The sequence below is a fragment of the Vibrio sp. GLN_1 genome (genome assembly GCF_043106015.1).
In the GTDB taxonomy this organism is placed as follows: Bacteria; Pseudomonadota; Gammaproteobacteria; order Enterobacterales; family Vibrionaceae; genus Vibrio; species Vibrio parahaemolyticus.
In genome coordinates, this window is record NZ_JBICMD010000035.1 from 343,580 (window position 1) to 401,250 (window position 57,671).

The window sequence follows — 57,671 nt, forward strand, 5'->3', positions numbered from 1 at the left end:
TTCAAGCGCAGATCATGGACTTGTTGAACGAGCTGAAATCCGAGTTCAACACGGCAATCATTATGATCACCCACGACCTAGGTGTTGTTGCTGGTTCATGTGACAAAGTGCTTGTGATGTACGCAGGTCGTACGATGGAGTACGGCAACGTAAACGAAATTTTCTACAACCCAAGCCACCCTTATGCGGAAGGTCTGTTAAAGGCGATCCCTCGTTTGGATACAGAAGGCGAAATTCTGCCAACCATTCCTGGCAATCCACCAAACTTGCTGCGTCTACCACCGGGCTGCCCTTACCAAGAGCGTTGTCATCGTGTGATGGACCGCTGTAAGCGTGAAGCACCAATCTTGACTCCATTTGGTGATGGTCGTCAGCGTGCATGTTTTTCTGAATGGGAGGCTTGGAACAAATGAGCGCAGATAAAAAGTTAATTCTGGATGTATCTGATCTGAAAGTTCACTTCAGCATCGCATCAAAATCAGCGTGGCCTTGGTCAAAACCTTCCAGCCTAAAAGCGGTAGATGGCGTAAATGTGCGCCTCTACGAAGGGGAGACGCTTGGCGTAGTAGGTGAGTCAGGTTGTGGTAAATCGACCTTCGCACGTGCCATCATTGGACTTGTTGAAGCGACCGATGGCGAAGTGGTTTGGTTAGGCCAAGACCTCACAAAAATGAAAGATGTACAGCGCCGTGAAACGCGTAAAGAAATCCAGATGATTTTTCAAGATCCTTTGGCTTCTCTTAACCCACGTATGACGGTTGGCGACATCATCGCTGAGCCGCTAGAAACGTTCTATCCAGAACTGTCTAAGCAAGAAGTGAAAGACCGTGTTAAAGAGATGATGGCGAAAGTTGGTCTATTGCCAAACGTAATCAACCGTTACCCGCACGAATTCTCAGGAGGTCAGTGTCAGCGTATCGGTATCGCACGCGCACTTATCCTTAAGCCAAAAATGATCATCTGTGACGAACCAGTTTCGGCGCTAGACGTATCGATTCAGGCTCAAGTCGTTAACCTTCTAAAAGAGCTGCAAAAAGAGCTAGGACTTTCTTTGGTGTTTATCGCGCATGATTTGTCAGTGGTGAAACATATTTCTGATCGTGTTCTCGTGATGTATTTGGGTAACGCGGTAGAGTTAGGCGAAGCGGATGCGCTATTTGCAGACCCTAAGCACCCTTATACGCGTGCGCTGATGTCGGCGGTTCCAATCCCAGACCCAGAGTTAGAACGCAATAAAACCATCCAAATGTTGGAAGGGGATCTGCCATCACCAATCAATCCTCCTTCAGGTTGTGTGTTCCGTACTCGTTGCCCTCAAGCGACAGAAGAGTGTGCAAAAACCAAACCTACGATTGAAGGTACAGACATTCACGCGGTTTCTTGTATTCACGTGAGCGTGTAACCACCAAATGTTAGGTTAAGTAAATTCAGCCTGTGACGGGCTTAAGCGCGATTCCTTTTACTAGGGTCGCGCTTTTTTTATGCTCACTTTCTTTGAACACGAATTTCAATGCTCATTCGAATTTCTTGAACAAGATGTCCTAAGCGTGATGATTTTCTGTTTCTTATGAATCTCTAATATAAAGGGAGACATAAGAAATAGGAGAGCAATCATGGGTAAGTTGGTCGAAGGCGTATGGCACGATGTGTGGTATGACACAAAAGCGAATGGCGGGAAGTTCGTTCGTGAAGACGCTGGATTTCGTGACTGGATTAAAAATGATTCAGAGGCGGTATTCCAACCAGAATCTGGCCGTTACCATTTGTACGTTTCTCTCGCGTGTCCTTGGGCACATCGAACGCTTATCTTCCGTAAGTTGAAAGGTCTAGAGCCACACATTGATGTGACGGTTGTTTGCCCTGATATGCTCAGTCAAGGTTGGCAAATGGGTTTACCCGAGCCGCTGTTTGGTCATACACGTATGCACCAAATCTACACTCAAGCGAAACCCGACTACACAGGGCGTGTTACGGTGCCAGTTTTATGGGACAAAAAGACCAACACCATCGTGTCGAATGAATCGTCAGAGATCATTCGTATGTTTAACTCCGCATTTAACGATCTCACGGGCAATCATGACGATTATTATCCCGAGCCACTACGCGGTGTGATTGATGAATGGAATGATTACATCTATCCAAACGTGAATAATGGGGTGTACCGTTGCGGTTTTGCTACTTCACAAGAAGCGTATGAAGAGGCTTTTGAATCATTGTTTTCGGCCTTAGATAAAATTGATGCCCATCTGGCGACCCATCGCTATCTAGCAGGCAATAAAATTACGGAAGCCGATTGGCGTTTGTTCACCACGTTAGTGCGTTTTGATGCCGTGTACGTTGGGCACTTCAAGTGTAATAAACAACGCATTGCCGATTACGTCAATATTCAGGGTTATCTGAAAGAGCTGTATCAGATTGACGGTATCGCCGATACCACCGATTTCTATCATATTAAGCGCCATTATTACTTCAGTCACACAGGGATTAATCCAACGCAAGTGGTGCCTAAAGGGCCTGATTTAGACTTTAGTTCTCCTCACCAAAGAGAAATGATCGGTTAGTTTGTAACGGTTCATCCAATACAAAAGCCCTTAACGACGAACTGCGTTGTTAAGGGCTTTTATTTACGCTAAGTACTGGGAGATAGAGGGGCAATTTTTAAATATATGCTCGCTTTATTTAGCGCGAACGATGTCCATCACCAACTTACCGTCAACCTTTACTGGACCATCTTCTTTGGCTCCGAGTGAATACTCAAATACGCCCGTCTTCATTCCACCTTTTTCTCCGTGGACCATTAGCATCAGCATGTCACCAGACTCAACCGGTTCCATCAAAATTGCATTCACGTTCTCATTTTGTCCCATTTTAAGCGGAGCATAGCCGATAACGGGGCCTGGCTTCATCGATTCATCTGTTCGATGTACAACCATCCAGCCGTTTTCGTCAGCATGAGCCATTTTTGCCGTTACCGTGCCCGCGGACATATCTTGATCTGCGCCTTCAATACTTGGAGAGGAAAAACTAAATGCAGAAAAACTGAACAGACATGCAGCTAAACCAAACTTTAGAAATGAGTTGTTGATGGAGTTGTTCATATGTATTCCTTACTTATGTGTGAGATTGCGTAATTGCATTCCATCTTCGTTACGTAGTTTCTCGTAAGAAAGTTCAGATGATATGAAAATAATGCCGATAAATTGAACGGGAGAGGGAAAATCGCTCCGTATTATTGAGCTCTGGTGATAGTTAAAAGCCAGGACAAGACTCGCTGGTAAGGCAGGAACGGTGGCCAGTTTCAGATTATCTTCTTGTCGTCACAGCTTCTTACCAATATTCAAATAAACTAATGATATGACAACTGCTTTTTAACGGGGTGATGCATGGATATCAACGAGTTTGCGACTGGCGAGCATCTTATCTGGAATCTGCTTATTGCCTTGCTATTGGGTGCGATTATCGGGACACAGCGCGGCTGGGTGATGCGAAATAATGTTGAAGGTAGTCGTGTTGCTGGTATTCGTACGTTCTCTCTTGTTGGGTTACTTGGTGGTCTTGTCGCGATTCTTGCGGATCTCTATTCTCCTTTATTGCTTGGTTTTGCCTTGATTGCGTTGGTGATATTGGCGTGTATCGCGTTTATCATGCAGCAGAAGAAGAGTCGCGATATCAGTATTACTGGCGTGGTTAGCTTGTTGGTGACGTTTGTGTTGGGCAGTTTAGCGGTGTCGGGAGAAGCGGTGCTTGCGGCATCTGCAGCTGTGATTACCGCAGTGGTGCTCGACAACAAACGAGAACTTCACCAAGCGCTGCAAAAATTACAGGAATACGAGCTGGATGCAGCGCTCCGGTTGCTGATTATCTCCATCGTGTTATTGCCGCTTCTTCCAAATCAATCCTATGGCCCTTGGAACGCTCTTAACCCTTACGAAATTTGGTGGATGGTCGTATTGATTGCCAGTATTTCGTTTGTGGGCTATTTCGCAATCAAAATCGGTGGGGCGAAACGTGGCATATTGTTCACCTCCATTTTTGCAGGTTTAAGTTCTTCGACGGCGTTAACGCTGCAGTTTTCCCATCTTTCTCGGGAGCAAGCCAATATCAGCCCATTGCTCGCCAGTGGCATACTCTTGAGTTGCGGCACCATGTTTCCTCGGCTGTTGATTATTCTGTTTGTGATTAATCCTCAACTTGTCTCGTTACTATGGCCGATTGTGATGGCCATGATGGCGGCGCTGTATTTGCCTGCTTGGTGGATATGGCGGAGGAGTGAAGTGGAACAGATCGAACAATCGAACAAACAGAGCAACCCACTCGCACTGCAATCGGCGCTGTTTTTTGGGATGATGCTGGCGGTGATTATGCTGCTGTCACATGCGCTAGCTGAGTGGTTCGGTAATGCAGGTGTCTTAATTTTATCGGCCCTTTCAGGGATTACGGATGTAGACGCGATTTCCTTGGCGCTCGGTCGTCAGAGCATCCAAATATTGAGCGTAACCACAGCCGCGCTGGGTATCTTAATTGCCGCATCGGTCAATACCATTGTTAAGATGAGTATGGTTGTCGCGATAGGAGACAAAAAATTATGGCTTAGGGTCGCGCCTGTGATGGTGGGATGTGTTGCCGTTGGGGCACTGATGTTCTTTGTCTTGTATTGAGTATCTGTTTTCTAAACCGTGTGTCTTGAACAACAAAAAAGCCCTCGACGAATCGAGGGCTTTGACTATTCATTCAAGCAAAGAAAAGAATTACTTCTGTTCTTGAGTTGCTTGGATTGCTGTTAGAGCGATGGTGTACACGATATCGTCTACTAGCGCGCCACGAGACAAGTCGTTTACTGGCTTGCGCATACCTTGCAGCATTGGACCGATAGATACTAGGTCTGCTGAACGTTGTACCGCTTTGTAAGTCGTGTTACCAGTGTTTAGGTCTGGGAATACGAATACTGTCGCTTTACCTGCAACTGGAGAGTTTGGTGCTTTAGAAGCAGCAACGTTTTCCATGATCGCAGCGTCGTACTGTAGAGGACCGTCGATGATAAGATCAGGACGTTTCTCTTGAGCCAGTTTTGTTGCTTCACGTACTTTATCAACGTCTGCACCCTTACCAGATTCACCAGTAGAGTAAGAGATCATTGCAACGCGTGGTTCGATACCGAATGCTGCTGCAGAGTCAGCAGATTGGATAGCGATTTCAGCAAGCTGTTCAGCTGTTGGATCTGGGTTGATTGCACAGTCACCGTATACCAGTACTTGATCAGGCAGAAGCATGAAGAATACTGAAGATACGATAGACGCGTTTGGTGCAGTCTTGATGATTTGGAACGGAGGAACGATAGTGTTCGCCGTAGTGTGAACAGCACCAGAAACTAGACCGTCAACTTCGTTGTTCTCAAGCATCATTGTGCCAAGGAATACTGAATCTTGTAGTTTCTCACGAGCTACAACTTCAGTCATACCTTTCGCGCCACGTAGCTCAACTAGACGAGCAACGTAGTTTTCGCGAATAGCATCAGCGTCGATGATTTGAACGCCAGCACCTAGCTCAACACCTTGCTGCGCTGCAACGCGTTTGATTTCTGCTGGGTTACCTAGAAGCACACATTCTGCAATGCCGCGCTCTGCACAGATAGCCGCTGCTTTCACTGTACGTGGCTCATCACCTTCAGGAAGAACGATGCGCTTACCTGCTTTACGAGCAAGTTCAGTTAGCTGGTAACGGAACGCTGGTGGGCTTAGACGACGAGATTTTTGAGTACCTTCCGTCATTGACTCGATCCAGTTACCGTCGATGTGACCAGCAACGTGCTCGTTAATGAACTCGATACGCTCTTTGTCGTCTGCAGGTACTTCAATGCTGAAGCTCTGTAGGTTTAGAGAAGTCTGCCAAGTGTTACCTTGTGCTTTGAAGATAGGTAGACCAGTTTCGAATGCTGGCTTACATAGACCTTCGATCTCACGTGGGATGTCGTAACCGCCAGTTAGCAGTACAGCACCGATATCAACGCCGTTCATTGCCGCTAGAGAAGCTGCAACGATTACGTCTGGACGGTCTGCAGAAGTAACAAGTAGAGAACCTGGTTTGAAGTGCTCAATCATGTTTGGAAGAGAACGTGCACAGAACGTGATGCTCTTGATGCGACGAGTGTTGATGTCACCTTCGTTGATGATATCTGCTTTCAGGTGCTTCGCCATGTCGATTGCACGAGTAGCAATAAGATCGATGCTCCATGGCACGCAACCTAGTACACGAATTGGAGAAGTGTTGAAGATTTCCATCACTTTCATTTCGTTTTGCTTCGCGCTATCTGCATCGTCAAAGATTTCAGATAGGTCAGGGCGAGTACGGCCAGCTTCGTCAACAGGTGCGTTTAGCTTGTTGATGATAACGCCAGAGATGTTTTTGTTCTTAGTACCGCCGAAGTTAGAACATGCTACTTCGATGCGCTCTTTAAGTTGAGCTGGGTTATCAGTGCCTGGAGTAGCCACTAGAACAATTTCTGCGCCAAGTGTTGCTGCGATTTCAGCGTTCACTTGGTTAGCGAATGGGTGCTTACGAGTTGGTACTAGACCTTCGATAAGTGTTACATCCGCATCTTTATTGATTTGGTTGTAACGCTCAACAACAGTTTCTAGTAGCTCGTCCATGTTGTCGTTACCGATTAGGCTCTCAGCAACAGACATCGCCATAGGTTCACCGATCTTCATATCGCTGTTGTGGCCAACGATAGTAGAAGTCAGATCAGGTTGATCACCACCAGAACGTGGTTGAGAAATTGGTTTGTAGAAAGAAACCTTAACGCCTTTGCGCTCCATTGCGCGAAGAACACCCATGCTTACGCTAGTTAGACCAACACCAGCACTTGCAGGGATAAGCATAATAGTACGAGACATTCGTAGAGTACCTTTAGCTATTGGGGGATAAAAGCTCAACTCTTATTCCATGACGCTCGAAGAATAGGAGTTGAGCCCCTAAGAAATTCGTTGGATGAAAATCTGGCTAGCCAAGTGGCTAGCCAGAAAATTCAATTAAAGACCTGCTAGACGTGCAGTGTCTTCAGCAATAACTAGCTCTTCGTTAGTAGAGATAACCATTGCAGGGATACGGCTGTTTTCAGTAGTGATAACGCCTTCGCCGCCGAAACGAGCTTTAAGGTTAGCTTCGCTGTCTACTTCGATACCGAAGATACCTAGACGGTTTAGAACCATTTCACGGATAGGTGCAGAGTTTTCGCCGATGCCGCCAGTGAAAGTGATTGCGTCTAGACGACCATCTAGAGTTGCAGTGTAACCAGCAACGTACTTAGCTAGACGGTGACAGAACACGTCCATTGCACGAGTTGCTTCTTCTTTCTCACCGTAGTTGTCTTCAACGAAACGACAGTCAGAAGTCACTTCAGTTAGACCTTGAAGGCCAGACTCTTTAGTTAGCATTGTGTTGATTTTCTCAACAGAGTAACCAAGTGTGTCGTGCAGGTGGAAGATGATCGCAGGGTCGATGTCACCACAACGAGTACCCATTACTAGACCTTCAAGTGGCGTTAGACCCATTGAAGTATCTACAGATTGACCGTTCTTAACTGCACATACAGAAGCACCGTTACCTAGGTGACAGTTGATGATGTTTACTTCTTCAACTGGTTTGTTTAGTAGGCCTGCAACTTCACGAGTGATGAATAGGTGTGAAGTACCGTGCATGCCGTAACGACGGATACCGTGCTCTTTGTATAGGTTGTATGGAAGAGCGTATAGGTAAGACTCTTCAGGCATTGTTTGGTGGAAAGCAGTATCGAACACAGCAACGTTTTTAAGTGCTGGGAAAGATTTTTGAGCTGCTTTGATACCGATGATGTGTGCAGGGTTGTGAAGTGGTGCTAGAGTTGCACAGTCTTCGATACCTTTTAGTACGTCGTCAGTGATAAGTGCAGACTGAGTGAATTGCTCGCCGCCGTGTACTACACGGTGACCGATAGCAGCTAGGTTCTCAGAAAGCTCTGGCTTAGAAGCAAGAATAGTTTCTACCATGAACGCTAGTGCTTCTTCGTGTGCTGCACCGTTACCAAGTTGAGCTTCGTGTTTGCCATCAAGTTTCCACTTGATACGTGCTTCAGGAAGGTGAAGACATTCAGCAAGACCTGATAGATGCTCTTCGCCGTTCTCGGCATCAACAACAGCAAATTTAAGAGAAGAACTACCGCAGTTTAAAACTAAAACTAGCTTAGACATGTGTGACTACCTGTTATTCGTCTGATCAAAATCAGTTAAAGGATGAAAAATTAATCACAAGAATAGCCGATACCAGCAATGCTGCGTACTAATCTTGGTCAAAAATCGTTCTAATTCCATATAAAGAAATAGTGATGAACCCATCCATCACTATGATGCGATCCGTGCAGATAGATATCTCGGAGTTGCTTAAATTGTAAATAACAGCAACAATGAGATTGAGGGTCTGCAAAGGATAGCGATAATAGGCAATGATAACAAAAAAAATTTGAAAGAATATTAACTTTCATCAATTTTTTGCACCTTCAGTTGAAATGTTCAACTATTTTTTAGTGAGAGAGCGGTATGAGTAATAAAGTCGGATTGATCCATAGCCTGAAAGACGGCCAAAGTTACATGGAGATCTGGCCAGTTCGTAAAGAGCTGGGTGCCATATTTCCTGAGCAACGTATTATCAAAGCGACTCGTTTTGGCATTAAAGTCATGCCAGCTGTCGCTGCTATCAGTGTTCTCACTCAAATGGCGTTCAACAATTACAACGCGTTACCTCAATCTATCGTCGTAGCCCTGTTTGCTATAAGCTTGCCTTTGCAAGGTATCTGGTGGCTCGGTGCTCGCTCAAACACCAAACTACCGCCATCATTGGCTTCTTGGTATCGCGAACTTCATCAAAAAATCGTGGAAACAGGCTTTGCCTTAGAGCCAGTTAAAGCGCGACCTCGTTATAAAGAGCTCGCAATAATTTTAAATCGTGCTTTCCGCCAGCTTGATAAATCCTCACTAGAGCGCTGGTTCTAACTCATTTTAGCGTTCAACAATTTTTAAATGGAGTGTGCAATTGCCACTCCATTTTTTGTTTTGTCATCCTCATCGCGCAGTATGCGCAGTGGGGTTAAGCCTTTAGCCCGCAACCATCCTCTAGCTACGTTTGAGTGCATTACATTGTTGCGTAATAGAATGCGATCTTGCGATCACAAATGTTGCCTTAGTGTTAAATGTTTCTTTTCTTTACTAAGACTTAGTAGTAATAATAAAAATAAGATGCACAAGAAGTGCACAGATACGCAAACACAACATTACGCCTTCTCACATTTGATCTCATGAGTATCCACATATTGCTGAAGCTCGTGAAACAAGGACGAAGACACATCAAGGAGTTATGATGAAAACGAAACGTTTATTAGCCACTGCCGTTCTATCCGCTACTGCTATTCTTTCTTCCACCCATGTATTTGCTAATACCGCAACAGTTGCGGTTTCTCAGATCGTTGAGCATCCAGCTTTGGATGCCACTCGCCAAGGTTTGCTAGATGGATTGAAAGCAAAAGGGTATGAAGAGGGTAAAAACTTAGAATTCGACTACAAAACAGCACAAGGTAACCCTGCAATTGCGGTGCAAATTGCGCGTCAATACGTGGGAGAAAGCCCAGACGTGCTAGTCGGTATTGCAACGCCGTCAGCGCAGGCACTGGTTTCTGCGACTCGTACTATTCCTGTTGTGTTTACTGCGGTGACTGACCCGGTAGGAGCCAAGTTGGTTAAATCGATGAAGCAGCCGGGCAAAAACGTAACAGGTTTATCAGACCTGTCTCCAGTGGCTCAGCACGTGGAGCTCATTCAAGAAATCCTTCCTCAAGTCAAAAGTATTGGTGTCGTCTTCAACCCTGGCGAGGCGAATGCGGTGACGCTGGTTAATCTTCTAAAAGAAAGTGCAGAGGCGAAAGGCATTAAAGTGGTGGAAGCCACTGCTTTGAAAAGTGCCGATGTTCAATCTGCTACGCAAGCCATCGCAGCAAAATCAGACATCCTTTACGCGCCTACGGATAACACTGTAGCGAGTGCGATCGAAGGCATGATTGTTGCGGCGAACCAAGCGAAAAAGCCAGTCTTTGGCGGTGCAACATCTTATGTTGAAAAAGGTGCGATTGCCGGACTTGGTTTTGACTACTACCAAGTCGGTGTGCAAACGGCAGATTACGTAGCAGCCATACTTGATGGTCAAGAGCCAGGAAAGCTGGATGTAAAAGTCGCAACGGGTTCTGATTTGGTCATCAATGAGAGCGCCGCTTCTAAGTTGGGCATTCAACTGCCGAGTTCTGTTGTTCAACGTGCGACTAGCATGCAGTAAATCACTTATCTTGAGGTAAGGACTCTTTCTCTCAGGCCCATTTGTCTCAGCATGAAAATGGGCTCGTAAATCGTAAGTTTATGAGAGCAAGTTTTTTCTGAGCGGATTGCTCTCTTTACCTCGACCTAAGTTGAAAGTTGTAACTTCAGATCGCTGCTAGCGATCTGAACATGCAGAAAGGAGCAGTTATGTCTGCATTTGCTTTTTTTGGCGCGCTTGAGATCGGCTTGATTTATGGCTTGGTTGCTTTGGGCGTCTATCTTACGTTTCGTGTTCTTGATTTTCCTGACTTAAGTGTAGATGGCAGTTTCCCTATGGGAGCTGCGGTTGCTGCGACAGCTATCGTTGCAGGCATCAACCCTTGGATTGCAACCGGTATGGCGATTATCGCTGGTGGCATGACAGGCTGGGTCACCGCATTTCTCGCTGTACGCTGTGGAATTTTGCATCTCTTAGCGTCCATCCTCACTATGATTGCCGCGTTTTCTATCAACATTCGCATCATGGGCAAACCCAATATGGCTCTTTTGGGTGAAGACACCATTCTCACTCCTTTTGAATCGATGGGCGATGCGATGTTTATTCGTCCGTTGGTCGTAGGCGTACTGGTTCTCATCTCTGCCTTTTTGGTGGTGCGATTGCTAAATAGCGACTTCGGCTTGGGCCTTCGAGCGACGGGTGTGAATGGCCGAATGGTGTCTGCGCAAGGCGCAAGCACAGGGTTCTACACCTATTTTTGTTTGGCGCTGTCGAATGGATTTGTTGGCTTCGCTGGTGCGCTATTTGCGCAAACCAACAGCTTTGCTGACGTAACATCAGGCGTTGGTACCATCGTGGTCGGCTTGGCTGCGGTTATTTTGGGTCAAACGCTCATTCCAGGTCGCAAAATTTGGGTTGCCGTTTGCGCCGTTATTTTGGGCTCGGTGTTGTATCGACTAGCCGTCGCTTTTGCGTTGAGTTCTGGCATGTTTGGCCTTCAGGCCTCGGATCTCAACCTCGTGACCGCAGTGTTGGTTGCGGTAGCGCTCATTGCGCCTAAGCTCAAGCAAAGTATGAAAGCCAAACAACGCGTAACGACTGCGAAACAAGCGGCATCTAAAAATGGTTCTGGGGAGGCGTTATGATTGAACTTAACAACATCCAAGTGACGTTCAACCCTGGTACGATTTTGGAAAATCGCGCGTTGAAAGGGGTATCGTTAGAGGTACCAGAGCACCAATTTCTAACCGTAATCGGGTCTAACGGTGCGGGTAAATCGACATTGCTCGGAGCGGTGACGGGTGAGACACCGATGATTGGTGGTCAAGTGATCATTGATGGCAAAGACGTCACCAAGCAGACGGTTGCCCAGCGCGCTACTCAATGTGCACGAGTGTTTCAGGACCCGTTAGCAGGAACGTGTGGTGAGCTAACCATTGAAGAAAACATGGCTCTAGCGTACATGCGAGGTAAAAAACGTGGCTGGGGGCTGGCGCTGTCTGCCAAACGCCGCAAGTTGTTCCAAGAACGCATCAGTATTTTGGGTTTAGGTTTGGAAGACCGATTGGGTGACAGTATTGGTTTGTTGTCTGGTGGACAACGACAAGCCGTGAGCCTGGTGATGGCGACGTTATCGGAGAGTAAGTTATTGCTGCTTGATGAACATACGGCCGCGCTTGACCCGCGTATGGCGGCTTTTGTCATCGATTTAACCAAGCGTATCGTCAATGAGTTTGATCTGACGGTGATGATGGTAACGCACTCGATGAAAGACGCGCTCGCTTGTGGTGACAGAACCGTCATGCTCCACCAAGGAGAAATCGTTCTGGATGTCGCTGGAGAGCAGCGCGCCAATATGCAAGTACCTGACTTACTAGACATGTTCTCTAAAGTTCGAGGCGAAGAACTTTCGGATGACAGTTTATTACTCAATTAAATAGCATGTCTGATTCGTTACGCGTTTCTTCGACATAGTCAGAGCCGCGACTACGCCTACCAAGTGTGATCCTCCTTGAGAAAATAGGTAAAACACCGAATTTCCAAGGAGGATTTTTTATCTCTCATTCTTTAATAAAATAGTGGCATATCCACCTATTAAAGAGTGCTTATTATGTCTTTGCCATTTCTCTTTCATAGCCAGACGGTTGATGGTTTAGCCTTCGATGGTAAACGCGTGAAGGTCTGTCTAAAAACAGAAGCGTTAACATTTGATGCTGTTTATGCGCGTATTGAGCCAGACAACGAAGAATACCTTGTCGCCATGGTGCAATGCGGCAGAGTTGGAGAGTTACTGCTGTGGGAAGTATCGTTCGAGCCGAATAGAGATCGAGACATCACCCACTATGTATTTAAAGTCGTTAGAAATGGTCAGCAATATTGGCTAGACGCACGTGGAGTGCAAAAACGTATTCCGCCCAAAGAATTTCATTTCAAATTGAATGTAAACCATCAACCGCCAAAGTGGGTTCAAGAACAAGTTTTCTATCAGATTTTTCCTGATCGTTTTGCCGCGAGTCAAAGTGAGTCTGCGATTCGTGAAGCGTACTGCGAGTACGATCCTGATGCTGTGATTAAAACGTGGGGAGAACCAGTAGGGAATCACCAAAACTCTGGGGCACGTGAGTTCTTCGGTGGTGATCTAAAAGGCGTTGAGCAAAAGCTTGGATACCTTGAACAATTGGGTGTGACCGCACTGTACTTCAATCCGATTTTTTCCTCGCCAAGTAACCATAAGTACGACACCACGGATTATTTCACGATTGATCCTATGCTCGGCACTAATGAGCATTTTGCGTCATTGTGCGAAAAAATCCGCAGCAAAAACATGAAGATCGTATTGGATGCAGTCTTTAACCATACTTCTGTGCATCACCCTTGGTTTGATATTCAGCAGAAAGGGAAAGGCGCGTACGGGAATCCTCAATCCGATTTTCGCGACTATTACTTCTTTGATGGGGAGAGTAATCACTATATTGGCTGGAAAGGTATCGACAATCTGCCGGTATTGAATTTTGAGAATCACGAAGTCAGAGAATATATCTACCAAGGTGAGGCGTCGGTTATCAAACATTGGCTGAAGCCACCATATTCCGTGGATGGCTGGCGTTTTGATGTCATTCATATGCTAGGTGAAGGGGAGGGGGCGAAAAACAACGCTCACTACGTGAAAGCATTTCGCCAAGCGACCAAATCCGTTAATCCGAATGCTTATGTGTTAGGTGAGCATTTTTTTGAAGCGACTCAATGGCTGCAAGGGGAGCAAGAAGACGGCGCGATGAACTACTACGGTTTTGCCCACCCTGTTCGAGCGTTTATCGCGCATCAAGACATCACGTACGACCCAATCGATATAGATGGTTTTGAATTCAAAGCGTGGTTGGATGAATCCAGAGCAAAAGTTCCTTTTGCCAATCAGCTCTCACAACTCAATCAACTTGATAGCCATGACACGGCGCGTTTTCTCACCTTGGTGAATGGGGATGAGAAAAAAATGCAAATCGCGTTGGCCTTACTCATGACTTATGTCGGCGCACCATGCATTTATTATGGTAGTGAAGTCGGTCTTGAGGGAAGCTTTGACCCGGATAACAGACGTTGTTTCCCTTGGCATTTAGTTCAGGGTTCTCCTTGGCTCCAACTGTACCAACAGTGGATTGAAATTCGCAAACAGTTCAAAGCCTTACAATCTGGTAGCATGCAATGGCTGTATTGTGACGAAAGGGCATTTGCTTATGCAAGACAGCTTGGTGAAGAGACGATCATTGTTGCAGTCAATATTGGTCTACAAGAAAGCACGATTGACCTACCATTGTGGCAGTTAGGCTTGAATGCGAAACACTTGCATCAATTATTAGATAAATGTGAAATAATTGATTATGAAGGTCATGTTTCTGTCAATATGGCAGCATTAAGTATCAATTTGTGGCAAGTGAAGTGACACCGCATTCTATATTTATTAAAATTTGTGAATATGTTCATTAATAACTATAAACAGCCTCTTTAAGCCGATGCATATGAGAGGCGAACACTTAAACAATGGTACTCAATGGTTAACCAAAGGCGATTTAGCCTCTCATTTGTTGTTTTCTTTCCTTTAGTTCTATTCATTGTGGTAATGCTCGTTACTACAAAAAACTACTACGATGCAGTCAATCGCTATATTGATACTGAATATTCGCGTATCGATAGAGCGTTAACTCGTGGTATCAAAGTCTTAACTGCACTGGACTACAGCTTTACCAACTATTCAAACTTCGCGAACCCTCTTTCTGAAGAGCATAACTCTATTGTGAAAGGCGACATCTGCTATATATGGCCGATTGATGTTTTGCTATTGGAGAACGTTTACAGCGATGGCCTGCCAGCGGTTGATGTTGACTACATGATCGTCGGCGAAAAAAGTTTGTGTCAGGCAGGGACGAAAATCAACAAACTTGCAGAACAAAAAGCAGGCTTTGCCCCTTCTTTGTCCTTCCTTCATGATATTGAATCCCACATTGTTGGTATCCATTACATCGATAAACGTGGTTATGTGATTTCGTCGCCCGATAAGTACGCGAAGAATTTTACTAAAGAGCTTTGGTCAACGTTAAAGGCGAGGCCATTCTGGCAAAAAACCGCGCAAGATAAGGTCAACATTACATTGGCTGGGCCTGGGCCGATGCTTGATTCCATGGAAGGGCAAATCATCAGTTTAACAGTGCCAATTTATGAAAAAGGCGTCCACCAAGGGGTGCTCTCGATTGATTTTGATGTCGATGCGCTGCTCACGACTTCTGAAAACCTTGTCGGGAAGCTGCACTTAGTTTCCAATTTCCAAACGATTCCTGAAGATGCCGTGCGGATCAAGCCCATTGAAAAAGAGCGCTTGAGTGCCAATCACAGTATTTATTACGAATATAACTTATGGAGCGAGATTAAGAATTTAACGTTCTTTGAAAAGTACAGCACTATGGTCGCGGTCTTTATTTACGTGTTGAGTACCGTAGTACTGTTTTATGTCAACATGCACACCGAACGTCGCTACTTTAAAGATCTTGCTGCAAGAGACCCAATGACAGGGCTGCTCAACCGCAGAGGAATGCAGGCCGTTTGGCGTAATAAAATGACGAAGAAGAACGTGGCATTGGCTGTGTTCGATATCGATAGCTTTAAGACTATCAATGATACTTACGGCCATGATGTAGGTGACTCTGCGATTCAACTGGTCGCGAAGTGCATCCGAGACAACATTCGTCACAGTGACGTCGCATCTCGCTTTGGTGGCGAAGAGTTTATTCTCGCGATATACGATGAAGATATTGAAGGGATGAAGCACATTCTCGAACGAGTCAAAAAAGCGATTGATGAACGATCACGACGAGTCACGAAGAATGGGTTTACCGTATCTGGCGGTGTGGTCTTTAGCTCTGCAAGCAAAGCAGAAAGCTTTGATGAACTGTTCAAGGCGGCTGATGAGAAGCTCTATGAAGCGAAAAGTACCGGAAAGAACAAGATTTGTTATTAGTTCGAGGCGCGCTTGCTAGAAGGCAGTCTGACAAATAGCTAAAAGGGCGATAATATCGCCCTTTTAGCTATTTGTCGTTCAACCATCACGCACAATTCGTGCATGTGGAGTGCTTAAGCCACTTGGCTTTGACGCGATTGGAGTTCATCGCGGTAGCGCTGGATGTGCTCAACAATCGGTGCTGCTTTATTAAATGTTCGGATTTCGCGGAATAATTCGTTAGCTTCTGGGTAAGATTGGCGAAGGTAAGCGAACCATTGCTTCACGCGGTTTGGATAGTACAAACCTTTATCACCCTTCATTTCAAACTTTGAGTAGTAGATCAGCAGGTCGACCACATCAGACCAAACCATTGGCGTGTGGTTGTGTTTTACCATGTTACCTAGGTTAGGAATGTTGAACGCACCACGGCACACCATCAGAGAGTCGACACCAGTGGTTTCAATGCAGCGTTGACCATCTTCGAAATTCCAGATTTCACCATTGGCAATCAAAGGGATGGAGAATCGCTCGCGAATTTTATTGATGTATTCCCACTTGATTTCAGATGCTTTATAACCGCCTTGCTTAGTACGTGCGTGAACGGTCAGTTCATTCGCTCCCGCAGATTGAATCGCATCCACGATTTCAAAACAGTCTTCAGGGTTTTCCCAGCCCAGACGAATTTTTGCGGAGACAGGGATATTCGCAGGCACTGCGTTACGGCATGCTTTTACCACGCTATGAATCAACTCAGGATGCTGCAATAGCGCCGCACCTCCTTTGCTTTTGTTGACCATTTTTGCTGGGCAACCAAAATTTAGGTCGATGCCGCGCGCGCCAAGCTCTGCTGCTCGGATTGCGTTTTCCGCCATCCAGTGAGGCTCTTGGCCTAGTAGTTGAACATGTACAGGCACACCAGAAGTGGTCTGAGAGCCTTGCATAAGCTCCGGACATAAGCGATGAAAGACATGGTCTGGCAGGACTTGATCGATCACTCGAACGAACTCTGTCACACACAGATCATAGTCGTTTATTTCGGTCAGGATTTGGCGCATCAAATGGTCTAAAACGCCTTCCATTGGGCCTAATACAACTCGCATAGTTTGCCTAATACAGTTTGGTGATAAAAAGGAGGGCGATTGTAGCGATGTCGGCTAAGTTTGTCATTAAAAGACTCGGCGCTGGTGCCAACTGGCATCTCACTTGTATTGGAGTATAATGCCGCCAAATTCATGGGAAACCAGATGTCATGCAATACACTTTGATTGAAAAAGGTGAAGTTCAACTTGATGAATCTTCGCTGTTTATTGAAGGTGCGGTACTTGCCGCAAACCTAACCACAAAACCTTTGGCGCCAGAGGCCTGGCTTGAGCCGCTATTTGGTGAAGGTTTTAAATCGATTCAGCCAGCGGTCGAAGAGCAAATTCACAAGCAACATAACCGTATTTTACGTAATGAGTATTCAGCTCTAGAGCTAACTGAAAAAGATCCTGAGCAGTTAGCCGATTTTGCTGAAGGTTTCATGTCGGTTTGGCCTTTGATTGAAGAGCAGTGGCAAGAGGTTGAGTTAAATGATGGTTTACAACGCATGTTGCAAGCGCTGCTTACCACAATGATGCTAGCCATTGATGAAGAGTCTACTCAGCAACATATGCGTGACGCGGGCATTGAAACGCCGCCAGCGCTAATAGACCTTGTTGATCAACTTGATTTGATGTTAGTTGAAGTCGCATTGGGTGCAGATGAACTAATGGTCGGCAATAAATCTCAGAGCTTAAACCCATTTAAAGATGTGGGGCGTAACGATCCATGCCCTTGTGAGAGCGGTAAAAAGTTCAAGCAATGTTGTGGTAAGTAACACTATAAAAGCGAGTTACTGAATCGAACCCAATAAAAAGCCGACCCTAAGGTCGGCTTTTTATTATCTATATTTTTATACGCCTTAACGAATTGGATTCTTACGTTTCACCGGAAAGAACTGTGCAATCACGATCAACGCCAAAGCAACCAAGTTACCAGCGAAGATAACTACCAACCATTGTGGCATCGATAAGTCGAAGAACTGCCAAACAATTTTTGAACAATCGCCATACGCTTCAAACATCCAAGGAACCCATTGGTTTAACGGAGCCCAACTTGGGAAGGTGACAAAAAGATCACAAGTTGCAAATGGTGATGGATTGAACTGGTAATCAACATGCTGCATTGCAAGCATCAATCCTTTGTACGAGCTTAATCCCCAACCAATAAGCCCTAACCAGCGGAATAGTGCGTTGTTCGGTGCGATAAGTCCAATGATAGCTGCACCGCCAATACCCATCATTGCCACACGCTCATAAATACACATTACGCACGGGGCAAGCATCATTACGTGTTGGAAGTAGAGTGCGCAGGCTTCAAAAAATATGATGAACAAAAGAAGAAGCAACCACGATAAGCGTCCCTTCGAAAACTGGTTAAGTGATGAAAAAATAGTCACGGTTTCAATCCTGTCTGAAATAGAAAAAAGCTCTGAATACTCAGAGCTTTTTATCGTGTATAAGTTTCCTAATCAACTCAAATTTTAGTGTCCGCCAGACACAACTGGAGTCAGATCACCGGTATGAGGTGCAATCCAGCCCGCATCGTAGAAAGACGCTGTTGCTGGCTCTAGGAAGAACATGATGCCCATCAGACCTACAATCGCCAAAACGACAGTGTATGGCAATGCCATCACTACCATTCGACCGTAAGACAGACGAATTAACGGTGCTAGCGCAGACGTTAGTAGGAATAGGAAAGCGGCTTGACCGTTTGGCGTTGCAACAGAAGGTAAGTTTGTACCGGTGTTGATTGCAACTGCTAACAGGTCGAACTGTTCACGCGTGATCAAGCCTTCCATAAGGGCTGATTTCACTTCGTTGATGTATACCGTACCTACGAATACGTTGTCCGAAACCATCGATAACAAACCGTTCGCAACGTAGAAGAGGGCAAGCTGTGTGCCTTTGTCTTCAACGGCTAACACGGCGTCAATAACAGGTTTAAATAGCTCTTGGTCAATGATTACAGCAACGATCGAGAAGAAAACCGCGAGTAGGGCTGTGAAAGGCAGGGCCTCTTCAAATGCTTTGCCCATTGAGTGCTCTTCAATGACGCCAGTAAATGACGTTGCTAGGATAATGACAGACAGACCAATCAGGCCAACGGCTGCTAAGTGAAGCGCTAACGCGACAATCAGCCAAACGGCGATAATACCTTGTACCCACAGTTTTGCGACGTCTTGGTTTGTACGTGTCTTACGCTCTTCGCGGTCAAAGTCCACAAGGATTTGACGTACGTTATCAGGCAGTTGTGCGCCGTAACCAAATACTTTTAGCTTCTCAACCAATGCACAGGTAATAAGACCACAGATAAATACTGGTAACGTCACAGGAGACATACGGATTAGGAATTCACCAAATAACCAACCCGCTTGGTCTGCAATGATAAGGTTTTGAGGTTCACCAACCATCGTTGTTACGCCGCCCAGCGCGGTACCCACACCAGCGTGCATAAGCAGCGAACGTAGGAATGCACGATAGTTTTCAAGGTCATCACGAGTCAGTTCTGTGATGGTGTCGTCTTGAGTATGGTCGTGATCGCCAATTGGGTTACCTGAAGCAACTTTGTGGTAAATCGAGTAGAAACCAACTGCTACGCTGATGACAACAGCGATTACTGTCAACGCATCTAGGAATGCTGACAAAAACGCGGCTGCGAAACAGAATGCAAGCGAAAGCAGAGTTTTTGAACGAATACCAAGCAGGATTTTGGTGAAGATGAACAGCAGAAGCTGTTTCATGAAGTAGATACCCGCAACCATGAATACTAAAAGTAGTAATACTTCTATATTCGCAACCAACTCATGTTTTACTTGCGCTGGGCTGGTCATGCCAATAGCAATAGCTTCAATTGCAAGTAAACCACCAGGTTGTAATGGGTAGCATTTTAAAGCCATTGCAAGCGTGAAAATAAATTCCGCGACAAGCAACCACCCAGCAACAAATGGATTTATTAGGAAGAAAACAATCGGGTTAATAATAAGGAAGGCTATAATGGCAACTTTGTACCAATCAGGCGCTTTACCAAGGAAATTCTTGATAAAAGCGTTTCCGAGCGATATCGGCATGATAATTCTCTTTATAACAATATTATGAATAGACACTACAATTAGCGCTCAAGTATCTGTTTGTTAGACTTATTAACTAGTCTTTTAAAACAATAACTTAGTAAAACAACAATCCTTTGTTTTATTGTAGTTTTGCCAAGTTACTTCCCCTGAACTCAAGCACCGCTCACTTTCGATCGCAAACTCTACACTCCGGCTTTTATTAGTCAATAACAAAACGTAATGCTTCCGACTAAAACTACTTTTTAAGTGTAATAACGCGATCAAAACGGCGTTACTATATCATGGAAAGCTTGAAAAAATCCCCTTGGATTTTAAATGACGCCAAGTGACGAGAAAAGATCAATTAAAAAGGAATATTAACCAGAGAATACAAATTTATTTTGCATATTATGAACATAAAAATGTGACGTACTTGTCGTTATTTTTTCTCTATTTGTGTTCGGTTTCTTTTTTATAAAATACAAATTTTACGGCTTTGAACTGCTTCACTAAGTATCCTAAATTCAGCGAACGTGTAGAGTATTAACTCTATATTGAGGGATCGTTTCAATAATTGATCGTAAATTTTCTCAAATCGTTAAGTAGTGGTATGATGAGTAGTATCGACCCTCAGAAATCAATATTGGATAAAAAGTAGAATGGTCATTAAGGCGAAAAGCCCTGCGGGATTCGCAGAAAAATATATTATCGAGAGCATTTGGAACGGCCGTTTTCCTCCAGGCTCAATTTTACCTGCTGAGCGCGAGCTGTCCGAACTGATTGGTGTTACTCGAACGACTTTACGAGAGGTTCTTCAACGACTAGCTCGTGATGGATGGTTGACTATCCAACACGGTAAACCAACAAAAGTTAACCAATTTATGGAGACATCTGGTCTGCATATCTTGGATACGTTGATGACGCTAGACGTCGATAATGCAACAAATATTGTAGAAGATTTGCTTGCGGCACGTACCAACATCAGCCCTATCTTTATGCGTTATGCATTCAAGGCGAACAAAGAAAACTCTGAGCGTACAATCAAGAACGTAATTGAGTCTTGTGAAGCGCTTGTGAATGCATCGTCTTGGGATGATTTCATTGCCTCTTCTCCGTATGCGGATAAGGTGCTTCAAAGCGTTAAAGAAGACAACGAAAAAGATGAAGCAAAGCGTCAGGAAATCTTGATCGCGAAAACATTTAACTTTTACGATTACATGTTGTTCCAACGCTTAGCATTCCACTCTGGTAACCAAATCTACGGTTTGATTTTCAATGGCTTGAAGAAGCTGTATGACCGAGTTGGCAGTTACTACTTCTCTAACCCGGCCTCACGTGATTTGGCGCTAAGATTCTACCGTCAACTGCTAGAAACTTGTGAAACGGGCCAGCGTGAACAATTGCCAGTTGTAATTCGCCACTACGGCATGGAAAGTGCTCAAATCTGGAACGAGATGAAAAAGCAACTACCAACCAACTTCACTGAAGATGATAGTTAAGCATTGAGTGAGCAAAGTTAGAAAAAACCGCAGGCAATGCCTGCGGTTTTTTATTGCTCGTTACTTGCGGTTTTTGATCTAGTTCTGCATGCAATTATGTCGAAAAATGAGTCTTTCAGGCTAATGAAAGTCTGGGCAAAGGCAAATACAGTGTTTCGACAATATCTGATAGCACGTGATCATAGGTATTGAAAATCGTCAGTGACAGATCTGAGGTGATGCCATAAAGTTCTTCTTCTGTTAGTCCGGTGTGTTTTCCTTCGACATAGTCGTTTAACGCTTGTGTCGAACGTACAGAGATCGGCGCTGCGATAGTCAATGGTGCTATTACCGCTAACTGATTCAGTTTACGTGTCATTACAGATGCGTAGTTCTTTACTCGAACGCTTCCTCCTTGTTCGTTTAAGTCTTGAATGCTAATACGAAGTTGAGTCAAGGTTTCGAGGCTATCGATAATGGTTTGCCAATTCATGTGGTACTCATCATGCAACTCATCTCGTTGCTCAACTGCTAGCCACGCAATAGTGACTTCATCCATTAAAAACAAACAATGTCGAATCAGCTTTCCGTGCTCCATTTGATTTCTCGCGATGCTGTTTTCCTGCCATTGTTCTAGCAACTTACTGACTTTTATCTGTAACACACGATACATGGGTTTATTTTCAAAGCGCGATGTTTCCAACAAAAGGTGCAGCTTGTTGTTGAGAGCATGATGGATCTCTTCTACTTCTCGATCATAGTTTTGTTGGGATTGAAGGGAGTAATGTGTGATTGCTCGATGACGTCTAAGCAAGTTAACGACATCGCGAAGTAGGGTAAGCAACTGATACTTTCGTGCATGTTGCTGTTCGCGTTTTGTGGAAAGGTGGTAAATGCCGGCTAATATGGCGACGGATAATAACGTTGAAATCAAAACAAACATAACCAACTCCTTGTTAGTGTTTGGACCTAGCAAGAAGGAATTTGCAGTTTTGATGCCAATTAAAATTACTTTAAAAACAAGTGGTTAAAATTTAAACCTAAATGTTTTGCGCGTTATTGGTGCAGAAGCTCCCCAATAATGTGAATTTGATCAAAAAAATCCCCGCCGAGAGAGGCGGGGATTTAACTCATTTCAAGCGTAACGTAAGGGAGTTACATTACGCGCATGCCAGGCTGAGCGCCTTCGTGTGGCTCAAGAATCCATAGGTCGCTACCACCAGGGCCTGCCGCTAGGATCATGCCTTCAGACATACCGAATTTCATCTTACGAGGTTTTAGGTTCGCTACCATTACGGTTAGCTTGCCTTCTAGCTCTTCAGGTTTGTAGGCTGATTTGATGCCAGAGAAAACTTGACGAGTTTCACCACCGATGTCCAGTTGGAACTTAAGCAATTTGTTTGCTTTAGGCACTTCTTCACAAGAGATGATGCGAGCGATGCGCAAATCCACTTGAGCAAAAGTATCAAACTCAATCTCGTCCGCGATTGGGTCTTTGCTTAGCTCAGTTTCTGTTTTAGCCGCTTCTGCTTTCTCTTTCGCTGCCATTTCTGCTGCAGCGTCTTCTTTCGATGCTTCGATCATCGCTTCGATGTTCTTTGGATCGATACGGTTGAATAGCGCTTTGAACTTAGTGATTTCGTGGCCAGTGAGTGGCTGAGCAATGCCTTCCCAAGTTAGCTCTTGGTTTAGGAATGCTTCAGTACGTGCAGCAAGAGCTGGCATTACTGGTTTCAAGTAAGTCATTAGTACGCGGAACAGGTTGATACCTACAGAACAGATTTCTTGTAGTTCCTGATCTTTGCCTTCTTCTTTCGCCACAACCCAAGGGGCTTTCTCGTCAACGTATTGGTTTGCTTTGTCTGCTAGTGCCGTGATTTCACGGATAGCACGGCCAAATTCGCGAGCTTCAAAAAGCTCTGCGATACGGTCAGCCGCTGCCACGAATTCGTTGTAAAGCTCTGGTTCAGCGAAGTTGTCAGACAGTTTGCCTTCGAAACGTTTAGCGATGAAGCCTGCGTTACGAGATGCTAGGTTAACGATCTTGTTGACTACGTCAGCGTTAACGCGCTGAGTGAAGTCTTCAAGGTTAAGATCTAGATCGTCAATACGGCTGTTTAGTTTCGCTGCGTAGTAGTAACGTAGACATTCTGGGTCTAGGTGATCGAGGTACGTGCTTGCTTTCACGAATGTACCTTTCGACTTAGACATTTTCGCGCCGTTTACCGTTACGTAGCCGTGTACGAACACGTTGTTTGGTTTACGGAAGCCAGAACCTTCAAGCATTGCAGGCCAGAATAAGCTGTGGAAGTACACGATGTCTTTACCGATGAAGTGGTAAAGTTCAGTTTTACTGTCTTTGTTCCAGTATTCATCGAAGTCTAGATCGTCACGTTTGTTACATAGGTTTTTGAATGAGCCCATGTAGCCAATAGGTGCATCTAGCCATACGTAGAAGAACTTGTCTTTTTCGCCTGGGATTTCGAAGCCAAAGTAAGGTGCGTCACGCGAGATATCCCATTGTTGCAGACCAGATTCAAACCACTCTTGCATCTTGTTCGCGGTTTCTGATTGCAGAGAACCAGAGCGAGTCCACTCTTTTAGCATGCTTTCAAACTGAGGCAGGTCAAAGAAGAAGTGCTCAGAATCTTTCATTACTGGCGTCGCACCAGAAACTGCAGATTTAGGATTGATCAGTTCTGTCGGGCTGTAAGTCTCGCCGCAGTTGTCACAGTTATCACCGTACTGATCTTCAGACTTACACTTAGGACATGTACCTTTTACGAAACGATCCGGTAGGAACATCTCTTTTTCAGGGTCGAAAAGCTGAGAGATAGTACGGCTAGAGATAAAGCCGTTTTTCTTTAGCTCTAGGTAAATGTGAGATGCCAGTTCGCGGTTCTCTTCTGAGTGCGTGCTGTGGTAGTTATCAAAGCTGATATCAAAGCCAGCGAAGTCTTTTTGGTGCTCTTCGCTAACAGCGGCAATCATCTCTTCTGGAGTAATACCCATCTGTTGCGCTTTAAGCATGATTGGCGTGCCGTGAGCATCGTCAGCACAGATGAAGTTTACAGTGTTGCCGCGTAGGCGTTGGTAACGAACCCAAATGTCCGCTTGGATATGCTCAAGCATATGGCCAAGGTGGATCGAACCGTTAGCGTACGGAAGGGCACAAGTTACCAGCAGTTTCCTTGAAGGAAGGTGTCTTGGATCGTTTGCCATACTTAATATTCGCTTTTCTTGATAGGTATAAAAAAATTTTGATGGATAATACTACCCCATGAACTCACTAACTCCAAGGTGTCAAACCGCGGAATGCCTTAGTTTTTTTAGGGTTCTGGTTATGTCGGGTCGGTGGTAGCATGGTACTCAAAAGGAGGACTTATGCATCAGTTCACTTCAAAACAAGATTTTTGTCATTGGTTTAATCAATTTCAACATCCACAGTTAGTGGAAAACTGGGCCGATATTCACGGCGTTGTCACCATCACCGCTCAAGGTGAGGTGAAGATTACATTGCCATTTGCTAGTAATGAGCTTCAGCGCACATTGCAAGAATGGATTCAACAACAGCAAGCATCCAAAGCTGTAGCCGCGTTTCCGTTTCACATTGAACTCGGCGTAAAAGCACTAGAAACGCAGGTTTCTAATGCGGTGAAAGGTGTGAAGAATATCATTGCGGTGAGCTCTGCAAAGGGTGGGGTGGGCAAATCCACAACAGCCGTTAACTTAGCCTTGGCTATCGCGCAGTCGGGAGCGAAGGTTGGCCTATTGGATGCCGATATATACGGTCCATCGGTTCCGATGATGCTCGGCCAGGAAGATGCGAAACCAGAAGTTCGTGATGGCAAATGGATGGAGCCTATTTTTGCTCACGGCATCTATACTCATTCTATTGGCTATTTAGTTAATAAATCTGAAGCAGCGATCTGGCGTGGCCCTATGGCATCGAAAGCGTTAGCTCAGCTATTGAATGAAACCGATTGGCCAGAGCTGGATTACTTAGTGATAGACATGCCACCAGGCACGGGTGATATCCAGTTGACGTTGTCACAACAAATTCCTGTTACCGGCACGGTTTTGGTGACGACGCCACAAGATTTAGCGTTGGCAGATGCGCGCAAAGGTGCAGCAATGTTTAACAAAGTCAGTGTGCCAGTAGTAGGTGTGGTCGAAAATATGAGTTACCACATTTGTAGCCAATGTGGCGCGACTGAACACATCTTTGGTATGGGTGGCGCGGAGAAAATGTCTCAAGAGTTTGGCTTAGCGCTATTGGGCCAAATTCCGTTGCATATTTCTATGCGAGAAGACATTGATGCTGGTGTGCCAACCGTTGCGAGACGACCTGACAGTGAGCATTCAGGCTACTACAAACAGCTTGCAGATCGAGTGTGTAGCACAATGTTTTGGCAAGGCAAAGCGAAACCAGATGCAATCAGTTTTACAATGGTAAACTGAGGTTGGTGGTTGAAAGTTGCACATTTTAACGTTTGCCCGGAGGTTAATCCTCTGGGCAGGCAGAAACTTATGACTAAACTCTAATTCCAGCTAGTAACTACGGGGTGAACTCCCTATAATCAGGCAGTTTATCTTTTTATGTGACTAGAAATCATCATCGGGTGCAAACTAATGTCTGATAATAATCAATGCGTCATCGTAGGTATTGCTGGCGCTTCTGCTTCTGGAAAAAGTCTGATCGCGAGCACAATTTACAATGAGCTTCGCGCGAAAGTAGGCGATCATCAAATCGGTGTCATCACGGAAGATTGCTACTACAACGACCAAAGCCACCTAAGCATGGAAGAGCGAGTAAAGACGAACTACGATCACCCGAGTGCGTTGGACCACGACCTATTGTGCGAGCACCTAGAGAAGCTTGTACGTGGTGAGGCCGTGGAAGTGCCTGAGTACAGCTACACAGAGCACACAAGAACAAGTAACACCACCACAATGACCCCTAAAAAGGTAATCATTTTAGAAGGTATCCTTCTTCTTACTGACCCTCGTCTTCGTGACCTGATGCACGCGACTGTATTTATGGATACGCCTCTGGATATCTGCCTACTTCGCCGTGTTAAGCGTGACGTTGAAGAGCGTGGCCGTACAATGGAATCCGTTCTTAAGCAATATCAGCAAACTGTTCGTCCGATGTTCATGCAGTTTATCGAACCTTCTAAGCAATATGCGGACATCATCGTACCTCGTGGCGGTAAGAACCGTATCGCGATCGATGTACTAAAAGCTCACATTGCAAAACTTTTGAAAGCTTAAGTCTTTAGACGGCTATATCGCTTTATTTTTATGATAAGAAGTGGCACTTTAGGTGCCACTTCTTTTTTTGTTTTTAAATTAGTCAGTTGCATGTCAAAACCGGATGATTTTCACGCTTTTGTGGAACTCTCGGCGGTAAATCTAGTCTGCGCTTATAATTTTAAAAACACACGAGCAAGGAAAAACAAATGAAGAAACTGCTCTTAGTTCTCGCGATACCTGTTGTGGTATTTGTTGCTGCAATTTTAGCGTTAACTATTTTTGTCAATCCAAACCAATTTAAGCCACTGATTGTTGAGCAAGCTCAGAAACAAACAGGGTTAGAATTAGTGATTGAAGGGGATATCAGTTGGCAATTCTTCCCATCAATTGGTTTTGAATTGGGAAGAACCGAACTGCGTAACCCGCAAGGTTTTAGTCAGCCAAATCTTTTTAAAGTCGACACTGTCGGTGTTGATGTTTCTGTCACACCACTTTTTAGCAAACAACTTGAAATCGGTAACATTACTTTAGATGGTGCGGAGTTCTACGTTGAAACGAAGAAAGACGGCAGCAAGAACATTGATGCTCTAACGAAAGCGCAAACTCAACAAGCAGAGCAACCGAATGATACTGCACCAGATCAAAGTGGTGAATCGCAGTCTGAAGGCTCAGATTGGAGTATCAACCTGGCTGGTGTTACGGTTTCTAATGGCTCACTAGAAATTCAAGACAAGCAAGCCGGCAATTACACCAAGCTGTATGATGTATCGTTGAACCTTTCTGAATTTGCTTTTGACAGCTGGACGGCAGCTGACTTTGGTGTGAAAGGCGAAATGAATGACCAGAAGTTTACAGCAGAAGGTAAGGCAGACTTTAAACTGGCGAAAGGTCTTACCAGTTATGCGTTGAAGAACATCGATGTTGATGCGACGTACACTGATCCAAACAACACTATTGAATCGGCAAAAATTGGCTTAGATACATTTGAATTCGATAAAGTAAACAATCTTAACTACGCGCTTAAAGGCAGTGCTGCTGGTATGAAGCTGGACATGCAAGGCGGTGGGCAGCTTACGGTTGACCAAGCGATTAGCAAAGTGTTGTTGAATAAGCTTACGCTGAAATCAAGCTTTGAAGGTGATGCTTTGCCACAATCACCAATGAAAGTTGATATGGTCTCTGACCTTTCATTTGACCTAAATAAAAGCCACCTTAGCTTTATTCTAGAGAAGTTAACCGCAAACGCGATTGCATTGGATGGTAAAGCCGATGTGACATTGGGAGACATTCCAAAAATACGTTTTGCCCTTCATAGCCCTAATATCGATTTAGATGAATTCTTAGGCTTGGATAAACAAGCACCAGCAAGCGAAAAGCCAGCATCTGGTGGTAAGAGTGCATCCGCGGGGCCTGAAGTTGAGCCGGATCTTTCAGCACTGAAAACGCTGGATGTCAAAGGTGATATCACCATCGATAAGTTCAAAGCGGCTAACGCAAAAATGGAAGCGGTAAAAGCGAGCTTCACTGTCAATCGTGGTGTGTTTGACCTCACATCATTTAGCTCGAAGTTGTACCAAGGCACAATTTCAGCAACAGCAAGACTAGATGCACGTAAGACGCCAGCGACTTACAGCGTGAAAAAATCAATCAAAGGTGTGAAAGTTCAACCGCTACTGATTGATGTTGCTAACAACGACAAGTTAGAAGGTACGGGTAATATCGACGTGAATGTCCAAGGTAGCAGTTTGACGCCGACAGGTATCAAAAAGAACCTTGCTGGTACGGTAGTGATTAACTTTGCTGATGGTGCGGTAAATGGCATCAACGTTGCTCAATTGATTCGTGAAAACTACGCGCGATTCAAAGGGCAAAAAGTTGAAAGTACCAACGAAGTGAAGAAAACAGACTTCAGTGCGATGACCGCGACGTTGAAACTAAACAAAGGTGTGGTATCAACGGACAACTTGCATGCTCAGTCACCATTACTGCGTGTGCGTGGTAAAGGCAGTGCAAACTACATCAATGAGACGGTAGACTTTACTATCAGTACTTCAATTGTGGGTACGCTAGAAGGCCAAGGTGGTAAAAACATCGATGAGCTGAAGGACATCACGATTCCAATCAATGTGTCTGGTAAGTGGGCGGACCCTAAATTCAAACTCGTATTCGATGATGTTCTTAAACAGAAAGCTCAGAAAGAAATTGACCGTGGCGTAGAGAAGCTAACGGACAAAATCAAAGATGAGAAAACCAAAGAAGCGGTCGATGGTCTGTTGAAGAATCTTTTCAACTAACCACGTGTTGAAAGTGAAAGGGTTGGCATTGTGCCAACCCTTTTTTCATTGTGCTGCAAGCTTTACCAGTCGACGCCTTTCAGCGCTTTTACGCCAGATTCAAATGCGTGCTTTACATTCTTCACTTCAGAAACGGTATCGGCCATTTCAATTAGAGTGCGATGTGCGCCACGACCAGTAATCACAACAGACTGCATTTTGGGGCGATTGTTTAACGCTTCGACCACTTCGTCCAAATCGATGTAACCGTAACTCACCATGTAAGTTAGCTCATCGAATAAGATGACATCAATAGAGTCGTCTTGCAGCATGCGCTTACATTCTTTCCAGACCAGTTGCGCTGCTTTGGTATCGGCGGTTTTGTTCTGCGTCTCCCAAGTAAAACCAGTCGCCATAACTTGGAATTCTACTCCCAGTTTTTCTAGCAAGTTGCGCTCGCCGTTGTCCCAAGTGCCTTTGATAAATTGAGCCACTGAACACTTAAGGCCGTGACCGACGGCGCGAGCAATCGTGCCAAAGCCAGATGTCGATTTACCTTTACCATTACCAGTAATGATCAGCAGTAGACCTTTCTCTTCTTGAGCGGCCGCAATTTTTGCGTCTACCTGTTCTTTTACTTTTTGTTGGCGTGCCTTATGGCGTGCTTCTTTATTTTCTTCGATAGACATAATACTTCCTTAAATCCATTTCGTGCTTTGCCCGCGGTAGCTTGGGTTCATTAAATTATCTCGCTATGATAGACCAACATATCGTGAAGAAAAACCATCGATAATTCAGGGAATAAAATGAAGAAAATACTCGTTGTTTGTATGGGAAATATTTGCCGTTCACCAACCGGTGAGGCCGTTCTGAGAGCTAAAGCGAAAGAGTTAGGTGTCGATGTCGACATTGATTCGGCTGGGACAATTGGCTATCACACCGGAAACACGCCAGACTCAAGAGCCATGGCGGCAGGGAAACAACGTGGCTATTCGTTTAAAGGAATGCGAGCGCGCCAAGTGTCAGTGCAAGATTTCGAAGACTTCGATTTGGTACTGGCTGCGGATAAAGCAAACTTGGCTGACTTACTCGATATTTGTCCTGCAGAGCATCGTCATAAAGTCTCGCTATTTTTAAGCCACTCTAATTCGAGTTATGACGAGATCCCAGATCCTTACTATGGTGGAGATGATGGATTTGAGTTGGTATTGGACTTAATCGAAGAGGCGTCGGTAGCGGTTTTGCAGAAGCTGTAATTATCTCGATATCAGATAAATAAAAAAAGGGATGAGCATTACTCATCCCTTTACGCATAGATTAGCCAGCTAAAATGTCGGTTGCGACTTTGTAGCTAGGGTCTTCTTTCACGTTGATTTCGACTAGACTGCCAGCTTTGTCGAGTAGTTTGCGACAATCCGGACTTAGGTGACGAAGGTGAAGCGTTTTGCCGATGGAAGCGTAGCGCTCTGCTAGCGTTTCAATTGCCTCAATTGCCGAGTGGTCTGTTACGCGAGAGTCTGCGAAATCGACAATCACATCTTTAGGATCTTCTGGCGCATTAAACAGCTCGAGGAAGTTTGCTGCTGAACCAAAGAAGATTGGACCGTGAATTTTGTACTCTTTTGAGCCTTCTGCGTTCAAGCAAGTATCTGCGTAAATGTGCTTCGCATGTTGCCATGCAAACATCAGCGCTGAAGCGATTACACCAACCGCGACCGCAACAGCAAGGTCAGTCAGTACTGTAACGACGGTTACTAGTACGATAACGAAGAAATCTTGCTTTGGTACACGGCGAGCCAACTTAAATGTTGCCCATTCGAATGTGCCAATCACAACCATGAACATCACACCAACTAGGGCTGCTAGTGGAATCATTTCAATCAACGATGACGCAAACAAAATGAACATCAGCAGAGCTACAGCCGCTACGATGCCAGACAGACGGCCACGGCCACCGGAGTTTACGTTAATCATTGACTGCCCAATCATTGCACAACCACCCATCGCGCCGAATACAGAACATGTCATGTTTGCCATGCCCTGACCGATACATTCGCGGTTAGATTGGCCACGAGTATTCGTCATTTCGTCTAAAACGGTCAGCGTTAGCAAAGATTCAATTAGGCCGATGGCCGCAAGGATCACTGCATAAGGCAAGATGATTTGCAGAGTCTCGAGCGTAAATGGCACTGATGGAATAGAGAAGGTTGGCAAAGAGCCCGCTAGTGTAGCGGCTTCATTACCTGACATAGAACGTAGGAAGTCGACAACTGTACGTGTCTCTAGATCTAACCCAACAACTAGTGCAGTCACGGTTACGATAGCAACAAGTGAAGATGGTACTGCTGTTGTGATTTTCGGCAAGAAGTAGATGATCGCCATGGTCAGCGCAACCAAACCTAGCATTAACATCATTTGATCTTGTGGAAGCCAAGTCAGCACGCCATTTATGTCTGGAGCCTTGAATTGTCCTAATTGCGCGAGGAAGATAACAATCGCTAGGCCGTTAACAAAACCAATCATTACAGGGTGTGGAACGATTCGAATGAATTTGCCCAATTTAAATAAACCGGCAGCAATTTGCAGAATACCGGCCAACATAATGGCAGCAAATAAGTACTGAACACCGTGGCTCGCAACAAGAGAGACCATTACTACAGCCATTGCGCCTGTAGCACCAGAGATCATGCCTGGGCGACCACCAAAGATTGAGGTGATAAGGCCAACGATGAATGCTGCGTACAGACCAACCATTGGGTCTACACCAGCAACGAATGCAAATGCTACGGCTTCAGGGACAAGTGCCAGGGCAACCGTCAAACCTGATAGCACGTCATTTTTAATAGAGTGCTTAGAAAATTGCGGGAATTCGAACATGTTTGTCTTTAAGTTCTCGTTGAGATGAGTTTATCCCGACACATATTCGCATTTGCATTAACCACTAAGTGATGAAAATACATTCAAGGCACTTAGTGTAAACCGTAGTAATAAAAGAGCAGCAGTAGAATGGTGTCGAAAACTTGAGTTGGCGAATGCTACCGAAAAGTGTGATTAAGTTCAAGAATGATACGGATAATGAACCACAAATGTGATCCGTCGTTGATATTAATATGACCAATTACGCTAGACCGAGAACAAACAAAAAAGGCCACCTTCCGGTGGCCTTTTGATTCTAGTTTTCAAGCTATCGCAATGATATTCAAACTTAGTTGAAGTTTGGCTTTGTCATTGCTGCAGAGGCGCGGTTTGTTGCCACTTGGCTACCAGCACCTTTAGCTTGGTAGCGTTCAGCTTTAAACGGCGCTGCTGCTACTTCGATTTCACGTAGTTCTTGAGGGCCAGGTGCTTTTGTCATTGGTGCGCTAGCTTGTGGCTTAGCAACAACGTTGATAACTTCAGCTTTCATCTCTGGCGCTGCTACTGGAGTTTCAACGGCAACTTCTGTTGCTGCTTCTTCCACAGTTTCTGCAACGACTGGCTCTTGAACCGGAGCTTCTTCAACAACTGTTTCTGTTGTTGCTTCCGCAACAGGTGCTTCAGCCGCTTCAACGATCGGCTCTACAGGGGCTTGATCAACCGTTACTGGCTCTGCCTTTTCAGGCGCTACAGCTTCAACAACCGGTGATTCAGCTTTAGCTGCTACTGTTTCTTGAACTTTAGGTTCAACAACAGGTGCTTCAGCTACCGCTGGTTGCTCACGACGGATGATGACTTTACCCATTGCCATTTCAGGGCAAGCAAAACCACCTTGCATAGCAGGTACAGTTGCAATTGCCACAACCGCTTCTTCCTGAACTCGCTCTTCCTTCTTAGGCGCTGGTTTTGGAATGTAACGTGGCATCACTTTACCCATTGCCATCTCAGGAGATGCTACACCGCCTTTGCGCAGACGGAATGGGTTAGGACGACGATCACGACCACGACGACGACGTTGACCACTTGCTCGTAGGTGACGAGGAGAACGACGGTTACGACGTTGTTTCGATTCACCTTGCTTGTTGTCTTGCTGTGCGTCTGCTGCTGTATCAACGACTTGATCTACTTGAGACTCAACAGGTTCAATTGCTTTTACTGCTGTTTCTTCTACTTGCTCATCGGCAAGTTGATCTTTAACACGAACAGATTTGTTCAGTTTGCGACGTTGACGGCGCTCTTTGACTTTCTCTGTTTTCGCGTTTGCTTTCGCTTTATTCTCTTCAGGCTTCACTTCTGAGCGAGCTTCAGCCGCAAGTTGTAAGCCTTTTTCCGCTACTTTCGCGTTTGCTTTCGGCTCTTGAGCTTTTTCAGCTTGTTGAGGTTTTGGCTTACGCTTCTGGTTACGGTTTGGTTGCTGTTTGTTTGCAGGCTGTTGAGCTTCGTTTTGCTCATTTGCTTGCTCTTCACGAGGCTTACGGCGACGACGGTTATCACGGTTTTCACGACCTTCGCGGTTATCGCGTTGGTTGCTACGACGACGGTCGTTGCGATCGCGTTTGTTGCGCTTGTTGTCGCGGTTTGATTTCTTCTCTTCTTGTTTTGGTTCTTCTTTTACTTCTTCAGAACCACCAAATAGGAAGCTACCTAGTGCTTTAAACAAACGGCTGAATAGGCCAGTTTTTGCTTCTTGCTCTACTTCTTTCTTCTTCGCTACCGGCGCAGGTTTAGAAACAGGAGCTGGAGCGGTTTGAGCTGGCGCTGCAAAGCCCTTAAGAACTGGCTCTTCGATTCGCTTAGGTTTGATGTCTGTTTCAGAAGGTTCTTTACCTTCTGCTTCTTTCATTGCTTCCAACTTCTTAGGAAGTAGGTAAGAAATTAAATCAAACTCTTCACCTTCGCGTACGCGAATTACTTCAAAGTGCGGTGTTTCCATGTCTGAGTTAGGAACAACCGTAATTTTCACTTCTTGAATTCGTTCGATATGGTTAACCGAGCGACGTTTTTCGTTCAATAGGTAAGATGCGATTGGCACTGGTACCACAGCCAATACTTGAGCTGTGTTGTCTTTTAGTGCTTCTTCTTCAATCAAACGAAGAACAGAAAGTGCTAGAGATTCGTTGTCACGAACAACACCTGTGCCGCTACAGCGAGGACAGATGTGGTGGCTTGCTTCTGCAAGAGAAGGGCTCAATCGTTGACGAGACATCTCTAGAAGACCAAAGCGTGAGATACGACCGATTTGTACGCGAGCACGGTCTAACCGAACTGCTTCACGTAGGCGGTTTTCTACTTCACGTTGGTGGCGTACTGGTGTCATATCGATAAAGTCGATAACCACTAGACCACCTAGGTCGCGTAGACGCAATTGACGAGCGATCTCATCTGCTGCTTCTAGGTTGGTATTAAGTGCTGTTTCCTCGATATCACCACCCTTAGTTGCACGAGCAGAGTTGATATCGATAGAAGTCAGAGCTTCCGTTGGGTCGATTACGATAGAACCGCCAGATGGTAGGCGCACTTCACGTTGGAAAGCCGATTCAATTTGGCTCTCGATTTGGTAGTGGCTAAACAGCGGCACTTCGCCTTCGTACTTCTTAACGCGGTTGATGAAATCTGGGCGAACCAATTGAATGTGCTCTTTCGCACGTTCATAAATGGTGTTGCTGTCGATAAGGATTTCACCAATATCACGACGCAAATAGTCACGAATTGCACGAACGATAACGTTACTTTCTTGGTGGATTAAGAATGGGGCAGGGTTAGAGTCTGCCGCGCCTTTAATCGCGCTCCAATGGTTCAGCAGTACGTTCAAGTCCCACTCAAGTTCTTCTGCGCTCTTACCAACGCCAGCAGTACGAACAATCAGACCCATGCCTTGAGGCAGTTCTAGAGTGCTTAATGCTGCTTTTAGTTGAGTACGCTCATCACCTTCGATACGGCGAGAAATACCGCCTGCACGAGGGTTGTTTGGCATAAGAACAAGGTAGCTACCCGCAAGAGAAATAAACGTGGTTAGAGCTGCGCCCTTGCTACCACGTTCTTCTTTTTCTACCTGTACGATTACTTCTTGGCCCTCAGTCAGCACTTCTTTAATGCTTGGACGGCCTTGGTAGGTATAACCTTCAGGGAAGTATTCGCGGGCAATTTCTTTTAGAGGGAGGAAACCGTGACGCTCAGCACCGTAATCAACAAATGCGGCTTCTAAGCTTGGTTCGATACGTGTGATACGTCCTTTGTAGATATTCGCTTTTTTAGATTCATGTCCTGGACTCTCGATATCAAGATCGAAAAGTCGCTGGCCATCAACCAGAGCGACACGCAACTCTTCTTTTTGAGTTGCGTTAATTAACATTCTTTTCATTGAAAATTCTCGTTGTCTTTTCTTTTATATCTTTCTTGTCGACTTGCCACGTTTTTTTCGCTGTTTCACGGTGCCTGATCCCATGGCTAATATTTTGCAGCCTCCCGGCTGGAAGGGGATGCTCTGGGGCACTTCAGTCATCACAAATCTATTTTGGTTTCTGTTAGAAACGTAGACTTGTAACCCGCTATTTGGGCGGTAGGTACTCAACGTGAATATGCGAGGAGTAGGGTGGCAAGAGTGTTGAATTCAATGTGTCTTACGCCAATGCAGCACCTGAGCTTCAACCTTCTACTCACATTGCTTGAGGACAAATGATTGGTAGTGAATAAAATATAACCAAATCTTCCTTAGCAGCTGTGAACTATAGCAGTGCGCGTGGATATCAGCAATCTGCTTTAGCGCAAACGATGGAAAATTTGCCGCTAAACTCAAACTTTCCAATTTATAACTGGCTGTTAAATAAGCGATTGAATCACGTAAACTTCCAAAGACAGAAAACAAAACCAGAAGAAGGGAAAGGGTTTTAATAATCTAAACAAAAGGTTGGCGTATTTCGGAGCAGATTCTCGCAACAAGTGTTTCTTTTGCAGCAAGAATAATGTGAAGTCACGCGGATTTACGTTTACAATAGCGCGCATGAGCGAGATAAGAACACAAGTCCAGTTCGTTGATATCGACGAAGACATGGCGGGTCAACGCATTGATAACTTCTTGCGTAACCAATTAAAAGACATTCCAAAGAGCATGATTTATCGAATCGTGCGTAAGGGTGAAGTGCGCGTGAACAAAAAGCGCATCAAAGCCGAATATAAACTAAAAGCTGGCGACCTAGTCCGAATTCCACCTGTAACGGTTGAGAAAAAGGAAGAGGATGTCGCACCAAGCACGAAACTTAATAAGGTTGCTGAACTAGAACATATGATCATTTATGAAGATGATCATATGCTGATTCTGAACAAACCGTCTGGTACAGCAGTGCATGGTGGTAGTGGCTTGAAGTTTGGTGCAATTGAAGCATTAAGGGCATTGCGTCCACAGGCACGCTTCCTCGAATTGGTTCACCGTATTGACAGAGATACCTCAGGTATTTTACTGGTTGCTAAAAAGCGCTCGGCGCTTCGCCATTTGCAAGCGCAGTTCCGTGAGAAAACGGTGAAGAAGTTTTACTTCGCCTTAGTGATGGGGCAATGGAAAAGCAGCTGTAAAGTTGTGAACGCACCTCTACTTAAAAATGAAGTGAACAGTATTGTACGAGTGAACCCAAACGGTAAGCCATCGGAAACGCGTTTCAAAATTCTTGAGAAATTTGAGCAAGCGACGTTGATTCAAGCCAGCCCAATTACGGGGCGTACTCACCAAATTCGTGTGCATACTCAGTACACCGGACATCCTATCGCATGGGATGATCGTTACGGAGATAGACGTTTTGATGCCTATACTGGTCAACTTGGATTGGACCGTTTGTTTTTGCATGCCGCGAACATTAAGTTTCAACATCCGTCTAATGATGAATGGATGGAAATTAATGCTCCGATGGAATCCAAACTAGAGAAAGTGCTTGTTGGATTAAGAAAGGCAAACTGAACGCATTTACTATAAACAAAGGGAGCTCTAGCTCCCTTTTTGCATTTCACTTATATATTAGGTTTCAAATGATGAGTAGAGGCGTTGATTAAACTTACAAGATCTCGAAACCTTGCTTTTGCAGCATATCAATCAAATCAATCAGAGGCAGGCCAACGAGAGTGTTTGGATCTTTGCCGACTAACTTTTCGAACAAACAAATTCCCATCCCTTCGCTTTTGAAGCTGCCAGCACAGTAAAACGGTTCTTCTCTGTCGACGTAACGTTCAATTTGTTCACGGTTTAAGTTTCTAAAATGTACTTCAAAAGTGTCGTAGCCAACTTCAGTCAGATTCGTCACCGAGTTATAAACCGCCAGTCCGGTATAGAAAGTGATGGCTTTACCACTTTGAGCAAGTAATTGATTGATAGCATTTTCACGATTTAGAGGTTTGCCAACGATTTTTCCATCAATTACGCAAACTTGATCGCTGCCGATGACCAAACTTGGTTTATTAATAGAGCAAGAGGTTGCTTTGTTTACGGCTAAGCGCTGGACTAGATCCAGAGGAGTTTCACTCTCATACGGCGTTTCATCGCAGTCAGGAGATAAACAAATGAACGGGACTGAAAGCTTTTCAAGCAGTTGTTGACGAAAAGGGGAGGTTGAGGCTAAAACCAGTTGGTAATTTTTCATTTTGAATTACAATTCACGCAAGCATTTCCAATAGGATAATCGATCAAAATTGATTATGGCTAATGCTCTGTATGTTAAGCGTAAAAAAGTACAACTTTTTTGCCTTTTTCTTTGACTAATTTTGATTTGGAAGATAATATTCGCGCCCTATGCAAAAGGTAAAAATACCGCGAACGGTTGATCCAGCAAAGTCCGCACAGAAACGATTAGATTACGATGGCATCATCCAAGCTAGTCTTTTCAAGCGCTTAGCGGAAGCAACTGAAGGCGTAAAACGCGACGCAGAAGTCTCATTGTCATTTGAGATAGATGAACAGCGACTTGTTGTTATCTCTGGTAAAGCTAACATCGAAGTCGAATTAGAGTGTCAGCGTTGTAATGAGGTATTCACACACGCGTGTGAAGTTGAATTCCTTTACACTCCTTACTACGGTGAGAAGACGGAAGAGGAAGCACCAGAAATTTATGATTTGGTAGATCTAAATGAGTACGGTGAATTAGACCTTATACAACTGGTTGAAGACGAGTTCATCTTAGCATTACCTCAAATTGCGATGCACGATGAAGCGGATTGTAGCGTTGATTCAAATAACATGGTTTTTGGTGAGCTTCCTGAAGAAATTGAGGAAAAGAAACCGAATCCATTCGACGTTTTGAAAAATCTGAAAAAGTAACTGGTGTGGTAGCCGCTTCTTCTTTAGGTTTTTAACCCAATAGTATAGGAGTAGGGTCAATGGCCGTACAGAAAAACCGTAAAACTCGTTCTAAGCGCGGTATGCGTCGTTCACACGATGCGCTAACTACAGCTGCACTATCTGTAGACGCGACTTCTGGTGAAACTCACCTACGCCACAACGTAACTGCTGAAGGTTACTACCGTGGTCAAAAGGTTATCAACAAGTAAGGTTGAACCTTTGCAAAGTATTACCGTTGCACTTGATGCAATGGGCGGGGATTTCGGTCCACGCGTAACAGTGCCTGCCGCCGTGCAGGCACTGTCTCATTTCCCAGAGCTAAAAGTGATTCTTATAGGTGATCAAAGCCTGATCACATCTCAATTATCTCAACTCGGTACCTCTACCAGTTCCCGCTTGACTATTCTTCATAGCGAGAAAGTTATCTCGAACTCAGAAAAACCGTCTTTAGCATTACGCAATAGTCAAAACAGTTCTATGCGTATGGCAATTGATCTGGTTTCTGACCAAGAAGCGGATGCTTGTGTAAGTGGCGGCAACACCGGCGCATTAATGGCGCTGTCGCGATTTATCCTCAAGTTGCTTCCCGGTATAGAGCGGCCTGCTTTAGTTTCAGCTTTACCCACCATCAGTGGCAAACGTACTTGGATGTTAGATCTTGGTGCGAATGTGTCTTGTGACGCAGACAGTCTGTTTCAGTTTGCCGTGATGGGCAGTGCATTAGCAGAAGAACACCTATGTCGTCCTCCTCGCGTTGCTGTACTTAATATTGGTGCAGAAGAAATTAAAGGGAACGATTTAGTTAAACGCTGTGCAGAAATGCTTTCTCAAACCGACGCTATCAATTTTGTTGGTTATATTGAAGGTAATCAAATTTTGCATGACGTAGCCGATGTCATCGTTTGTGATGGATTTGTTGGCAACGTATGCTTAAAAGCCAGCGAGGGAACAGCACAACTTTTTATCGAAAAACTAAAAACCAGCATGATGGCATCGACGATAAAGGGTTGGATTGCTAGAAAGTTGTTTTCTCGGCTATTTAATGAACTAAAAACACTGAACCCCGACCAGTATAACGGTGCAAGTTTGCTAGGATTGCGCGGCATTGTCATAAAAAGCCATGGAAGTGCGGATGTATCTGCGATTGTCAATGCACTTGGCGAGGCAGTACACGAGGTCAAACGACAAGTACCAAGCCGTATTAGCGATCGTTTGGAAGTGGTTTTACTCGAGAGGCATTATTAGTCTTCATGTATAGCAAAATTTTAGGTACTGGCAGCTACCTGCCATCTCAAGTGCGTACTAACGCAGACCTAGAGAAAATGGTAGATACAAGTGATGAGTGGATCGTAGCTCGTACTGGTATTAAAGAGCGTCGAATTGCAGCAGAAGACGAAACTGTTGCGGACATGGCATTCTACGCAGCTGAAAACGCTATCGATATGGCCGGCATTGATAAAAATGATATCGACCTAATTATCGTTGCTACCACGAGCAGTAGCCATACTTTCCCTTCATCTGCGTGTCAGGTGCAGGCAAAGCTTGGCATTAAAGGTTGTCCGGCTTTCGACTTAGCCGCTGCTTGTTCTGGTTTTGTTTACGCATTGTCTGTTGCGGATCAACATATCAAATCAGGTATGTGTAAAAACGTATTGGTGATTGGTGCAGATGCACTGTCTAAAACGTGTGATCCAACTGACCGTTCAACGATCATTTTGTTTGGTGACGGTGCGGGTGCAGTTGTTGTTGGTGCAAGCCAAGAGCCTGGCATTATCTCTACGCATATTTACGCGGATGGCCAATTTGGTGATTTATTAAGTCTACCTGTACCAGAGCGTGGTAAAGATGTGGATAAATGGCTTCATATGGCTGGTAACGAAGTATTCAAAGTTGCGGTAACTCAACTGTCTAAACTCGTTAAAGATACGCTTGAAGCAAACGATATGCACAAGTCTGAGCTAGACTGGCTAGTGCCGCACCAAGCGAACTACCGTATTATTTCAGCGACGGCGAAAAAACTGTCAATGTCACTAGACCAAGTTGTTGTCACATTAGACAGACACGGTAACACGTCGGCAGCAACAGTTCCGACAGCGCTTGATGAAGCGGTTCGTGATGGCCGTATTAAGCGTGGACAAACGTTGCTACTTGAAGCATTCGGTGGCGGTTTCACATGGGGCTCTGCTCTGGTGAAATTCTAAGTTTCGCGAGAATTCAAAATTTAAGGTGCACTCACGTGCATCTTATTTCTTTTTACATTGCTTAAAGGAAAACAACATGAGCAAGTTTGCTATCGTATTTCCAGGTCAAGGTTCTCAAGCTGTAGGTATGCTTGCTGATCTAGGCGAACAATATGACGTAGTAAAACAAACATTTGCAGAAGCATCTGACGCACTAGGTTACGATCTATGGGCGCTTGTTCAAAATGGCCCTGCTGAAGATCTAAACCAAACTTTCCGTACTCAGCCTGCATTGCTTGCTTCTTCTGTCGCTATTTGGCGCGTATGGCAAGAGCTTGGTCTAGAACAACCAGCAAACCTAGCGGGTCACAGTCTCGGTGAATACTCAGCGCTTGTGTGCGCTGGCGTGATTGACTTTAAAGAAGCAATCAAATTGGTTGAACTACGTGGCAAGCTAATGCAAGAAGCGGTTCCTGCGGGTACTGGCGCAATGTATGCAATCATCGGTCTAGATGATGATGCGATTGCAAAGGCGTGTGAAGAAGCAGCGCAAGGCGATGTCGTTTCTCCAGTAAACTTCAATTCTCCTGGTCAAGTTGTTATCGCAGGTAGCAAAGATGCAGTAGAGCGCGCTGGCGCACTGTGTAAAGAAGCTGGGGCGAAACGTGCTCTTCCTCTTCCTGTGTCAGTGCCTTCACACTGCGCGTTAATGAAACCAGCAGCTGATAAACTAGCAGTAGCGCTAGAGTCTATCGAATTCAACACACCACAACTTCCAGTTATCAATAACGTTGATGTGGCAGCTGAAACTGATCCTGCAAAAATTAAAGACGCGCTTGTTCGTCAGCTATACAGCCCAGTTCGTTGGACTGAAAGCGTACAGCTAATGAGTGAACAAGGTGTAGAAAACCTTCTTGAACTTGGCCCGGGCAAAGTTCTGACAGGTCTAACAAAACGTATCGTGAAAACACTAAGTGCAGCAGCAGTTAACGATGTGGCGTCGTTAGAAGCCGCTAAATAATTCTTTCACGATAAGAAAAGGAAAACACAACATGATGAATCTAGAAGGTAAAATCGCTCTAGTGACTGGCGCAAGCCGTGGTATTGGTCGTGCGATTGCTGAGCTTCTTGTTGAACGCGGTGCCACCGTTATTGGTACCGCAACGTCTGAAGGCGGCGCGGCTGCGATCAGCGAATACCTAGGCGAAAATGGTAAAGGTTTAGCGCTTAACGTCACTGACGTTGAGTCTATTGAAGCAACACTAAAAGCCATTAACGATGAGTTTGGTGCGATCGATATTCTAGTGAATAACGCAGGTATCACTCGCGATAACCTACTAATGCGCATGAAAGACGATGAGTGGAACGACATCATCAACACAAACCTGACGCCTATTTACCGTATGTCTAAAGCGGTTCTGCGTGGCATGATGAAAAAACGCGCGGGTCGTATCATCAACGTAGGTTCTGTTGTAGGCACTATGGGTAATGCGGGTCAAACTAACTACGCAGCAGCAAAAGCGGGCGTGATTGGTTTTACTAAATCAATGGCTCGTGAAGTGGCTTCTCGTGGCGTAACGGTTAACACAGTTGCACCTGGTTTCATCGAAACTGACATGACTAAGGCGCTAAATGACGACCAACGTGCAGCAACGTTGGCGAACGTGCCAGCTGGTCGCTTGGGTGATCCTCGTGAAATTGCATCAGCAGTAGTTTTCCTAGCTTCACCTGAAGCCGCTTACATTACTGGTGAAACTTTGCATGTAAATGGTGGCATGTACATGGTTTAATGCACAGTTCGTGCAAATTTAGCTATTTTACATTGTGAAAAATAGCCTATAGTTGCAATTAACTGTCATGAACTTGTCATGCTTATGCGCAAGATTTGTGCATGATTTAAGTCAAAAATGTATTGAAATTCGGTTAAATTCGCTAATTTTGTGGTTTGACCAGCAAGGACCCCCTTGCAACTTTCAATAGTTCGAATAAACTACGGAATCATCGCATTAGGCGAAATCTGTAAAGGAAAAGAAAAATGAGCAACATCGAAGAACGCGTAAAGAAAATCATTGTTGAACAGCTAGGTGTAGACGAAGCAGAAGTTAAAAACGAAGCTTCTTTCGTTGATGATCTAGGTGCTGATTCTCTAGACACTGTAGAACTAGTTATGGCTCTAGAAGAGGAATTCGACACTGAGATTCCTGATGAAGAAGCTGAGAAGATCACTACTGTTCAAGCTGCAATCGACTACGTAAACAGCGCTCAGTAATTATCTCTCCCAGGCGGTCTCCTAGACCGCCTGTGTTCTTTCTAACTTCTTCTATCCTCTCATAGAAATATTCAATTCCCGGAGAATTATATCGTGTCCAAGCGTCGTGTAGTTGTCACTGGCATGGGTATGTTGTCACCGGTAGGCAACACAGTAGAATCATCTTGGAAAGCCCTGCTTGAAGGTAAAAGCGGTATCGTAAATATCGAACACTTCGATACTACGAACTTCTCAACTCGTTTTGCAGGTCTTGTTAAAGATTTCGATTGCACAGAGTACATGTCTAAAAAAGATGCTCGTAAAATGGATCTATTCATCCAGTACGGCATTGCAGCGGGTATCCAAGCGCTAGATGACTCTGGCTTACAAATTACCGAAGAAAACGCGCCTCGAGTTGGTGTTGCAATCGGCTCAGGTATTGGCGGCCTAGACCTCATTGAAACTGGTCACTCAGCACTGGTTGAGAAAGGTCCTCGCAAAGTTAGCCCATTTTTTGTTCCTTCGACCATCGTAAACATGGTTGCGGGTAACCTGTCTATCATGCGTGGTCTTCGTGGTCCAAACATCGCGATCTCTACTGCATGTACTACAGGTCTACATAACATTGGCCACGCTGCTCGTATGATTGCATACGGTGATGCAGACGCGATGGTTGCTGGTGGTGCAGAGAAAGCTTCTACGCCTCTTGGTATGGCTGGCTTCGGTGCTGCTAAAGCACTTTCTACTCGCAATGACGAACCTCAAAAGGCATCTCGCCCATGGGATAAAGGCCGTGACGGCTTCGTTCTAGGTGATGGTGCTGGCGTGATGGTTCTTGAAGAATACGAACATGCGAAAGCACGTGGCGCTAAGATTTACGCAGAGCTAGTTGGCTTTGGTATGTCTGGCGATGCTTACCACATGACTTCACCAAGTGAAGATGGTTCAGGTGGTGCGTTAGCAATGGAAGCAGCAATGCGTGATGCGAACATCACGGGTACTCAAGTAGGTTACGTGAATGCTCACGGTACATCTACTCCTGCTGGCGACGTTGCTGAAATCAAGGGTGTGAAACGTGCTCTTGGTGAAGAAGGTGCAAAACAAGTTCTTGTTTCTTCAACTAAGTCAATGACTGGTCACCTATTGGGTGCTGCTGGTTCAGTTGAAGCTATCATCACGATTATGTCTTTGGTTGACCAAATTGTTCCACCAACGATTAACCTTGATGATCCAGAAGAAGGTCTAGATATTGACCTTGTGCCACACACTGCGCGCAAAGTTGAAGGTATGGAATACGCAATCTGTAACTCGTTTGGCTTTGGTGGTACAAACGGTTCTTTGATCTTCAAAAAGTTCGCTGAGTAAAAATCTCTAATAAGGTTTTAAGACCGCGAAACTTGTATTCTAACGGCTCGATGCTTAGCATTGAGCCGTTTTCTTTTATTTGTCGTCTGTAACCTAAGGGTGTTCTAATGTTTTGGGTAAATGGAGTTCCACAAACACAGGTTTCATTAGGTGACCGCTCTTTTCAATATGGAGACGGTTGCTTTACTACTATCCAGACTAAAAACGGCGAGCTAGAGTATTGGCAAGCGCATGTTGAACGTTTGGAAACATGTCTCAAAACACTTCATATTCCTTTACCTGACTGGAGTATAGTTTCCGAGTGGGCTCACTTGGCTACCCTGAAAGATGAACACGCTGGAATCAAAATTCACATTAGCCGCGGAATCGGTGGAAGAGGGTATGGCACTAAGGGCATTGAGGGCCCAATGGTGACCATCTCGAACTTTGCATTTCCTGTCCATTATGTCGACTGGCAACAAAATGGGGTGAATCTGGGGGTATGCGAAACCCGTCTCGGAATTCAGCCTTTGCTGGCAGGGCATAAACACAACAATCGCTTAGAACAAGTGCTTGCGAAAGCTGAAATTGAGCACTCTAACTTTGCCGATGCAGTGACGTTAAATGTGCAAAATCATGTCATTGAAACTACAATGGCAAACCTTTTTTGGGTTAAAGATAACAAGGTTTATACGCCTAGCTTAAATTTGTCTGGCGTCGCAGGCGTGATGCGTCGTAAGGTGCTTGAATTTTTTGAGGCCAATAATACCGAAGTTGAAGTAGGGGACTTTTCTCTGGTGGAACTGCTTTCTTCGGATGAAGTATGGATGTGCAACTCACTACTAGGTGTTGCACCTGTCACGAGCATTACAGCCTCTAATAACCACAAAACTGTCTTTCCGATAGGAAAACTGACTCAACGACTGCAAGGGAATTTAAATACGTGATTAAAAAACTGTTGGCTTTTGTTGTGCTGATCGCTGTGATAAGCGCAGCAGGGTTTTTTTACGTTGTTTCACAAACAAAGCAATACGTTAACTCGCCAATTTTAATTGAGCAACCTCAACTGTTCACTGTCGAAAACGGCACAAGCTTTCATCGTGTAATGCGCGATTTGGTGAAAGAGAACATCGTAAAAGCGTCTGATTACACTCGCTTAATGCCCCATCTTTACCCAGAGCTTCTTCAAGTGCGAGCCGGCACTTACCAACTCGAGCCAAATGTATCGCTTTACGAGGCGTTAGAGCTACTCAATACAGGCAAAGAACATCAATTTGCCATCACGTTTGTTGAAGGTAGTCGTTTTTCTGAGTGGTTAGAGCAACTTCAAAGCGCACCGTATGTTCAACACGACCTTTCAGGGTTGTCAGAAAAAGAGATGGCACAGAAGCTTGGTATTGAACGTGATAAGCTTGAAGGCTTGTTTTTGGCTGAAACGTACCACTACACCGCTGGTGCGAGCGAAAGTCAGTTGCTAAAGCGTGCACATTCCAAGTTAAATAAAATACTGGATGCGAACTGGGACGCTCGTCAGGAGAAGCTGCCTCTCAAAGACAAGTATGAAGCGCTGATCCTTGCCTCTATTATCGAAAAAGAAACGGCGATTGATTCAGAACGCGAACGTGTTGCTTCTGTGTTTGTTAACCGTTTGAATAAACGTATGCGACTTCAAACGGATCCGACCGTTATCTACGGAATGGGGGATGCTTACGATGGTAACATCCGTAAGAAAGACCTACGCACCCCAACACCATACAATACCTACGTTATTAATGGTTTGCCGCCGACACCTATTGCAATGGCCGGAGAAGCCTCTATCGAAGCTGCACTAAACCCAGAAAGCAGTGATTACTTATATTTTGTAGCAAGTGGGACGGGCGGACACGTTTTCTCGAAATCACTTGCTGAGCACAATCGTGCTGTTCGAGCCTATTTAAGAGAACTAAGAAAGAACAAATGATGAAAGCAAACTTTATTGTCGTAGAGGGCCTTGAAGGCGCGGGGAAAAGCACTGCGATTAAAACGGTTTTGGACACGCTCAAACAAGCGGGAATCGAAAACATCGTTAACACGCGTGAACCTGGTGGGACACCTCTTGCCGAGAAAATGCGCGCTTTAGTCAAGGAAGAGCATGAAGGCGAAGAGTTGAAAGACATGACAGAGTTGCTTCTGTTGTACGCCGCGCGTGTTCAACTGGTTGAGAATGTGATTAAGCCAGCGCTTGCAAACGGACAATGGGTTGTTGGCGATCGCCATGACTTGTCATCACAAGCTTACCAAGGTGGTGGCCGTCAAATTGATGCGTCACTCATGAAAAACCTTCGTGACACCACGTTGGGTGACTTTAAGCCCGCATTTACACTTTATATGGATATCGATCCTCGTATCGGTCTTGAGCGCGCTCGTGGTCGTGGCGAGCTAGACCGTATTGAAAAGATGGATATCAGCTTCTTCGAGCGCACTCGTGAGCGTTATTTGGAAATCGCCAATGCTGATCCGTCAATTGTTGTGATCAATGCAGAACAATCGATTGAAGAAGTGTCTCGTGATATTCAAGACGCCTTGAACGAATGGTTGTCTCGCCAGTAAGTAAAAAGCGAATATAGGTTACGCATGTTTAATGATTTTCCTTGGCTAAAGCCAGCATGGGAGAACCTCAAATCTGGGTTGGATTCAGATCGAATTCCTGGAGCTTTATTGCTGCAAAGTGATAAAGGCTTGGCAGTAGAAATGCTTGTTGAGTTTTTTAGTCATGCACTTCTTTGTCAAAACTACAGCAGTGAAGCTTGCGGTTTTTGCCATAGCTGTCAACTGACGAAATCTCAAAGCCATCCAGATTTGCACTGGATTAGGCCAGAGAAAGAAGGCAAGGCGATTACGGTTGACCAAATTCGCGCTTGCAACCGTCTAGCTCATGAATCTTCTCAGCTGAATGGTTACCGTTTGTTTGTGATTGAGCCAGCCGATGCGATGAATGAATCCGCTTCTAATGCGCTATTAAAAACGCTGGAAGAACCGGGCGAAAAATGTTTGTTTTTGCTGGTCACTCATAATCAAGAAAGATTGCTACCGACGATTCGTAGCCGATGCCAGCATTGGGTTGTGACGCCGCCTTCAACCGATCAAGCTATGCAGTGGATAGGGGAGCAAGGCTTGTCTCAAGTACCGGCTTTCGCACTGAAACTGAATATGGGTTCTCCATTAAAAACGCTTGAATCGTTGAAAAATGGTGAGCTAGAGGAGTATTCGGCTTTCGAACGTTGTTTGGTTGAAACACTGTTATCTCCGACGTCTGATGTATCCAAATGTGCATCCTTAATGGCAAAAAATCCAGACCAAGCGCTGGACTGGGCATGGTTGTTATTGACGGATGCTCAGAAGGCGCAGTTTGGTGTTGTAGACGAAGGCATACTGCCTGGTGCCGCGAAATTTCAGCCCCATCATTACGATGGGTTGTATGCATCAACAAAGAAACTCATGGAGCTCAAAGCGCAAATGCAAACCTTTCCGGGTTTGAACCTTGAGCTACTATCAATGAACTGGTTAATTGAATCACGAGAGGCATTATGTTCGTAGATTCGCACTGTCATTTAGACAAATTGAATTACGATGATCTTCATATCAATATTGAAGACGTTATTAACAAAGCAAAGCAAGCTAACGTAAAAGAGCTGCTATCTGTAGGTGTTACGTTAGACTCATTTCCTAATATGTTGGAGATGATCGAACCTTACGAGAATGTGTACGCTTCTTGTGGTGTTCACCCATTGGATGTTGAGAGTGCGTTTTCCATGGAGACGTTGCGTCGCTATGCTAGCCACGAAAGAGTTGTTGCTATTGGCGAAACTGGATTGGACTACCATTACAAACCAGAAACAGCGGCACTTCAAAAAGAGCGTTTTGAGCAGCAGGTTGAGTTGGCGGTTGAACTGAACAAGCCACTAATTATCCACACCCGCAATGCGCGTGAAGATACATTGGACATTCTACGTAATGGTGGTGCGGAGAAATGTGGTGGTGTCATTCATTGCTTTACTGAAGATCTTCCCTTTGCCGAAGCTGCTATGGATTTGGGTTTTTTTATCTCGATTTCAGGCATCGTGACTTTTCGTCAAGCTACCGAGTTGAAAGAAGTGGTGAAAGCGTTGCCATTAGAGCGACTGTTGATTGAGACCGACTCACCATACTTGGCTCCAATTCCTCATCGAGGAAAAGAGAACCAACCGGCTTATGTTGTCGAGGTTGCCGCTTATATTGCGCAACTTAAGTCATGTGCACTGTCTGAAGTTGCGCATAAAACCACCGAAAACTTCCGAAATCTTTTTTTGCGATAAAAAATGACATCCGGTATTAAAAAGGAGCGAAAGCTCCTTTTTTTGTTTACAAATACGTCAGATGTACTCTTCATTTTAATGTTTACGAAAAATGTTGATTCAATAACGTTCAAATTTTACAAATGTAATTTTGTTACTAAAAATAACATTGCTCTGTATTTTATTTACGCCTTAAAATTAATAATATAAATAATAAAACTTTTATAAAACAGTAATATAAGTTAAATGCAAACCTTTTCATTGACCGTTTTTGGGTGTGATCTAAGACTTGTTTTGAAACTAAATTTCGTAACTGTGTGGAAAGTTTGAGGGTCATCAATATATATTTAGAGCCGGAAAATATAATGCAGTTGTGGTTACATTTTCATTGGGTGCTAACCTTTAGGCTACGGGGGTGTGCCGTTAGTGCCCAAATAATACTTATAAATTTATCAGGAGCATAAACATGTTTAAGAACCTTTTTGCTAACCTGCAAAAAGTTGGTAAGGCGCTGATGCTTCCAGTATCAGTTTTACCAGTTGCAGGTATTTTACTAGGTGTTGGTGCTGCCCACCTAAGCTTTATTCCAGAGATCGTTTCGAACCTTATGGAACAAGCTGGTGGTTCAGTATTCGGCCAAATGGCACTTCTATTCGCTGTAGGTGTTGCACTAGGCTTCACAAACAACGATGGTGTAGCTGGTCTAGCTGCAATTGTTGGTTACGGCATCATGACTGCAACACTAGGTGTTATGGCTGGCGTAATGGGCGTTGAAAAAATCGATACAGGTGTACTAGGTGGTATCCTTGTTGGTGGTGTTGCTGCTTGGGCATTCAACCGTTTCTTCAAAATTCAACTTCCAGAATACCTTGGCTTCTTTGCTGGTAAGCGTGCAGTGCCAATCATCACTGGTTTTGCAGCGATCATCCTTGGTGTAATTCTTTCTGTAATTTGGCCACCAATCGGCGGTGCAATCTCTGCATTCTCTGACTGGGCTGCGCACCAAAACCCACAACTAGCATTCGGTATCTACGGTGTTGTTGAGCGTTCACTAATCCCATTCGGTCTACACCACGTTTGGAACGTACCTTTCTTCTTCGAAGCTGGTACTTGTGTTAACGCAGCAGGCGAAACTCAACACGGCGTTCTAACTTGTTACCTAGTTGCTGATGAAGCATCTCGCGCTGCTGGTAATGGCTTCGGTCAGCTAGCGGGTGGTTACATGTTCAAGATGTTCGGTCTACCAGCTGCAGCAATCGCAATTGCTCACTGTGCTAAACCTGAAAACCGCGCGAAAGTAATGGGTATCATGGCGTCAGCTGCTCTGACTTCATTCCTAACAGGTATTACTGAGCCAATCGAATTCTCATTCCTATTCGTTGCTCCTGTTCTATACGGTATCCACGCTCTACTAGCTGGTTCTGCATACATCGTTGCTAATACTCTAGGCTTTGTACACGGTACATCTTTCTCTCACGGTCTGATCGACTTCCTAGTTCTATCTGGTAACGCTCAGAAGATGGGTCTGATGATCGCTGTGGGTCTAGTTTACGCAGTAATCTACTACGTAGTGTTCCGTGCAGTAATCACAGCTCTTGACCTAAAAACTCCTGGTCGTGAAGATGAAACTGAAGAAGCTGCGGCGACTTCTAGTTCAGACATGGCAGGTGAGCTTGTTGCAGCATTCGGCGGCAAAGCAAACATCACTGGTCTAGACGCATGTATCACTCGTCTACGTGTTGCTGTTGCAGATACTGCTGCGGTTGACCAAGACAAACTGAAACAACTAGGCGCTGCTGGTGTTGTAGTTGTTGCAGGTGGTGTTCAGGCTATCTTCGGTACTAAGTCTGACAACCTAAAAACTGAAATGGATGAGTGGATCCGTAACCACGGTTAATCCCCAACATTCATTGTTTTGAAAGGAGGCTAAGGCCTCCTTTTTTGTATTTTGTATATTGCTGAATAACTTATTATCTATTGCCTGCCTACCTGACTTTCTTGCCTATATTTTTCACCTATTGGTTTCATAAGTACGACCTAGGATCACCTTATTGAACCTTGTGATCTCAAACTCATCTTTACTTTTGTCGGCTTTTTCGTACAAACCGTTTACTCACTGATGACATAACAAATATTGAACATGTTTGAATTATGCACGATGTTTTTTAAGAATTGATAACGTGTATGAAGAATAAAATTATCTTAGCTGTGGGTCTTATTTCTAGCTCGGCAATGGCGGCTAACGAGCCTGCTAATCTGTCTGTCGGTATGGCAGTAGACCAGCAATTGAGCGTGGTTGTGGAAGTTGACAACAAATATCGAGGTATCATTGGCAACGATGGCATGGCGTTCGACTATATTGCGAAGCGTGGTGCGTTTGACCAGAATATGCCAATCACTTGGTATGTCGGGCTTGGTGGCTGGTATGAGTGGGATGACGAATTTGGCATTCGTGTTCCACTTGGCGTGAACTGGGACCTATCGAAAGGGTGGGACGTTTATGCGCAGATCCATCCTGAGCTCGATCTCTATAAAGGCCCTGACTTACAGTTGGGTGGGGCTGTTGGTGTGAAATACAGCTTCTAGCCCTCAAATAAAAAATGCCGGCATAGATGCCGGCATTTTGTGTCTGATTAAGACGGAATTTCAATCTTACTGTTTGTTCATCGCACGTTTGATGCAGATAGCTGCACCGCCCCAAGTGATGCCCAAACCAAGAACCATCATAATGATTGCGCTAACGGTCATTTTACTGCCTCCTTGCGGTTTGCTGCGTTGATAAGTAAGCCAAAGATAAAGAGTGCGGCAATGACTGCCCAACCTAGAGTTAGATCGTAGCCACCATAGCCTTCTGTAAATAGAGCATAAAGCTTAGTTGCCAAGATGATTGCTAGCATGATTGGTGTGACAAAGCGTAAACAAATCTCAAACCATTGACCAATAGAGAAGTCAGAACGCTCATTCACGTAGCTGCGTACTTCTGGTACGCGATTTAGCAACCACGCCATCAATACGATTTCAATCAAGCCACCAACCATAATACCAACGTTGTTTGCAAAGTGGTCGACTAAGTCTAGTAGCAGTAGGCCACCGTTGGTCGCAAATGCCATTGACACAACAAAGCCAGTACCGATTACCACATTTGCTGCTTTCTTACGGCTCCACTTTAACTTATCAATAATGGCTGACGTCACTGCTTCCATAATCGAAATGTGTGAACTTAGACCGGCCACAACAAGCGCAAAGAAGAACAGCGGGCCAAGAATGTAAGGTGCTGGCAATAGGTTAATTGCCGCAGGTAACGTCACAAAGGCAAGGCCTACGCCGGCAGAGACAACTTCTGTTAGTGGTTTACCTTGCTCTTGAGCCATGTAACCCAATACAGAGAAGATCATGATACCTGCAAGGATAGAGAAACCACAGTTGATCAGTACGGTCATAAAGGCGTTGTTTGTGATGTCAGACTTCTCAGGCAAGTAGCTTGAGTAGGCCAACATAATTGCAAAGCCGATACTTAGGGTAAAGAAGATTTGACCATACGCGGCAGCCCATACTTTTACGTCCCAAATCTTGCTGAAATCGGGTTCGAACATATAGTTCACACCATCGAGTGCACCTGGTAGGAATACCATGCGACCGATCAGAAATAGAACCATCAAGAATAGGATTGGCATCATGATTTTTGATGCGCGTTCGATGCCGGACTTAACGCCACTTGCAATGGCAATGTAAGTGACAGCCCAAGCAATGGTCATCGCTATAGCAATTTTCCATTGAATACCGCCTAAGTTTGTTGGTGAGTTATCACCTAATTTTAGGTATTCGCTAAAGAAAAACGCGTTAGTGTCGGTTCCCCAACTTTGAGTAAACGACATACCAAAGTAAGAGATAGACCAACCAATTACCGCAACATAGTAAACGGCAATAACAGCAGCAACGCCAACTTGGAACCAGCCAAGCCATTCAAACTTCGAATGGATTTTTGCTAGTGTTTTCGGTGCTGAACCACGGTATTTTTGTCCCATACTGAACTCAAGGATCATGAATGGGATACCGGCAGTGATCATGGCAAAAAGGTAAGGAATAAAAAATGCGCCGCCACCGTTTTCGTAAGCCATGTATGGGAAACGCCAAATGTTACCCAACCCGATGGCTGACCCGACTGCTGCTAAGATGAACCCTGCACGGGATCCCCATTGTTCTCGCTTCATATCTGACTCCTATACGACTCCCTAAGGAATGAAGCTCTCTCAGTTGATCAGCAATCCCTGCTAAATTGTTAAAAGAAAGGACAACTGTTATCCGTCAGTTTTATGATCCTAAATTCTAACTTGTTATTAATTTGCAGAGTTATGTTTTGCCTAACGTAAGAGAAGTTAGAGATTAACTCTTATTATGTTGATGTGTGTTTGATAAAACTGAAATATTTATCTGTTTTCGTTATTCAGACTAACTTCTAATAATACAGAGCGCAATAGATTCTAAATGTTAACAGTAGTGTTTTGTGTGGTTTTAATGTTGTTAAATAGTGAGAAAATAGGTGATCTGAAAGGTTGGTTAGGCGGTTTGGTGAAATAAATGACTGCTATATTGCTATTTTAATGGTCTTATGGACTATTTTTATCATTTAGGGCGTACGACTATCTTTTGCACACCCTATAGATAATGTTCCGGTTAATTTGCCTCAGTTAAAAGCGAAAACTAAAGCCTACGTTTGACTGAAATTGGTTCATCCAATCAGTATCGAATTTGATGATGCAGCTTGAACCATCAGATGGCAAAGTACATGCACCAGATGTGTCATTATCTACGACCGTACCTAACCAGCGTACTTGTGCCGTTAGAGCAAAGTTTTTTGAAAATGCGTACTCTAACCCGGCAAAAGCACTGGCAGAAAAACCGTATTTTTTATCAGCCCAGTCGACGTCGGTGTAAGACCCGCCAACCCCCAACCCTACATAGCTTTGCCAACCTTCAGCGAGGGGATAGTAAATACTGCTTTGGAATTGTAAATAATGGATATCGGCGGGGTTCGACAACTCTTTGAGCTCTGTCGGTTGTGCAGAATAGAAAAGGCCGATTTTTCCCATTTCAAAAGGTGTTTCTATTGATAAGGCGTAACTGAGGGCAGGGTCTATGTCATAGGTGTTTTTGTTTTCATCTTCGACTTGCCCGCCGCCAGTAAAGCCAATAAATGGGGTTACGATAACATTTGCTTGCGCGCTCAATGCGCAGCTCATTAACATGCCCCCAACTAGCCAACTGAGTTTATTCTTCATGTCCTATCTCCTTATTATGACTAAGCTAATTGTGATGGCTTAGTCAAAATCGCGCGACTAAATTAACCAAATCTTGAACATGTTTCACACTGGTGTTATTAATTTGTTACAGGTCAAGGAGGCGTTTATGGAACACGATCTAAAATCCGCACTAATCATTGTCGTCAGTGTTTTCGCAGTGCTTTTGTCGTTCGGAATTATTGCGATTACGACGGCCTAACAATAAGCATCAGAAAACTGGCGTGAGCCGATGATACGTAACAGCGGTATAATCACCGAAAGCCATACAGAGCTCGATATAGAAGTTTATGAGCACTTTAGACATGGCAAAACTGCTCTAGTCACACAAGGAGGAGGGCAGCGAGGGATTTTTACCGCTGGAGTGTTGGACGCACTACTCCTTTCTAATTTCGATCCTTTCGATGAGTTTTACGGCACTTCTGCAGGTGCTCTAAACCTTTGCTCGTATTTATGTCGTCAACATGGCATGGGTAAAGCGTTCATTACCGAACTGACTACTTCTCCTGAGTTTTTTAATCTTTTCCGCTACATTCGTAAGCAACAATACTTGAGTCTTGAGTGGGCGCTAGAAAGAATCCAAGATTGTCCTTACAAACTTGATCTCGATTTAGGGCGTAAGACCTTGGCTGGAAGAGGAGCGTTTGCAGCCGTTACGAACGTGGAAAATTTATCCGATCAGTATTTGCCGATTCTTGGGGATGATTGGTTCCACACCATGCTAGCCACTTGTGCGATTCCTAAGTTGTACCATGGCCCTGTCGATGTAAATGGGCAAAAGTTTGTGGATGGTGGTGTATCAGCCTCGATTCCGGTTCAAGAAGCGTGGCGACAAAATGCGCGCAACATTATTGTGATTCGCACAGAACCCTTCTCTGAGATAGAGGCGAGGGCGCAAAGTGAAATCGGAGACGTGCCAGTAGAATGGTATCGCGAATCCATAAACTCGGTGCAGCAATCTTGGCAACAAAAAGTCAGCCAATGGAAGTCTGACTGGACGTCTTTCTTCCAACAAAAAATTAATACTGCGCACCAGTCTAAGTTAACTGGGAAAATGCTTCTCAACGGTGGTCGTTGGTTATTTGGTGCTGATAATTTGTATCGATTAAGCCATTTGATTGGTGAGAATTTTGATTCTGGCTTGGCCGATATGCTGATGATTCACTATCAGACCTTTGAGCTAACGCAGGCGTTTTTATCAAACCCACCGGACGACACGTTTATTTTGCAAATTGCGCCCAAAGAGGGCTTGAAATCTTCTTCACTCCTGAGTGAACCAGAAGCGTTAGAACATGATTATCAATTGGGCTTGCAAGCCGGGTTTAATCTGGTTCAGTTATACGATCAACTGAATATGGACCTTGAAGGTAGAGAAAGTGCTTAAGCTAGCGTAAGTCACCTAAGCGATAAACAAAAAAGGGCTCCACTGGAGCCCTTAGCATTTCTATTACGTTAGACTGGCAGAATACGCATGCAGTTGGTTGAACCAACGACGTCCATCACGTCACCTTGAGTGATGATCACTAAGTCACCTTCATGTAAGTAACCTTGATCTTTGAGGCTGGAAATTGCGGCTTGAGCGGTTGGTAAGCCCGCATCGCATTTCGCATCAAAGTACACTGGCGTCACGCCACGATATAACGCTGCGCGGTTGAGCGTCGATTCGTTACGCGATAAAGCAAAAATCGGCAAACCAGAGCTTAGGCGTGACATCATCAAAGCAGTTCTTCCTGACTCTGTTAACGCAATCATCGCTTTGATGCCTTCCATGTGGTTCGCTGAGTACATGGTTGCCATTGCAATGGTCTCTTCTGCTGTTTCAAAGGTGCGGTCGAGACGGTAGGTCGATAGACTTGCTTCAGACATCTTTTCTGCGCCAATACAGACATCCGCCATTGATTTCACGGTCTCTACCGGATATTGACCGGCAGCGGTCTCTCCAGACAGCATCACGGCATCGGTGCCATCCAAAACGGCGTTTGCTACGTCCATGACTTCTGCACGCGTTGGCATTGGGCTATTGATCATCGATTCCATCATTTGAGTTGCAGTAATGACAACGCGGTTCAAACTTCGAGCTCGACGAATGAGTTTTTTCTGAACACCGATCAGCTCAGGATCGCCAATCTCAACGCCTAAATCGCCGCGAGCGACCATCACGACGTCAGAAGCTAGGATGATATCGTCAATCGACTCGCTCGTGGCGACGGTTTCTGCACGTTCTACTTTTGCGACGAGTTTTGCTTCTAAGCCGGCATCCCGGGCCAAGCGTCTGGCATAGTGCATGTCCTCGCCATTGCGTGGGAAAGAAATGGCCAAATAGTCGACCTTAATTTCTGCGGCTGTGATGATGTCAGCTTTGTCTTTTTCCGTGAGTGCATCGGCTGATAAGCCACCGCCTTTTTTGTTGATGCCCTTGTTGTTGGATAATGGACCACCAACGGTCACACGGGTATGGACTTTATTTCCTTCTACGCTGGTGACTTGCAATTGAACTCTGCCATCATCAAGCAGTAGAATGTCGTTCGGTGAAACATCTTGAGGCAGTTCTTTGTAATCCAAACCAACGGATTCTTGGTTCCCTTCGCCTTTTGGTAAGTCGCTATCTAGTGTGAATTTATCGCCAACTTTGAGTGTGATTTTACTGTCTTTAAAGGTTGAAACGCGAATTTTAGGTCCCTGTAAATCGCCAAGAATGGCAACCTGACGCCCTAATCTTGCGGCAATCGCGCGTACTTTTTTAGCGCGTTGAATGTGGTCTTCACTTGTACCGTGAGAAAAGTTCATACGAACGACGTTCGCACCAGCTTTGATGATCTCCTCCAGCACATTGTCTTTATCAGTTGAAGGGCCAAGAGTGGTGACAATTTTCGTTCTTCTTAATTTGGAAGTCATAAATTCTCCGAAGAATGCAGGTGTAGGACAAGGTAACTCAAATTTTATTCTTACTTAATCTAACCACTGTCGAGGTCAGTATTTTCTAAGCTCGATGCTAGTTAGGTATAAGTATATGCACAGATTGTTTGCATGAAGAGTAACACTCGCTAAAACAGACGGATAATACATAGAGGACTAACGAGTTAGCGAAAACCTCTTTGTAGGGATGCTCTGTGGTCGCTTATGTTGCTCTCCTAATTTGAAGAATAAAATAAGTTATTTTTCAAACAATTTAACAGGAGTAGATTTCCCGTTATTTGATTGAATACACAAACAAACATGTTTATACGTGATGCTTGTCACGGGGATTTATTAATTCACTTCACAATTACTTCGCAAAGTAAAAAAATTGTCTCGTTATAGAATTTCGGAGTGCAAGATGTACATGGCTCAACCGGGCCATATTGATCATATCAAACAGGTCAATGCTGGTCGTGTATATAAACTTATTGACCTAAAAGGTCCAATTTCTCGAATTGATTTGTCGAAGCAAAGTGAGCTTGCGCCTGCGAGTATCACCAAAATCACTCGAGAATTAATCGAAGCACACTTGATTCATGAAACTACCGTACAAGAGGCGACAAGTCGTGGTCGTCCTGCCGTAGGTCTACAAGTTAACAACGAAGGTTGGCAGTTTCTGTCGATGCGTTTAGGTCGTGGCTATCTGACTATTGCTCTGCATGAGTTGGGTGGCGATGTCTTGATCGATACCAAAATCGAAATTCATGAACGTGACCAAGACGATGTTCTTGAGCGTCTGCTCTACGAAATTGACGATTTTTTTCAGACGTATGCCGATCAGCTCGATCGCGTTACTAGCATCGCGATTACGCTTCCAGGCCTTGTAAACTCTGAGCAGGGCGTGGTGCTACAAATGCCTCACTATAACGTCGAAAACCTTGCTTTGGGGCCAGAGATTTACAAAGCGACGGGTTTGCCGGTCTTTATTGCCAACGACACGCGTGCTTGGGCTTTAGCTGAAAAGCTCTTTGGTCATTCCCAAGAAAATGACAACTCTGTTCTTATTTCGATTCACCATGGTTTAGGCGCCGGTATCATTCTTGATGGGCGAGTTCTTCAAGGCCGCCACGGTAATATCGGTGAACTAGGGCATATTCAAATTGATCCCAACGGGAAGCGATGTCACTGTGGCAACAT

Annotated in this window: 51 protein-coding genes (2 of these 51 running past the window's edge); 35 read left to right on the top strand and 16 right to left on the bottom strand. The window is 44.8% G+C overall.

Translation table 11 applies throughout. The features are described 5' to 3' along the window. The 3 genes from ACF8OV_RS16755 to ACF8OV_RS16765 all read left to right on the top strand — a co-directional run. A protein-coding gene (locus ACF8OV_RS16755) for an ABC transporter ATP-binding protein (protein WP_015297053.1) crosses the window boundary here: on the top strand, positions 1 to 413 show its final stretch. It extends 559 nt beyond the left edge of the window; 413 of the gene's 972 nt are visible here — the last part of the coding sequence; the start codon falls outside the window, past its left edge; the stop codon is at positions 411 to 413. Next, positions 410 to 1,402 (top strand): murein tripeptide/oligopeptide ABC transporter ATP binding protein OppF, encoded by a 993-nt coding sequence (oppF, locus tag ACF8OV_RS16760; protein WP_017447834.1) that lies wholly within the window; start codon positions 410 to 412, stop codon positions 1,400 to 1,402. Before ACF8OV_RS16755 ends, oppF begins: the two co-directional genes overlap by 4 nt. A gap of 211 nt (positions 1,403 to 1,613) precedes the next feature. Next, the gene (locus tag ACF8OV_RS16765; protein WP_005494511.1) at positions 1,614 to 2,561 is read left to right on the top strand and encodes a glutathione S-transferase family protein; all 948 of its coding nucleotides are present in this window, start codon (positions 1,614 to 1,616) and stop codon (positions 2,559 to 2,561) included. Between the two features lie 114 nt (positions 2,562 to 2,675). Here the strand turns inward: ACF8OV_RS16765 and ACF8OV_RS16770 are convergent, their stop codons facing one another. Next, positions 2,676 to 3,098: a hypothetical protein gene (locus tag ACF8OV_RS16770; protein WP_017447836.1), complete on the bottom strand. Its 423-nt coding sequence runs from the start codon at positions 3,096 to 3,098 to the stop codon at positions 2,676 to 2,678. Positions 3,099 to 3,383: 285 nt separating this feature from the next. On the opposite strand from ACF8OV_RS16770, the gene ACF8OV_RS16775 reads away from it, so the two are divergent. Then, positions 3,384 to 4,658 (top strand): MgtC/SapB family protein, encoded by a 1,275-nt coding sequence (locus tag ACF8OV_RS16775; RefSeq protein ID WP_140201515.1) that lies wholly within the window; start codon positions 3,384 to 3,386, stop codon positions 4,656 to 4,658. Positions 4,659 to 4,748: 90 nt separating this feature from the next. On the opposite strand, the gene pta is transcribed toward ACF8OV_RS16775, so the two are convergent. Continuing rightward, positions 4,749 to 6,893, bottom strand: coding sequence for a phosphate acetyltransferase (pta, locus tag ACF8OV_RS16780; protein WP_005461502.1), 2,145 nt, complete (start codon positions 6,891 to 6,893; stop codon positions 4,749 to 4,751). Positions 6,894 to 7,028: 135 nt separating this feature from the next. Beyond that, positions 7,029 to 8,225, bottom strand: coding sequence for an acetate kinase (locus ACF8OV_RS16785; RefSeq protein WP_005461478.1), 1,197 nt, complete (start codon positions 8,223 to 8,225; stop codon positions 7,029 to 7,031). 345 nt (positions 8,226 to 8,570) lie between these two features. On the opposite strand from ACF8OV_RS16785, the gene yfbV reads away from it, so the two are divergent. The 6 genes from yfbV to ACF8OV_RS16815 all read left to right on the top strand — a co-directional run bounded on the left by yfbV (position 8,571) and on the right by ACF8OV_RS16815 (position 15,838). Next, positions 8,571 to 9,023, top strand: coding sequence for a terminus macrodomain insulation protein YfbV (gene yfbV / locus ACF8OV_RS16790; RefSeq protein WP_005461479.1), 453 nt, complete (start codon positions 8,571 to 8,573; stop codon positions 9,021 to 9,023). Positions 9,024 to 9,387: 364 nt separating this feature from the next. Next, entirely contained in the window at positions 9,388 to 10,353 is a 966-nt protein-coding gene (locus tag ACF8OV_RS16795; protein ID WP_005461481.1) for an ABC transporter substrate-binding protein, read from the top strand. 188 nt (positions 10,354 to 10,541) lie between these two features. Further along, positions 10,542 to 11,477, top strand: coding sequence for an ABC transporter permease (locus ACF8OV_RS16800; protein ID WP_005461508.1), 936 nt, complete (start codon positions 10,542 to 10,544; stop codon positions 11,475 to 11,477). After that, a complete protein-coding gene (locus tag ACF8OV_RS16805) occupies positions 11,474 to 12,268 on the top strand; it encodes an ABC transporter ATP-binding protein (protein ID WP_005482418.1) in 795 nt (264 codons plus the stop codon). Before ACF8OV_RS16800 ends, ACF8OV_RS16805 begins: the two co-directional genes overlap by 4 nt. A 174-nt stretch (positions 12,269 to 12,442) precedes the next feature. After that, entirely contained in the window at positions 12,443 to 14,269 is a 1,827-nt protein-coding gene (gene malZ, locus ACF8OV_RS16810; protein ID WP_141179978.1) for a maltodextrin glucosidase, read from the top strand. A gap of 108 nt (positions 14,270 to 14,377) precedes the next feature. After that, positions 14,378 to 15,838: a sensor domain-containing diguanylate cyclase gene (locus ACF8OV_RS16815; protein ID WP_138937591.1), complete on the top strand. Its 1,461-nt coding sequence runs from the start codon at positions 14,378 to 14,380 to the stop codon at positions 15,836 to 15,838. A gap of 113 nt (positions 15,839 to 15,951) precedes the next feature. Here the strand turns inward: ACF8OV_RS16815 and dusC are convergent, their stop codons facing one another. Beyond that, positions 15,952 to 16,920: a tRNA dihydrouridine(16) synthase DusC gene (gene dusC, locus ACF8OV_RS16820; RefSeq protein WP_392404387.1), complete on the bottom strand. Its 969-nt coding sequence runs from the start codon at positions 16,918 to 16,920 to the stop codon at positions 15,952 to 15,954. Positions 16,921 to 17,069: 149 nt separating this feature from the next. Between dusC and ACF8OV_RS16825 the strand changes: the two genes are divergently transcribed. After that, positions 17,070 to 17,678 (top strand): SEC-C metal-binding domain-containing protein, encoded by a 609-nt coding sequence (locus tag ACF8OV_RS16825; RefSeq protein WP_025518631.1) that lies wholly within the window; start codon positions 17,070 to 17,072, stop codon positions 17,676 to 17,678. An 84-nt stretch (positions 17,679 to 17,762) separates the two neighbouring features. Here ACF8OV_RS16825 and dsbB read toward each other — a convergent pair whose 3' ends face one another. After that, entirely contained in the window at positions 17,763 to 18,299 is a 537-nt protein-coding gene (dsbB, locus tag ACF8OV_RS16830) for a disulfide bond formation protein DsbB (RefSeq protein ID WP_017448352.1), read from the bottom strand. Between the two features lie 84 nt (positions 18,300 to 18,383). Next, positions 18,384 to 19,970 carry a Na(+)/H(+) antiporter NhaB gene (gene nhaB / locus ACF8OV_RS16835; RefSeq protein WP_005461506.1) on the bottom strand — a complete coding sequence of 529 codons (1,587 nt, stop codon included), beginning with the start codon at positions 19,968 to 19,970 and terminating at the stop codon, positions 18,384 to 18,386. Between the two features lie 641 nt (positions 19,971 to 20,611). On the opposite strand from nhaB, the gene fadR reads away from it, so the two are divergent. After that, positions 20,612 to 21,451, top strand: coding sequence for a fatty acid metabolism transcriptional regulator FadR (gene fadR, locus ACF8OV_RS16840; protein WP_005461531.1), 840 nt, complete (start codon positions 20,612 to 20,614; stop codon positions 21,449 to 21,451). Positions 21,452 to 21,566: 115 nt separating this feature from the next. Here the strand turns inward: fadR and ACF8OV_RS16845 are convergent, their stop codons facing one another. Both ACF8OV_RS16845 and metG read right to left on the bottom strand, forming a co-directional pair. Next, the gene (locus tag ACF8OV_RS16845; RefSeq protein ID WP_203504783.1) at positions 21,567 to 22,373 is read right to left on the bottom strand and encodes a hypothetical protein; all 807 of its coding nucleotides are present in this window, start codon (positions 22,371 to 22,373) and stop codon (positions 21,567 to 21,569) included. A 212-nt stretch (positions 22,374 to 22,585) separates the two neighbouring features. Then, positions 22,586 to 24,652, bottom strand: a complete 2,067-nt coding sequence (metG, locus tag ACF8OV_RS16850) for a methionine--tRNA ligase (protein ID WP_005482411.1) — start codon at positions 24,650 to 24,652, stop codon at positions 22,586 to 22,588. Positions 24,653 to 24,814: 162 nt separating this feature from the next. Between metG and apbC the strand changes: the two genes are divergently transcribed. The 3 genes from apbC (at position 24,815) to ACF8OV_RS16865 (ending at position 28,980) form a co-directional block, all read left to right on the top strand. Next, positions 24,815 to 25,891 (top strand): iron-sulfur cluster carrier protein ApbC, encoded by a 1,077-nt coding sequence (gene apbC, locus ACF8OV_RS16855; RefSeq protein ID WP_140076157.1) that lies wholly within the window; start codon positions 24,815 to 24,817, stop codon positions 25,889 to 25,891. Between the two features lie 171 nt (positions 25,892 to 26,062). Continuing rightward, entirely contained in the window at positions 26,063 to 26,704 is a 642-nt protein-coding gene (gene udk / locus ACF8OV_RS16860; RefSeq protein WP_005461598.1) for a uridine kinase, read from the top strand. Between the two features lie 188 nt (positions 26,705 to 26,892). Further along, positions 26,893 to 28,980 carry an AsmA family protein gene (locus ACF8OV_RS16865; RefSeq protein WP_203504781.1) on the top strand — a complete coding sequence of 696 codons (2,088 nt, stop codon included), beginning with the start codon at positions 26,893 to 26,895 and terminating at the stop codon, positions 28,978 to 28,980. A 62-nt stretch (positions 28,981 to 29,042) separates the two neighbouring features. Here the strand turns inward: ACF8OV_RS16865 and cobO are convergent, their stop codons facing one another. After that, positions 29,043 to 29,648, bottom strand: a complete 606-nt coding sequence (cobO, locus tag ACF8OV_RS16870) for a cob(I)yrinic acid a,c-diamide adenosyltransferase (RefSeq protein WP_025506292.1) — start codon at positions 29,646 to 29,648, stop codon at positions 29,043 to 29,045. Positions 29,649 to 29,765: 117 nt separating this feature from the next. Here cobO and ACF8OV_RS16875 point away from each other — a divergent pair, with 117 nt between their 5' ends. Continuing rightward, positions 29,766 to 30,215: a low molecular weight protein-tyrosine-phosphatase gene (locus ACF8OV_RS16875; protein ID WP_203504775.1), complete on the top strand. Its 450-nt coding sequence runs from the start codon at positions 29,766 to 29,768 to the stop codon at positions 30,213 to 30,215. A 61-nt stretch (positions 30,216 to 30,276) separates the two neighbouring features. Here ACF8OV_RS16875 and ACF8OV_RS16880 read toward each other — a convergent pair whose 3' ends face one another. Together ACF8OV_RS16880 and rne are read right to left on the bottom strand one after the other, a co-directional pair. Then, a complete protein-coding gene (locus tag ACF8OV_RS16880; RefSeq protein WP_005482406.1) occupies positions 30,277 to 31,836 on the bottom strand; it encodes a SulP family inorganic anion transporter in 1,560 nt (519 codons plus the stop codon). 328 nt (positions 31,837 to 32,164) lie between these two features. Then, positions 32,165 to 35,236 carry a ribonuclease E gene (gene rne, locus ACF8OV_RS16885; RefSeq protein WP_203504773.1) on the bottom strand — a complete coding sequence of 1,024 codons (3,072 nt, stop codon included), beginning with the start codon at positions 35,234 to 35,236 and terminating at the stop codon, positions 32,165 to 32,167. 639 nt (positions 35,237 to 35,875) lie between these two features. Between rne and rluC the strand changes: the two genes are divergently transcribed. After that, positions 35,876 to 36,823, top strand: a complete 948-nt coding sequence (gene rluC / locus ACF8OV_RS16890) for a 23S rRNA pseudouridine(955/2504/2580) synthase RluC (protein WP_005461586.1) — start codon at positions 35,876 to 35,878, stop codon at positions 36,821 to 36,823. Between the two features lie 94 nt (positions 36,824 to 36,917). Here rluC and ACF8OV_RS16895 read toward each other — a convergent pair whose 3' ends face one another. Then, the gene (locus ACF8OV_RS16895) at positions 36,918 to 37,499 is read right to left on the bottom strand and encodes a nucleoside triphosphate pyrophosphatase (RefSeq protein WP_005494552.1); all 582 of its coding nucleotides are present in this window, start codon (positions 37,497 to 37,499) and stop codon (positions 36,918 to 36,920) included. A gap of 149 nt (positions 37,500 to 37,648) precedes the next feature. On the opposite strand from ACF8OV_RS16895, the gene yceD reads away from it, so the two are divergent. The 15 genes from yceD (at position 37,649) to ACF8OV_RS16970 (ending at position 50,865) form a co-directional block, all read left to right on the top strand. Next, entirely contained in the window at positions 37,649 to 38,173 is a 525-nt protein-coding gene (yceD, locus tag ACF8OV_RS16900) for a 23S rRNA accumulation protein YceD (RefSeq protein WP_005461584.1), read from the top strand. A gap of 59 nt (positions 38,174 to 38,232) precedes the next feature. Next, positions 38,233 to 38,403, top strand: a complete 171-nt coding sequence (gene rpmF, locus ACF8OV_RS16905; protein ID WP_005396978.1) for a 50S ribosomal protein L32 — start codon at positions 38,233 to 38,235, stop codon at positions 38,401 to 38,403. Positions 38,404 to 38,413: 10 nt separating this feature from the next. Beyond that, the gene (plsX, locus tag ACF8OV_RS16910) at positions 38,414 to 39,439 is read left to right on the top strand and encodes a phosphate acyltransferase PlsX (protein WP_025500397.1); all 1,026 of its coding nucleotides are present in this window, start codon (positions 38,414 to 38,416) and stop codon (positions 39,437 to 39,439) included. Positions 39,440 to 39,444: 5 nt separating this feature from the next. Further along, positions 39,445 to 40,395, top strand: a complete 951-nt coding sequence (locus ACF8OV_RS16915) for a beta-ketoacyl-ACP synthase III (protein WP_005490641.1) — start codon at positions 39,445 to 39,447, stop codon at positions 40,393 to 40,395. A gap of 76 nt (positions 40,396 to 40,471) precedes the next feature. Then, a complete protein-coding gene (gene fabD, locus ACF8OV_RS16920; protein WP_015297035.1) occupies positions 40,472 to 41,395 on the top strand; it encodes an ACP S-malonyltransferase in 924 nt (307 codons plus the stop codon). A 34-nt stretch (positions 41,396 to 41,429) separates the two neighbouring features. After that, complete coding sequence (gene fabG, locus ACF8OV_RS16925) at positions 41,430 to 42,164, top strand: 3-oxoacyl-ACP reductase FabG (RefSeq protein WP_011106013.1); 735 nt, start codon at positions 41,430 to 41,432, stop codon at positions 42,162 to 42,164. A 245-nt stretch (positions 42,165 to 42,409) separates the two neighbouring features. Further along, on the top strand, positions 42,410 to 42,643 hold the full coding sequence (gene acpP / locus ACF8OV_RS16930; protein ID WP_004406112.1) for an acyl carrier protein: 234 nt from the start codon (positions 42,410 to 42,412) through the stop codon (positions 42,641 to 42,643). A gap of 93 nt (positions 42,644 to 42,736) precedes the next feature. Further along, positions 42,737 to 43,987, top strand: a complete 1,251-nt coding sequence (fabF, locus tag ACF8OV_RS16935) for a beta-ketoacyl-ACP synthase II (RefSeq protein WP_005482767.1) — start codon at positions 42,737 to 42,739, stop codon at positions 43,985 to 43,987. Between the two features lie 107 nt (positions 43,988 to 44,094). After that, positions 44,095 to 44,913 carry an aminodeoxychorismate lyase gene (pabC, locus tag ACF8OV_RS16940; RefSeq protein ID WP_317675838.1) on the top strand — a complete coding sequence of 273 codons (819 nt, stop codon included), beginning with the start codon at positions 44,095 to 44,097 and terminating at the stop codon, positions 44,911 to 44,913. Beyond that, positions 44,910 to 45,926: an endolytic transglycosylase MltG gene (mltG, locus tag ACF8OV_RS16945; RefSeq protein ID WP_005453967.1), complete on the top strand. Its 1,017-nt coding sequence runs from the start codon at positions 44,910 to 44,912 to the stop codon at positions 45,924 to 45,926. Before pabC ends, mltG begins: the two co-directional genes overlap by 4 nt. Beyond that, a complete protein-coding gene (gene tmk, locus ACF8OV_RS16950) occupies positions 45,923 to 46,555 on the top strand; it encodes a dTMP kinase (protein ID WP_005490472.1) in 633 nt (210 codons plus the stop codon). The genes mltG and tmk overlap by 4 nt, the downstream gene beginning before the upstream one ends. Before the next feature lie 24 nt (positions 46,556 to 46,579). Then, a complete protein-coding gene (locus ACF8OV_RS16955; RefSeq protein WP_005453965.1) occupies positions 46,580 to 47,542 on the top strand; it encodes a DNA polymerase III subunit delta' in 963 nt (320 codons plus the stop codon). Then, entirely contained in the window at positions 47,533 to 48,300 is a 768-nt protein-coding gene (locus tag ACF8OV_RS16960) for a TatD family hydrolase (protein ID WP_203504764.1), read from the top strand. The genes ACF8OV_RS16955 and ACF8OV_RS16960 overlap by 10 nt, the downstream gene beginning before the upstream one ends. 445 nt (positions 48,301 to 48,745) lie before the next feature. Continuing rightward, complete coding sequence (ptsG, locus tag ACF8OV_RS16965; RefSeq protein WP_005453963.1) at positions 48,746 to 50,176, top strand: PTS glucose transporter subunit IIBC; 1,431 nt, start codon at positions 48,746 to 48,748, stop codon at positions 50,174 to 50,176. 287 nt (positions 50,177 to 50,463) lie between these two features. Further along, positions 50,464 to 50,865 (top strand): hypothetical protein, encoded by a 402-nt coding sequence (locus tag ACF8OV_RS16970; RefSeq protein WP_024700294.1) that lies wholly within the window; start codon positions 50,464 to 50,466, stop codon positions 50,863 to 50,865. A 66-nt stretch (positions 50,866 to 50,931) separates the two neighbouring features. Here the strand turns inward: ACF8OV_RS16970 and ACF8OV_RS16975 are convergent, their stop codons facing one another. The 3 genes from ACF8OV_RS16975 to ACF8OV_RS16985 form a co-directional block, all read right to left on the bottom strand. Continuing rightward, the gene (locus tag ACF8OV_RS16975; RefSeq protein WP_005494570.1) at positions 50,932 to 51,027 is read right to left on the bottom strand and encodes a MetS family NSS transporter small subunit; all 96 of its coding nucleotides are present in this window, start codon (positions 51,025 to 51,027) and stop codon (positions 50,932 to 50,934) included. Continuing rightward, positions 51,024 to 52,490, bottom strand: a complete 1,467-nt coding sequence (locus tag ACF8OV_RS16980; protein ID WP_025501729.1) for a sodium-dependent transporter — start codon at positions 52,488 to 52,490, stop codon at positions 51,024 to 51,026. Before ACF8OV_RS16980 ends, ACF8OV_RS16975 begins: the two co-directional genes overlap by 4 nt. A 477-nt stretch (positions 52,491 to 52,967) precedes the next feature. Beyond that, on the bottom strand, positions 52,968 to 53,558 hold the full coding sequence (locus ACF8OV_RS16985; protein ID WP_025606444.1) for an outer membrane beta-barrel protein: 591 nt from the start codon (positions 53,556 to 53,558) through the stop codon (positions 52,968 to 52,970). A gap of 127 nt (positions 53,559 to 53,685) precedes the next feature. On the opposite strand from ACF8OV_RS16985, the gene ACF8OV_RS16990 reads away from it, so the two are divergent. Further along, positions 53,686 to 53,778, top strand: a complete 93-nt coding sequence (locus tag ACF8OV_RS16990) for a YnhF family membrane protein (RefSeq protein ID WP_005494575.1) — start codon at positions 53,686 to 53,688, stop codon at positions 53,776 to 53,778. A gap of 30 nt (positions 53,779 to 53,808) precedes the next feature. Beyond that, the gene (locus ACF8OV_RS16995) at positions 53,809 to 54,960 is read left to right on the top strand and encodes a patatin family protein (RefSeq protein ID WP_317675837.1); all 1,152 of its coding nucleotides are present in this window, start codon (positions 53,809 to 53,811) and stop codon (positions 54,958 to 54,960) included. 68 nt (positions 54,961 to 55,028) lie between these two features. Here the strand turns inward: ACF8OV_RS16995 and pyk are convergent, their stop codons facing one another. Then, positions 55,029 to 56,471, bottom strand: coding sequence for a pyruvate kinase (gene pyk / locus ACF8OV_RS17000; RefSeq protein ID WP_140067871.1), 1,443 nt, complete (start codon positions 56,469 to 56,471; stop codon positions 55,029 to 55,031). 421 nt (positions 56,472 to 56,892) lie between these two features. On the opposite strand from pyk, the gene ACF8OV_RS17005 reads away from it, so the two are divergent. Then, positions 56,893 to 57,671 carry the 5' portion of an ROK family protein gene (locus tag ACF8OV_RS17005; protein ID WP_005494578.1) on the top strand. 439 nt of this gene lie beyond the right edge of the window, so the window shows 779 of its 1,218 coding nt (coding positions 1–779); it begins with the start codon at positions 56,893 to 56,895; its stop codon lies beyond the right edge, outside the window.

Bases quoted from the DNA above. Each gene is read 5' to 3' on its own strand.
- oppF (WP_017447834.1), top strand. From the start codon at position 410: ATGAGCGCAGATAAAAAGTTAATTCTGGATGTATCTGATCTGAAAGTT.
- ACF8OV_RS16765 (WP_005494511.1), top strand. From the start codon at position 1,614: ATGGGTAAGTTGGTCGAAGGCGTATGGCACGATGTGTGGTATGACACA.
- ACF8OV_RS16770 (WP_017447836.1), bottom strand. From the start codon at position 3,098: ATGAACAACTCCATCAACAACTCATTTCTAAAGTTTGGTTTAGCTGCA.
- ACF8OV_RS16775 (WP_140201515.1), top strand. From the start codon at position 3,384: ATGGATATCAACGAGTTTGCGACTGGCGAGCATCTTATCTGGAATCTG.
- pta (WP_005461502.1), bottom strand. From the start codon at position 6,893: ATGTCTCGTACTATTATGCTTATCCCTGCAAGTGCTGGTGTTGGTCTA.
- ACF8OV_RS16785 (WP_005461478.1), bottom strand. From the start codon at position 8,225: ATGTCTAAGCTAGTTTTAGTTTTAAACTGCGGTAGTTCTTCTCTTAAA.
- yfbV (WP_005461479.1), top strand. From the start codon at position 8,571: ATGAGTAATAAAGTCGGATTGATCCATAGCCTGAAAGACGGCCAAAGT.
- ACF8OV_RS16795 (WP_005461481.1), top strand. From the start codon at position 9,388: ATGAAAACGAAACGTTTATTAGCCACTGCCGTTCTATCCGCTACTGCT.
- ACF8OV_RS16800 (WP_005461508.1), top strand. From the start codon at position 10,542: ATGTCTGCATTTGCTTTTTTTGGCGCGCTTGAGATCGGCTTGATTTAT.
- ACF8OV_RS16805 (WP_005482418.1), top strand. From the start codon at position 11,474: ATGATTGAACTTAACAACATCCAAGTGACGTTCAACCCTGGTACGATT.
- malZ (WP_141179978.1), top strand. From the start codon at position 12,443: ATGTCTTTGCCATTTCTCTTTCATAGCCAGACGGTTGATGGTTTAGCC.
- ACF8OV_RS16815 (WP_138937591.1), top strand. From the start codon at position 14,378: ATGGTTAACCAAAGGCGATTTAGCCTCTCATTTGTTGTTTTCTTTCCT.
- dusC (WP_392404387.1), bottom strand. From the start codon at position 16,920: ATGCGAGTTGTATTAGGCCCAATGGAAGGCGTTTTAGACCATTTGATG.
- ACF8OV_RS16825 (WP_025518631.1), top strand. From the start codon at position 17,070: ATGCAATACACTTTGATTGAAAAAGGTGAAGTTCAACTTGATGAATCT.
- nhaB (WP_005461506.1), bottom strand. From the start codon at position 19,970: ATGCCGATATCGCTCGGAAACGCTTTTATCAAGAATTTCCTTGGTAAA.
- fadR (WP_005461531.1), top strand. From the start codon at position 20,612: ATGGTCATTAAGGCGAAAAGCCCTGCGGGATTCGCAGAAAAATATATT.
- ACF8OV_RS16845 (WP_203504783.1), bottom strand. From the start codon at position 22,373: ATGTTTGTTTTGATTTCAACGTTATTATCCGTCGCCATATTAGCCGGC.
- metG (WP_005482411.1), bottom strand. From the start codon at position 24,652: ATGGCAAACGATCCAAGACACCTTCCTTCAAGGAAACTGCTGGTAACT.
- apbC (WP_140076157.1), top strand. From the start codon at position 24,815: ATGCATCAGTTCACTTCAAAACAAGATTTTTGTCATTGGTTTAATCAA.
- udk (WP_005461598.1), top strand. From the start codon at position 26,063: ATGTCTGATAATAATCAATGCGTCATCGTAGGTATTGCTGGCGCTTCT.
- ACF8OV_RS16865 (WP_203504781.1), top strand. From the start codon at position 26,893: ATGAAGAAACTGCTCTTAGTTCTCGCGATACCTGTTGTGGTATTTGTT.
- cobO (WP_025506292.1), bottom strand. From the start codon at position 29,648: ATGTCTATCGAAGAAAATAAAGAAGCACGCCATAAGGCACGCCAACAA.
- ACF8OV_RS16875 (WP_203504775.1), top strand. From the start codon at position 29,766: ATGAAGAAAATACTCGTTGTTTGTATGGGAAATATTTGCCGTTCACCA.
- ACF8OV_RS16880 (WP_005482406.1), bottom strand. From the start codon at position 31,836: ATGTTCGAATTCCCGCAATTTTCTAAGCACTCTATTAAAAATGACGTG.
- rne (WP_203504773.1), bottom strand. From the start codon at position 35,236: ATGAAAAGAATGTTAATTAACGCAACTCAAAAAGAAGAGTTGCGTGTC.
- rluC (WP_005461586.1), top strand. From the start codon at position 35,876: ATGAGCGAGATAAGAACACAAGTCCAGTTCGTTGATATCGACGAAGAC.
- ACF8OV_RS16895 (WP_005494552.1), bottom strand. From the start codon at position 37,499: ATGAAAAATTACCAACTGGTTTTAGCCTCAACCTCCCCTTTTCGTCAA.
- yceD (WP_005461584.1), top strand. From the start codon at position 37,649: ATGCAAAAGGTAAAAATACCGCGAACGGTTGATCCAGCAAAGTCCGCA.
- rpmF (WP_005396978.1), top strand. From the start codon at position 38,233: ATGGCCGTACAGAAAAACCGTAAAACTCGTTCTAAGCGCGGTATGCGT.
- ACF8OV_RS16915 (WP_005490641.1), top strand. From the start codon at position 39,445: ATGTATAGCAAAATTTTAGGTACTGGCAGCTACCTGCCATCTCAAGTG.
- fabD (WP_015297035.1), top strand. From the start codon at position 40,472: ATGAGCAAGTTTGCTATCGTATTTCCAGGTCAAGGTTCTCAAGCTGTA.
- fabG (WP_011106013.1), top strand. From the start codon at position 41,430: ATGAATCTAGAAGGTAAAATCGCTCTAGTGACTGGCGCAAGCCGTGGT.
- acpP (WP_004406112.1), top strand. From the start codon at position 42,410: ATGAGCAACATCGAAGAACGCGTAAAGAAAATCATTGTTGAACAGCTA.
- pabC (WP_317675838.1), top strand. From the start codon at position 44,095: ATGTTTTGGGTAAATGGAGTTCCACAAACACAGGTTTCATTAGGTGAC.
- tmk (WP_005490472.1), top strand. From the start codon at position 45,923: ATGATGAAAGCAAACTTTATTGTCGTAGAGGGCCTTGAAGGCGCGGGG.
- ACF8OV_RS16955 (WP_005453965.1), top strand. From the start codon at position 46,580: ATGTTTAATGATTTTCCTTGGCTAAAGCCAGCATGGGAGAACCTCAAA.
- ACF8OV_RS16960 (WP_203504764.1), top strand. From the start codon at position 47,533: ATGTTCGTAGATTCGCACTGTCATTTAGACAAATTGAATTACGATGAT.
- ptsG (WP_005453963.1), top strand. From the start codon at position 48,746: ATGTTTAAGAACCTTTTTGCTAACCTGCAAAAAGTTGGTAAGGCGCTG.
- ACF8OV_RS16970 (WP_024700294.1), top strand. From the start codon at position 50,464: ATGAAGAATAAAATTATCTTAGCTGTGGGTCTTATTTCTAGCTCGGCA.
- ACF8OV_RS16975 (WP_005494570.1), bottom strand. From the start codon at position 51,027: ATGACCGTTAGCGCAATCATTATGATGGTTCTTGGTTTGGGCATCACT.
- ACF8OV_RS16980 (WP_025501729.1), bottom strand. From the start codon at position 52,490: ATGAAGCGAGAACAATGGGGATCCCGTGCAGGGTTCATCTTAGCAGCA.
- ACF8OV_RS16985 (WP_025606444.1), bottom strand. From the start codon at position 53,558: ATGAAGAATAAACTCAGTTGGCTAGTTGGGGGCATGTTAATGAGCTGC.
- ACF8OV_RS16990 (WP_005494575.1), top strand. From the start codon at position 53,686: ATGGAACACGATCTAAAATCCGCACTAATCATTGTCGTCAGTGTTTTC.
- ACF8OV_RS16995 (WP_317675837.1), top strand. From the start codon at position 53,809: ATGATACGTAACAGCGGTATAATCACCGAAAGCCATACAGAGCTCGAT.
- pyk (WP_140067871.1), bottom strand. From the start codon at position 56,471: ATGACTTCCAAATTAAGAAGAACGAAAATTGTCACCACTCTTGGCCCT.